At 61.8% G+C, this 57,671-nt stretch carries 43 protein-coding genes and 1 riboswitch (2 of these 44 running past the window's edge); of the genes, 30 read left to right on the top strand and 13 right to left on the bottom strand.

The window, feature by feature from the left end:
* Window positions 1-2,173, bottom strand: partial view of a trifunctional transcriptional regulator/proline dehydrogenase/L-glutamate gamma-semialdehyde dehydrogenase gene (gene putA / locus QU606_RS04350; RefSeq protein ID WP_024073018.1) — the 5' portion only. Its footprint begins 1,781 nt before the window's first position; the window shows 2,173 of its 3,954 coding nt (coding positions 1-2,173); it begins with the start codon at window positions 2,171-2,173; the stop codon falls past the left edge of the window.
* A 461-nt stretch (window positions 2,174-2,634) separates the two neighbouring features.
* On the opposite strand from putA, the gene putP reads away from it, so the two are divergent.
* The 3 genes from putP to QU606_RS04335 all read left to right on the top strand — a co-directional run bounded on the left by putP (window position 2,635) and on the right by QU606_RS04335 (window position 6,864).
* Window positions 2,635-4,119 carry a sodium/proline symporter PutP gene (putP, locus tag QU606_RS04345; RefSeq protein WP_024073019.1) on the top strand — a complete coding sequence of 495 codons (1,485 nt, stop codon included), beginning with the start codon at window positions 2,635-2,637 and terminating at the stop codon, window positions 4,117-4,119.
* Window positions 4,120-4,321: 202 nt separating this feature from the next.
* Window positions 4,322-6,154: a type VI secretion system tip protein VgrG gene (locus tag QU606_RS04340; RefSeq protein ID WP_304998142.1), complete on the top strand. Its 1,833-nt coding sequence runs from the start codon at window positions 4,322-4,324 to the stop codon at window positions 6,152-6,154.
* On the top strand, window positions 6,151-6,864 hold the full coding sequence (locus tag QU606_RS04335; protein ID WP_304998141.1) for a DUF4123 domain-containing protein: 714 nt from the start codon (window positions 6,151-6,153) through the stop codon (window positions 6,862-6,864). The genes QU606_RS04340 and QU606_RS04335 overlap by 4 nt, the downstream gene beginning before the upstream one ends.
* Here the strand turns inward: QU606_RS04335 and QU606_RS04330 are convergent.
* A complete protein-coding gene (locus QU606_RS04330) occupies window positions 6,850-8,127 on the bottom strand; it encodes an O-acetylhomoserine aminocarboxypropyltransferase/cysteine synthase family protein (protein WP_024073022.1) in 1,278 nt (425 codons plus the stop codon). The two genes, QU606_RS04335 and QU606_RS04330, sit on opposite strands and share 15 nt — an antisense overlap.
* A 230-nt stretch (window positions 8,128-8,357) precedes the next feature.
* Between QU606_RS04330 and QU606_RS04325 the strand changes: the two genes are divergently transcribed.
* Window positions 8,358-9,194 carry a 23S rRNA (adenine(2030)-N(6))-methyltransferase RlmJ gene (locus tag QU606_RS04325; RefSeq protein WP_024073023.1) on the top strand — a complete coding sequence of 279 codons (837 nt, stop codon included), beginning with the start codon at window positions 8,358-8,360 and terminating at the stop codon, window positions 9,192-9,194.
* A 128-nt stretch (window positions 9,195-9,322) separates the two neighbouring features.
* Here the strand turns inward: QU606_RS04325 and msrA are convergent, their stop codons facing one another.
* From msrA to aceE, 4 genes are all read right to left on the bottom strand, one after another.
* Complete coding sequence (gene msrA, locus QU606_RS04320) at window positions 9,323-9,970, bottom strand: peptide-methionine (S)-S-oxide reductase MsrA (protein ID WP_024073024.1); 648 nt, start codon at window positions 9,968-9,970, stop codon at window positions 9,323-9,325.
* Between the two features lie 72 nt (window positions 9,971-10,042).
* Complete coding sequence (locus tag QU606_RS04315; protein ID WP_304998140.1) at window positions 10,043-12,736, bottom strand: bifunctional diguanylate cyclase/phosphodiesterase; 2,694 nt, start codon at window positions 12,734-12,736, stop codon at window positions 10,043-10,045.
* A gap of 307 nt (window positions 12,737-13,043) precedes the next feature.
* A complete protein-coding gene (aceF, locus tag QU606_RS04310; protein ID WP_304998139.1) occupies window positions 13,044-14,702 on the bottom strand; it encodes a dihydrolipoyllysine-residue acetyltransferase in 1,659 nt (552 codons plus the stop codon).
* An 11-nt stretch (window positions 14,703-14,713) separates the two neighbouring features.
* The gene (aceE, locus tag QU606_RS04305) at window positions 14,714-17,359 is read right to left on the bottom strand and encodes a pyruvate dehydrogenase (acetyl-transferring), homodimeric type (RefSeq protein ID WP_024073027.1); all 2,646 of its coding nucleotides are present in this window, start codon (window positions 17,357-17,359) and stop codon (window positions 14,714-14,716) included.
* 383 nt (window positions 17,360-17,742) lie between these two features.
* Between aceE and glnE the strand changes: the two genes are divergently transcribed.
* The 14 genes from glnE to QU606_RS04235 all read left to right on the top strand — a co-directional run bounded on the left by glnE (window position 17,743) and on the right by QU606_RS04235 (window position 35,453).
* Window positions 17,743-20,682 carry a bifunctional [glutamate--ammonia ligase]-adenylyl-L-tyrosine phosphorylase/[glutamate--ammonia-ligase] adenylyltransferase gene (gene glnE / locus QU606_RS04300; RefSeq protein ID WP_102623817.1) on the top strand — a complete coding sequence of 980 codons (2,940 nt, stop codon included), beginning with the start codon at window positions 17,743-17,745 and terminating at the stop codon, window positions 20,680-20,682.
* Window positions 20,683-20,736: 54 nt separating this feature from the next.
* Window positions 20,737-21,771 carry a lipopolysaccharide heptosyltransferase II gene (gene waaF, locus QU606_RS04295; protein ID WP_304998138.1) on the top strand — a complete coding sequence of 345 codons (1,035 nt, stop codon included), beginning with the start codon at window positions 20,737-20,739 and terminating at the stop codon, window positions 21,769-21,771.
* Window position 21,772: 1 nt separating this feature from the next.
* Window positions 21,773-22,834: a lipopolysaccharide heptosyltransferase I gene (gene waaC, locus QU606_RS04290; RefSeq protein ID WP_024073030.1), complete on the top strand. Its 1,062-nt coding sequence runs from the start codon at window positions 21,773-21,775 to the stop codon at window positions 22,832-22,834.
* On the top strand, window positions 22,834-23,958 hold the full coding sequence (locus QU606_RS04285; protein ID WP_069075123.1) for a glycosyltransferase family 4 protein: 1,125 nt from the start codon (window positions 22,834-22,836) through the stop codon (window positions 23,956-23,958). The genes waaC and QU606_RS04285 overlap by 1 nt, the downstream gene beginning before the upstream one ends.
* Complete coding sequence (rfaP, locus tag QU606_RS04280) at window positions 23,955-24,761, top strand: lipopolysaccharide core heptose(I) kinase RfaP (protein WP_069075124.1); 807 nt, start codon at window positions 23,955-23,957, stop codon at window positions 24,759-24,761. The genes QU606_RS04285 and rfaP overlap by 4 nt, the downstream gene beginning before the upstream one ends.
* On the top strand, window positions 24,761-25,495 hold the full coding sequence (locus QU606_RS04275; protein WP_069075125.1) for a lipopolysaccharide kinase InaA family protein: 735 nt from the start codon (window positions 24,761-24,763) through the stop codon (window positions 25,493-25,495). Before rfaP ends, QU606_RS04275 begins: the two co-directional genes overlap by 1 nt.
* On the top strand, window positions 25,492-26,244 hold the full coding sequence (locus QU606_RS04270; RefSeq protein WP_069075126.1) for a lipopolysaccharide kinase InaA family protein: 753 nt from the start codon (window positions 25,492-25,494) through the stop codon (window positions 26,242-26,244). Before QU606_RS04275 ends, QU606_RS04270 begins: the two co-directional genes overlap by 4 nt.
* Entirely contained in the window at window positions 26,244-27,701 is a 1,458-nt protein-coding gene (locus QU606_RS04265; protein WP_304998137.1) for a lipopolysaccharide kinase InaA family protein, read from the top strand. Before QU606_RS04270 ends, QU606_RS04265 begins: the two co-directional genes overlap by 1 nt.
* A 1,103-nt stretch (window positions 27,702-28,804) precedes the next feature.
* Window positions 28,805-29,161 carry a YceK/YidQ family lipoprotein gene (locus QU606_RS04260; RefSeq protein WP_173903811.1) on the top strand — a complete coding sequence of 119 codons (357 nt, stop codon included), beginning with the start codon at window positions 28,805-28,807 and terminating at the stop codon, window positions 29,159-29,161.
* 153 nt (window positions 29,162-29,314) lie between these two features.
* Window positions 29,315-31,072 (top strand): carbamoyltransferase, encoded by a 1,758-nt coding sequence (locus QU606_RS04255; protein WP_024073039.1) that lies wholly within the window; start codon window positions 29,315-29,317, stop codon window positions 31,070-31,072.
* Complete coding sequence (locus QU606_RS04250; RefSeq protein ID WP_024073040.1) at window positions 31,073-31,969, top strand: antimicrobial resistance protein Mig-14; 897 nt, start codon at window positions 31,073-31,075, stop codon at window positions 31,967-31,969.
* The gene (locus QU606_RS04245; protein WP_024073041.1) at window positions 31,966-33,372 is read left to right on the top strand and encodes a PIG-L deacetylase family protein; all 1,407 of its coding nucleotides are present in this window, start codon (window positions 31,966-31,968) and stop codon (window positions 33,370-33,372) included. The genes QU606_RS04250 and QU606_RS04245 overlap by 4 nt, the downstream gene beginning before the upstream one ends.
* 54 nt (window positions 33,373-33,426) lie before the next feature.
* Window positions 33,427-34,575: a glycosyltransferase family 4 protein gene (locus QU606_RS04240; protein WP_304998136.1), complete on the top strand. Its 1,149-nt coding sequence runs from the start codon at window positions 33,427-33,429 to the stop codon at window positions 34,573-34,575.
* The gene (locus tag QU606_RS04235) at window positions 34,572-35,453 is read left to right on the top strand and encodes a glycosyltransferase (protein WP_168232236.1); all 882 of its coding nucleotides are present in this window, start codon (window positions 34,572-34,574) and stop codon (window positions 35,451-35,453) included. Before QU606_RS04240 ends, QU606_RS04235 begins: the two co-directional genes overlap by 4 nt.
* A gap of 55 nt (window positions 35,454-35,508) precedes the next feature.
* Here the strand turns inward: QU606_RS04235 and QU606_RS04230 are convergent, their stop codons facing one another.
* The gene (locus QU606_RS04230) at window positions 35,509-37,365 is read right to left on the bottom strand and encodes a bifunctional O-antigen ligase/aminoglycoside phosphotransferase family protein (protein ID WP_168232237.1); all 1,857 of its coding nucleotides are present in this window, start codon (window positions 37,363-37,365) and stop codon (window positions 35,509-35,511) included.
* A 157-nt stretch (window positions 37,366-37,522) separates the two neighbouring features.
* On the opposite strand from QU606_RS04230, the gene msbA reads away from it, so the two are divergent.
* The 3 genes from msbA (at window position 37,523) to QU606_RS04215 (ending at window position 41,798) form a co-directional block, all read left to right on the top strand.
* On the top strand, window positions 37,523-39,328 hold the full coding sequence (gene msbA, locus QU606_RS04225) for a lipid A export permease/ATP-binding protein MsbA (RefSeq protein ID WP_150292205.1): 1,806 nt from the start codon (window positions 37,523-37,525) through the stop codon (window positions 39,326-39,328).
* A 117-nt stretch (window positions 39,329-39,445) separates the two neighbouring features.
* Window positions 39,446-40,870, top strand: coding sequence for a bifunctional D-glycero-beta-D-manno-heptose-7-phosphate kinase/D-glycero-beta-D-manno-heptose 1-phosphate adenylyltransferase HldE (hldE, locus tag QU606_RS04220; protein WP_024073046.1), 1,425 nt, complete (start codon window positions 39,446-39,448; stop codon window positions 40,868-40,870).
* Complete coding sequence (locus QU606_RS04215) at window positions 40,863-41,798, top strand: NAD-dependent epimerase/dehydratase family protein (protein WP_193690119.1); 936 nt, start codon at window positions 40,863-40,865, stop codon at window positions 41,796-41,798. The genes hldE and QU606_RS04215 overlap by 8 nt, the downstream gene beginning before the upstream one ends.
* 73 nt (window positions 41,799-41,871) lie before the next feature.
* On the opposite strand, the gene QU606_RS04210 is transcribed toward QU606_RS04215, so the two are convergent.
* The 4 genes from QU606_RS04210 to QU606_RS04195 all read right to left on the bottom strand — a co-directional run bounded on the left by QU606_RS04210 (window position 41,872) and on the right by QU606_RS04195 (window position 45,288).
* Window positions 41,872-42,840 (bottom strand): hypothetical protein, encoded by a 969-nt coding sequence (locus QU606_RS04210; RefSeq protein ID WP_024073048.1) that lies wholly within the window; start codon window positions 42,838-42,840, stop codon window positions 41,872-41,874.
* Between the two features lie 41 nt (window positions 42,841-42,881).
* Window positions 42,882-43,694, bottom strand: a complete 813-nt coding sequence (locus QU606_RS04205) for an aldo/keto reductase (protein ID WP_024073049.1) — start codon at window positions 43,692-43,694, stop codon at window positions 42,882-42,884.
* Entirely contained in the window at window positions 43,691-44,866 is a 1,176-nt protein-coding gene (locus QU606_RS04200; protein WP_024073050.1) for an FAD-binding oxidoreductase, read from the bottom strand. Before QU606_RS04200 ends, QU606_RS04205 begins: the two co-directional genes overlap by 4 nt.
* Before the next feature lie 86 nt (window positions 44,867-44,952).
* Complete coding sequence (locus QU606_RS04195; RefSeq protein WP_024073051.1) at window positions 44,953-45,288, bottom strand: multidrug efflux SMR transporter; 336 nt, start codon at window positions 45,286-45,288, stop codon at window positions 44,953-44,955.
* Between the two features lie 103 nt (window positions 45,289-45,391).
* Here QU606_RS04195 and QU606_RS04190 point away from each other — a divergent pair, with 103 nt between their 5' ends.
* Window positions 45,392-46,282: a LysR family transcriptional regulator gene (locus QU606_RS04190; RefSeq protein ID WP_024073052.1), complete on the top strand. Its 891-nt coding sequence runs from the start codon at window positions 45,392-45,394 to the stop codon at window positions 46,280-46,282.
* A gap of 23 nt (window positions 46,283-46,305) precedes the next feature.
* The gene (waaA, locus tag QU606_RS04185) at window positions 46,306-47,583 is read left to right on the top strand and encodes a lipid IV(A) 3-deoxy-D-manno-octulosonic acid transferase (protein ID WP_024073053.1); all 1,278 of its coding nucleotides are present in this window, start codon (window positions 46,306-46,308) and stop codon (window positions 47,581-47,583) included.
* Between the two features lie 123 nt (window positions 47,584-47,706).
* Here the strand turns inward: waaA and QU606_RS04180 are convergent, their stop codons facing one another.
* Window positions 47,707-49,146 (bottom strand): TolC family outer membrane protein, encoded by a 1,440-nt coding sequence (locus QU606_RS04180; protein ID WP_024073054.1) that lies wholly within the window; start codon window positions 49,144-49,146, stop codon window positions 47,707-47,709.
* A gap of 196 nt (window positions 49,147-49,342) precedes the next feature.
* Window positions 49,343-49,448, top strand: a riboswitch (TPP riboswitch).
* Between the two features lie 148 nt (window positions 49,449-49,596).
* Between QU606_RS04180 and thiC the strand changes: the two genes are divergently transcribed.
* Entirely contained in the window at window positions 49,597-51,501 is a 1,905-nt protein-coding gene (gene thiC / locus QU606_RS04175; RefSeq protein ID WP_024073055.1) for a phosphomethylpyrimidine synthase ThiC, read from the top strand.
* A gap of 180 nt (window positions 51,502-51,681) precedes the next feature.
* Complete coding sequence (gene cytX, locus QU606_RS04170; protein WP_304998135.1) at window positions 51,682-52,971, top strand: putative hydroxymethylpyrimidine transporter CytX; 1,290 nt, start codon at window positions 51,682-51,684, stop codon at window positions 52,969-52,971.
* Here cytX and QU606_RS04165 read toward each other — a convergent pair.
* Window positions 52,940-53,686: an RsiV family protein gene (locus tag QU606_RS04165; RefSeq protein WP_304998134.1), complete on the bottom strand. Its 747-nt coding sequence runs from the start codon at window positions 53,684-53,686 to the stop codon at window positions 52,940-52,942. The genes cytX and QU606_RS04165 overlap by 32 nt on opposite strands.
* A 193-nt stretch (window positions 53,687-53,879) precedes the next feature.
* Here QU606_RS04165 and QU606_RS04160 point away from each other — a divergent pair, with 193 nt between their 5' ends.
* The 5 genes from QU606_RS04160 to parE form a co-directional block, all read left to right on the top strand.
* Window positions 53,880-54,497 (top strand): NUDIX domain-containing protein, encoded by a 618-nt coding sequence (locus QU606_RS04160; RefSeq protein ID WP_024073058.1) that lies wholly within the window; start codon window positions 53,880-53,882, stop codon window positions 54,495-54,497.
* Entirely contained in the window at window positions 54,488-54,937 is a 450-nt protein-coding gene (locus QU606_RS04155) for a DUF1249 domain-containing protein (RefSeq protein ID WP_024073059.1), read from the top strand. The genes QU606_RS04160 and QU606_RS04155 overlap by 10 nt, the downstream gene beginning before the upstream one ends.
* A 98-nt stretch (window positions 54,938-55,035) precedes the next feature.
* A complete protein-coding gene (gene cpdA / locus QU606_RS04150; protein ID WP_304998133.1) occupies window positions 55,036-55,851 on the top strand; it encodes a 3',5'-cyclic-AMP phosphodiesterase in 816 nt (271 codons plus the stop codon).
* Window positions 55,852-55,962: 111 nt separating this feature from the next.
* Window positions 55,963-56,571, top strand: coding sequence for a YqiA/YcfP family alpha/beta fold hydrolase (locus tag QU606_RS04145; RefSeq protein WP_024073061.1), 609 nt, complete (start codon window positions 55,963-55,965; stop codon window positions 56,569-56,571).
* 54 nt (window positions 56,572-56,625) lie between these two features.
* Window positions 56,626-57,671, top strand: partial view of a DNA topoisomerase IV subunit B gene (parE, locus tag QU606_RS04140; protein WP_024073062.1) — the 5' portion only. Its footprint extends 859 nt past the window's final position; 1,046 of the gene's 1,905 nt are visible here — the first part of the coding sequence; it begins with the start codon at window positions 56,626-56,628; its stop codon lies off the right edge, out of view.

Below are 57,671 nucleotides of genomic sequence, written 5' to 3'. Positions count from 1 at the left end.
GGCCCATCAGTGGCTGGATCTCGCCTTCCATCAGGTCGGCGGCCCGTTCCAGGATCGCGGCGCGCTCGGCGGGCGGGGTGGCCTGCCAGATCGGGCCGGCGTTGATGGCGCACTGGATCGCGTTATCGACGTCTTCGACGGTGGCTTCCTGTACGTGGCCGACCACATCGCGCAGGTCGGACGGGTTCAATACCGCTGCCGCTGCTTGATTGCTGGCGGCGCATCCGAGCATCGGCGCGGCTTTCCAATCGTTGTGCGCAGTGGCCAGCAGGGCGCAGGAGAGCGACGCCAAGCGGTGTTCGTTGGCCAGGTCGATACCGGCCGAGTTGGCGCGGTCGCTGCCGTACAGGTCACGCGGCAGCGGGATACGCGGGTGCGGCAGGCCGAAGCCGCCTTCCAGCGTCGCCATCTGCTCGATGCTGGCCACTGGATCGGCCACCAGCTCCTGAATCGAGATCGATTGGTCGGCGATACGGTTGACGAACGAGGTGTTGGCGCCGTTTTCCAGCAGGCGGCGTACCAGGTAGGCCAGCAGTGTTTCGTGGGTGCCGACCGGTGCATAGACGCGGCACGGACGGTTCAGCTTGCCTTCCGACACCTTGCCCACGACCTGTTCGTACAGGGGTTCACCCATGCCATGCAGGCATTGGAACTCGTACTGGCCGGGGTAATAGTTCTGACCGGCGATATGGTAGATGGCCGACAGCGTATGGGCGTTGTGCGTGGCGAACTGAGGGTAGATGGCTTCCGGCACCGACAGCAGTTTGCGTGCACAGGCAATGTAGGAAACGTCGGTGTACACCTTGCGTGTGTATACCGGGTAGCCTTCCAGGCCTTCGACCTGGGCGCGCTTGATTTCGCTGTCCCAGTAAGCGCCTTTCACCAGGCGGATCATCAGGCGATGGCGGCTGCGGCGCGCCAGGTCGATGACGTAGTCGATCACATACGGGCAGCGCTTCTGGTACGCCTGGATCACGAAACCGATGCCGTTCCAGCCGGTCAGTTGCGGCTCGAAGCACAGGCGTTCGAGCAGGTCCAGGGACAGCTCCAGGCGGTCGGCTTCCTCGGCGTCGATGTTCAGGCCGATATCGTATTGCTTGGCCAGCAGGGTCAGGGACAGCAGGCGCGGGTACAGCTCGTCCATCACGCGTTCGTACTGCGCGCGGCTGTAGCGCGGGTGCAGTGCCGACAACTTGATGGAGATGCCCGGGCCTTCATAAATCCCGCGACCATGGGAAGCTTTGCCGATGGAATGAATGGCTTGTTCGTACGACGCGAGGTATTTCTGCGCATCGTGTTCGGTCAGTGCGGCTTCACCGAGCATGTCATAGGAATAGCGGAAACCCTTGGCTTCGAACTTGCTCGCATTGGCCAGGGCTTCGGCGATGGTTTCGCCGGTGACGAATTGTTCGCCCATCAGGCGCATGGCCATGTCGACGCCCTTGCGGATCATCGGCTCGCCGCTCTTGCCGATGATGCGGCTCAGGGACGAGGTGAGGCCGGCTTCGTTGTGGGTGGCGACCAGTTTCCCGGTCAGCAGCAAGCCCCAGGTGGCGGCATTGACGAACAGCGACGGGCTGTTGCCCAGGTGCGGCTGCCAGTTGCCGGTGCTGATCTTGTCGCGGATCAGCGCGTCACGCGTGCCTTTGTCCGGGATGCGCAGCAGCGCTTCGGCCAGGCACATCAGTGCCACGCCTTCCTGGGATGACAGGGAAAATTCTTGCAACAGGCCCTGGACAATACCGGCACGGCCGCCGGCGCTCTTCTGGTTGCGCAGTTTTTCGGCAATCGAAGCGGCCAGCTTGTTGGTGGCTTCGGCCATCTGCACTGGCAGGCGAGCCTGCTCGATGAGCATTGGCACCACTTCTGGTTCGGGGCGACGGTAAGCGGCGGTGATCGAGGCGCGCAGTACCGATTGCGGCAGGATGCTCTCGGCGAACTCCAGGAAGCATTGGTGGGCGTGGTCGGCCTGAACCTCACCGGCATCATCGGCATCCTTGCTGCTCAAGCCATTGAGCTCGGTCAGGGTTGCACCACCCTCGAGTTTCTCCAGGTAATTGAAAATCGCCTGCTTGATCAGCCAGTGCGGCGTGCGATCAATGGAGGTCGCGGCGGCCTTCAGGCGCTCGCGGGTCGGGTCGTCGAGTTTGACCCCAAGGGTGGTCGTAGCCATTTTCTTATCCTCATGGGTGCCACTACCGAGTGGCATCAGCTGGCGGCAAGATTAGCTTTGCGCATGAAGAGGTGCAACCGGGTGCAACCCTTTTTGTTCAGGAAATTTTCGATGCTTCATCGGAAAAAAACCGGCCTTCGACGGAATCGGCTTGGTATTGGTGCATTTGCTTCTGAGATCGGCTGTTCTTGCTCCGAAAAGGAGCAAAAACACGCTGTTTTCTCGAATTTACACCTGGGTGCAACTTATTCCCCAGAAACTGGTTGCACCTTATTTGCTTTGTTGAATAGCATTCGCGCCCAAGGTGCAACCGCCTTCAGGGTTCGGTTCATCGGCTGGCGGCTTTCCTGGGGAAACGCCAGTCATAAATGCACGGCACGCCGGTTCGTCTACCCCACTATCCACGGGTGGCCGTCCGACAGACCGTCGCTACATAAAAACAAAGCCAGGGCGTCACTCTAATGAGCGTTAGCAATCCCACCCTGATCACGTTTGTGATCTACATCGCAGCAATGGTACTGATCGGCCTCATGGCCTATCGCTCCACCAACAACCTTTCCGATTACATCCTGGGCGGCCGCAGCCTCGGTAGCGTGGTGACGGCCTTGTCGGCCGGAGCTTCCGACATGAGTGGCTGGTTGTTGATGGGCTTGCCGGGCGCAATCTACATGTCCGGCCTGTCGGAAAGCTGGATCGCCATCGGCCTGATCGTCGGTGCCTACCTCAACTGGCTGTTCGTGGCCGGTCGCCTGCGGGTACAGACCGAACATAACGGCGACGCCTTGACCCTGCCGGACTACTTCTCCAGCCGTTTCGAAGACAAGAGTGGCCTGCTGCGGATCATCTCCGCGGTGGTGATCCTGGTGTTCTTCACCATCTATTGCGCCTCCGGCATCGTGGCCGGTGCCCGTCTGTTCGAAAGCACCTTTGGGATGTCCTACGAGACGGCCTTGTGGGCGGGTGCTGCGGCGACGATTGCCTACACCTTCGTCGGTGGTTTCCTGGCGGTGAGCTGGACCGACACCGTACAAGCCACCCTGATGATCTTCGCGCTGATCCTGACGCCGATCATCGTGCTGTTGGCCACCGGTGGCGTCGATACCACCTTCCTGGCGATCGAAGCGAAGAACCCCGACAACTTCAACATGCTGAAAAACACCACCTTCATCGGCGTCATTTCGCTGATGGGCTGGGGCCTGGGTTATTTCGGCCAGCCGCATATCCTCGCGCGTTTCATGGCGGCGGACTCGGTGAAGTCGATCGCCAACGCACGACGCATCTCCATGACCTGGATGATCCTGTGCCTGGGCGGCACCGTCGCCGTAGGCTTCTTCGGTATTGCTTACTTCTCGGCGCACCCGGAAGTGGCCGGCCCGGTCAATGAGAACCACGAGCGTGTGTTCATCGAGCTGGCCAAGCTGCTGTTCAACCCCTGGATCGCGGGTGTGCTGCTGTCAGCCATCCTGGCGGCGGTGATGAGTACCCTGAGCTGCCAGTTGCTGGTGTGCTCCAGCGCCCTGACCGAAGACTTCTACAAGACTTTCCTGCGCAAGAACGCCTCCCAGGTTGAACTGGTGTGGGTCGGTCGCGCCATGGTGCTGCTGGTGGCCTTGATCGCCATCGCCATGGCCGCCAACCCGAACAACCGTGTCCTCGGCCTGGTCAGTTATGCCTGGGCCGGTTTCGGTGCGGCATTCGGCCCTGTGGTGCTGATCTCGGTGATCTGGAAACACATGACCCGTAACGGCGCACTGGCCGGTATCCTGGTCGGCGCGATTACGGTGATCGTGTGGAAGCATTTCGCGTTACTGGGCCTGTACGAAATCATTCCAGGCTTCATCTTTGCCAGCCTGGCGATCTACATCGTCAGCAAGCTGGGCGCACCGACTGCCGGTATGGTCGAGCGTTTTGATGCAGCGGAAAAAGACTACAACCTCAACAAGTAATTCGCCGAGTGCTGAGCACTCGTTGAGTTGAGAAAGGCCCGCCTCCTTCGGATGGCGGGCCTTTTTTTGGCCTGCGATTCGTTCGGCTCTAAGAAAACCCAGACGCTCAGTTGTAGGGATTTACTGATTTGCCTGAAGCATGCCCAGTGGGGTGTGGGGCTGGTGCAAAATCGCTCGCCCACCCTTTGCAGAGAAACACCGGATGTTCGCTCCTGCCAATCAAAGTGCCTTCACCCTGACCCTGGATGGGGTTGCCAGTGATCTCAAGGTCTACAGCTTCAAAGGTCAGGAAACCCTGAGCCAGCCCTATTGCTTTGATCTTGAAGTGGTGGGCGAGCAGCCGGACCTTGACTTGGAAAGCCTGATGCATCGCGAGGCGTTTTTGGGGTTCGCCCCCCAGGGCCACGGTATCCATGGCCTGGTTTATCTCGCCGCCCAAGGCGACGCCGGCCGGCGCCTGACCCGCTATCAGTTGCGCCTGGTGCCGCAGCTGGCTTACCTGCAACACAGCAGTCATCAACGTATTTTTCAGGGTAAGACGGTGCCGCAGATCATTTCGCTGGTGCTGGAAGGGCAGGGGTGCCAGGGCGATACCTTCGAGTTTCGCCTGAGTGGCAAATACCCTGAGCGGGAGTATTGCGTGCAGTTTGATGAGACCGATCTGGCGTTCGTACAGCGCTTGTGCGCCGAGGTGGGTATTCACTATCACTTCCAGCATTCGCCGGACAGGCACTTGCTGGTGTTTGGTGACGACCAGACGGTATTTGCCCAGGCCGAGCAGGCCACGCCCTATCACCCCGGTTCGGGAATGGTGGCGGATACGCCGGCGATCAAGCGCTTTACCGTAAGAGTCCAGGCGCGCACCACGGCGGTCAGCCTGCGCGACTACGACTTTTCCAAGCCGAATGTGACATTGGAAAGTGCGGTGGCCGGGGAGCAGTTCCCACGCCTTGAAGAGCAGCGCTATCCGGGCCGCTTCAGCGACCGTTCCCATGGCAAGTACCTCGCGCAGCGCGCCTTGGAACGTCACCGCTGTGATCATCGCCTGGCTCATGGCAGCAGCGATCAGTCGGCCATGCTCTGTGGCCAGTTTCTACGGCTCGCCGGTCACCCCCGTGAGGAGTGGAATGATTTGTGGCTGGTGACGGCCGTTACCCACGAGGGGTTGCAGCCCCAGGTGCTGGAGGACTCGGTGACGCAAGTGCCGGGCGCTGAGTTTCGCCAGGGCTATCGCAACGACTTTGTCGCCGCCCCCTGGGATGTCACGTTTCGTCCACCTTTGCCGCAGGCTCGTACGTTGGTCGCCGGTTACCAGAATGCCGTGGTGACCGGCCCCGGTGGCAGCGAGGTTCATTGTGACGCCTTGGGGCGGGTCAAGGTGCAAATGGCGTGGGACCGCGCCGGGCAGCACGACGAACACTCCAGTTGCTGGCTGCGGGTGGCCAGTGGTTGGGCCCATCAGCGCTATGGTTCGATGTTGATCCCGCGGGTCGGCATGGAGGTGTTGGTCGGGTTCGTCAATGGTGACGTCGACATGCCGATGGTGATGGGCTGCGTGCCCAATGCGGTGACGCCCGTTCCGCTGACGTTGCCGGCTGACAAGACCCGCAGCATCTTCCGCAGCCAGAGCAGCCCCGGTGGGGGTGGGTACAACGAGTTGTGCATCGAGGACCGCAAAGGTGCCGAGGAAATCTACCTGCGCGCCGAGCGTGACTGGCGCCAGCAGGTGCTGCACGACTTCCGTCTGCAGGCCGGCCAGGACATGGCGTTCAACGCGGGGCAGCGGGTTACGGTGGACGCAGCGGGAAGTATCACGCTGCAGGCGGGAGGGCATTCGATCACGGTATCGGCGGCGGGGATTTTCAGCAGTGCGCCGATTCAACTCAGTGCCGCGCCGGCGAGTGTGCCCGCGGTTCTCCCGGTGTTGCTGGGCATGGCGCAGGTACTCAATTTCAAGCGCAGCGCACCATTTTGCGCGGAATGTGAGCGATGCAAGAACGGCGTCTGCACCACGACCCATGGCGGTGCCCTGTGATCGCCCCCCGCGAATGGCTGAAGCGTGACCCCCTGCAACCAGGGGAGCAATTGTTTGCCGTGTTGGGCAGCGCCAGCGATTATTGCCCCGTTGCAGCCTGGCGCGAGTCGGGAGAGCACCCCCCCGAGGCGATCTGGGCTGGAACCGAATACGCTCAATGGGAACCGGTGATGCCCCATGCCGCAGTGGTTGCCGTGGACAGCGCATTTCTGGATTGGGCGGCTGAGTGCGAGGGCCGCGATTGGGGCTGGTTGGCGGTGTCCACCTGTCCGTTACCCACCGTCGTGGCGCATTTGCGCAGCCTGACCAAAGTGCTGATGCCGGATGGGCAAGCAGTGTTCTTCCGCTTTTGGGACGGGACTTACCTGCTGCCGATGCTGCAAGCGATGGGTTCGGAGGCGAAGGCGATGTTGCCGGTGTTTCATCGTTACTGGATCAACGGTGAGTTGCATGCGCTGGCAAGCAGCGGAGCAGGGCCGGCCAAAAGCAGCCCGTGGTGGGCGATGTCGGAGGCAGTACTCCAGGCCCTGGCCGATCACTCCAGCGTCACCCAGGTGGAAAACCTGCTGCAATGGCTGGAGGAGGAGCGGCCCGATTTGCATGGGGCCTTTGCGGCTGCGACCTTGAGGCACAAGGTCGCCTATTTCGTACGTATGCCGCACGCAACCCCGGCGGCACTGGTCGATTACCTGGCCTTAGAGTCGGGCTGACGCCAGCGCCTGTTGCAAATCATCGATCAGGTCTTCGATCGCCTCAATGCCCACTGACAACCGAATCATTTCTGGCTTCACGCCGGCCTTGGCCTGTTCCTGTTCGTTCATCTGTCGATGGGTGGTGGAGGCCGGATGGCAGGCCAAGGACTTGGCATCGCCGATATTGACCAGACGCTTGAAGATTTGCAGCGCATCGTAGAAGCGCACGCCGGCGTCGTAGCCGCCCTTCAAGCCGAAGGACAGGATCGCCGACGGCTTGCCCTGCATGTATTTCTGCGCCAGCGCGTAGTGCGGGTGGTCCGGCAGCCCGGCATAGCTGACCCATTCGACCTCGACGTGGTGTTGCAGGAACTGTGCGATCTTCAGGGCGTTCTCGGTGTGGCGTTCCATACGCAGGGCGAGGGTCTCCAGGCCTTGCAGCAACAGAAAGGCATTCATGGGGGCGAGCGCCGCGCCGGTATTGCGCAGGGGCACGGTGCGTGCGCGGGCGATAAAGGCGGCAGGGCCGAATTTCTCGGTGTAGACCACACCGTGGTAAGCCGGCTCGGGCTGGTTGAGGCCGGGGAATTTTTCCGGGTATTTCGTCCACGGGAACGTGCCACTGTCGACGATCACGCCGCCGAGGGAATTGCCATGCCCGCCGACATATTTGGTCACCGAGTGCACGACGATATCGGCGCCGAACTGGATCGGCTTGCACAGGATCGGCGTGGCCACGGTGTTGTCCACCATCAGCGGCACGCCGCGGGCGTGGGCGACGTTGGCCAGGGCTTCGAGGTCGATGATATTACCCGCCGGGTTGCCGATGCTTTCGCAGTACACCAGCTTGGTATTGTCATCGATCAGCTCGGCGATGGCTTCGGCAGAGTCGTTGCGTGCGAAGCGCACGTCGACGCCAAAGCTCGGTAGCAGGTGGGCGAACAGGGTGTAGGTGCCGCCATAGAGTTGCGGGGTGGTGACGATATTGTCGCCGGCACGGGTCAGGGTCTGGATCGCATAGTGGATTGCCGCGCTGCCGGCGGAGACCGCCAGGGCGGCGATGCCGCCTTCCAGTGCGGCCATGCGCTGCTCAAGTACATCGTTGGTCGGGTTCATGATCCGCGTGTAGATGTTGCCGGGCACATCCAGGTTGAACAGGTCGGCGCCATGCTGGGCGTTATCGAATTCAAAGGCGACGTTCTGGTAGATCGGTACGGCAACGGCCTTGGTGGTCGGGTCCGATTTGAAACCGTGGTGCAGTGCGAGGGTGGCGTCTTTCATAATTGTTATTGACCTCCTTGGAGAGTGGGCGCTGGCTTGCCGGTGATGGCCCCATCGCGCAGTGCAGGTAATACCGCGTCGCTTACATCATGGGCAAGCCCGCACAGCCTGTAGGGATTAGATTGTTTTCAGCGGTTGTCCTGTATTTGCGGCATAAGCACCGCCTGGCATGCGGCCCTGCACCTTTGCCCCGGTAGAAGGTAAACTTCGCCCCCTGCGCAGGAGCAACCATGAATTATCGTCACGCCTTTCACGCCGGCAACCATGCCGATGTCTTCAAACACCTGACCTTGACCCGCCTCATCGCCCTGATGTCGCGCAAGGAGCAGCCGTTCGCCTATCTCGACACCCATGCCGGCATTGGCCTGTACGACTTGCAGGGCGACCAGGCCAACCGCACGGGTGAGTACCTGGAAGGCATCGCCCGGCTGTGGGGCGAGAGCGACCTGCCGCCGCTGACCGCCGATTACATGCGCGTACTGCACGAGATGAACCCGGACGGCCAGTTGCGCTACTACCCCGGCTCGCCCGAGCTGGCCCGCCGCCTGACACGGCCTCAGGACCGTGTGCTGCTCAATGAAAAGCACCCGGAAGACGGCGTGTTACTCAAGGACAACATGAAGGGTGATCGTCGGGTCAAGGTGCACTTGGGCGAGGGCTGGCACGTGCCGCGAGCCCTGTTGCCGGTGCCGGAGAAACGCGCGTTGATGCTGATCGACCCGCCGTTCGAACAACTCGATGAGATGCAGCGCTGCGCGGCGTCCCTCAAGGAAGCGGTGGGCCGCATGCGCCAGACGGTCGCGGCGATCTGGTATCCGGTAAAGGACCAGCGCATGTTGCGCCGCTTCTACCAGGACCTGGCCGGCACCGGTGCACCGAAGTTATTGCGTGTGGAGTTGCTCGTGCATCCGCTGGACACCCCCAACACCCTGACCGGCTCGGGCCTGGCGATCGCCAACCCGCCGTGGGGCCTGGAGGAGGAGTTGCGTGAGCTGCTGCCGTGGCTGTCCAAGAAGCTGGGCCAGACCCAGGGTGGGTGGCAGATGGATTGGCTTATTGCCGAGTAACCACGTCTGGCGCTAAACCAATGTGGGAGGGGACTTGCCCCCGATTGTGGTATGTCAGTTACAGATGTACCGACTGACGCTCCGCTATCGGGGGCAAGCCCCCTCCCACATTTTGATTCATGTTGATCTTAGATCGGGCAGGTCACGCCGGTACCGCCAATCCCGCAGTAGCCCTGCGGGTTCTTCGCCAGATACTGTTGGTGATAGGCCTCGGCGAAGTACACCGTCGGTGCTTCGTCGATTTCCGTGGTGATAGTGCCCAGGCCCGCTTTGGTCAGTTCGGCCTGATAGGCCTCGGCACTGGCCTTCGCTGCCGCCAGCTGTTCAGGCGTAGTGGCATAGATCACCGAGCGGTATTGGCTGCCGATGTCATTGCCCTGGCGCATGCCCTGGGTCGGGTTATGCAGTTCCCAGAACATCTTCAGCAGGTCTTCGTATTTGACCTTGGCCTGGTCGTATACCACCAGCACCACTTCGCTGTGGCCGGTCAGGCCCGAGCAGACTTCTTCGTAGGTCGGGTTCGGTGTGAAGCCGCCGGCGTAGCCGACCACGGTACTGACCACGCCGTCGCGCTGCCAGAACTTGCGTTCCGCGCCCCAGAAACAACCCAGGCCGAAGATTGCGAAACCGACGTCGTCGAGGAATGGGCCCAGCAGTGGGTTGCCGTTGACGAAGTGCGTCTCTGGCAGCGCCATCGGGGTTTCACGGCCAGGCAAAGCTTGTTCTTGAGTAGGAAGCACGTTTTTGTTCACCAGAATTTCCGAGCGCAAGACCATGATCAGTCCTCTCAGTCAGATTGAGTTAGGTAAAAATTCAGACCGCCAGTGTGCCCGAGTGTTACCGCGCTGTCAGGCGATTGGCCCGCGCGGGTAGCGTTTAAGCTTCTCGAGCAGTTCTGAGCCGGGGATGGGCCGGTCGAACAGGTAGCCTTGGCCGACGTCGCAACGATGCCGACGCAGGAATGCCAATTGTTCGGAGGTCTCAATGCCCTCGGCCACGACCTTGAGCTTGAGGTTGTGGGCCATGGCGATCACGGCCGAGGTGATTTCCATGTCGTCCTGGTTGTCCGGGATCTCGTGGATAAAGCTGCGATCGATCTTAATGATGTCGATGGGGAATTTTTTCAAGTAGCTGAGCGACGAGTAGCCGGTGCCGAAATCGTCCATCGCCAGGGTCAGGCCGAAGCTTTTCAGTTGGTCCAGTTGCAGGCGCGTGTCCTCGGTGGCTTCCAGCAGCAAGCCTTCGGTCAGTTCCAGTTCCAGCAGGTTGGCTGGCAGCTCTTCTTCCTTGAGGATCGCGGCAATCGAGGCTACCAGGTCCGGGTCGGAAAACTGTTTGGGCGACAGGTTGATCGCCACCTGCAAGTTGCCCATGCCGGCGGCGCTGAGTCCTTTGCTCATGCGGCATGCCTGGCGCGCGATCCATTTGCCGATGGGGATGATCAGCCCGGTCTCTTCTGCCACGCTGATGAACTGGTCGGGGCGGATCATGCCCTTTTCCGGGTGGTTCCAGCGCAACAACGCTTCCATGCCCAGCAAGCGACCGCTGCGCAGGCACAGCTTGGGCTGGTAGAACACATCCAGCTCGTTCTGGGTCAGGGCGCGGCGCAGGTTGTTTTCCACGAACAGCTTGTAGCTGGCCTCGGCATTCAGCGCCTCGGTAAACACCTGCACCTGGTGTTTGCCGTTGGCCTTGGCCTTGTGCAGCGCCAGGCCGGCGTTACGCATCAGGGTTTGCGGGTCGCGCCCATGTAGCGGCGCACAGGCCAGGCCTACGGAGCCGGTGACGCTGATTAATTGGTTGTCGACGAACATCGGTTTGTCGAGGGTCGCCAACAACTGGCTGGCGACCTGCTGGCCACTCTCCAGGTCAGTGTCGTCGAGCAGTACCGCAAACTCGTTGCTGGCGAAGCGTGCCAGGCTGCCGCCGGCGCTGAGGCTGTTACGCAGGCGACGGGCCAGGCTGATCAACAGTTTGTCGCCAGTCTGGTGGCCGAGGCTGTCGTTGATCCGCTTGAAGTTGTCGATGTCCACCAGCAGCAGGCTGATCGGGCTGTCGCTGTCGCGGGCAAAGCGCTCGTCGAGGTTGCGGATAAACGCCGGACGGTTACCCAGGTTAGTCAGGTTGTCGGTATAGGCCAGGCGCTCGATACGCTGCTGGGCCAGCTTGGTCTGGGTGATGTCTTCGTAGATGCCGATGTAGTGGGTCAGTTCACGGTTGTCGCCGTAGACCTTGGAGATCGACAACTGGCCCCAGTAGGGTTCCAGGTTCTTGCGTCGGCTCTTGAACTCGCCCTGCCAGCTGTTGCTCTGGGCCAGGCTGGAAGGGGCGTCGAACAGCAGCTCGCTGAGGTTCTCCAGCGCCGGCAATTGTGCCAGGCGGTGGCCGTGGACTTCTTCGGTGCTGTACTGGGTGATCGCGGTAAAGCTGGGGTTGACGTACTCCACCACGCCATCGCAATTGACCAGCAGGAAGGCGTTGGCGCTTTGTTCCACCGCGCGCTGGAACAGATGCAAGGCGCTGGTGGCGGTGCGGCGGTTGTGGTTGTTGATGACCTGGGCGAACTGGTCGGCCAGCTCGCCGGCAAAGGCGATCTCGTCGGACTGCCAGGCCCGCGGGCTGCCGGTCTGCTCCAGGCACAACACGCCAACCACCTGGCCATCCACCCGGATGCTCGCGTCGAGCATGGCGTACACATCCTTGGCCCGCAGGGATTCGGCCATCTCCCGGGTCCGCGGGTCGCGCATGGCATTGGTGGCATCGATGGCCCGGCTGGTTTGCAGGGCTTCCAGGTAGTCCGGAAAGCCACTGGCATCGATCGGCTCGGGTAAATGGTACTGCTGATCAGCGTGGCGGTACGCCGAGATCGGTACCAGGCGCTGGCCTTCGAGGTTCCAGATACTGGCGCAACCGATCTGGTAGATATCGCAGGCGCTACGGGTGATCAGCTCGGCGGCTTCCTGCAGCGAATTATTCGTGGTGTAGCGCTGGCGCGCCAGCAGCAGGATCAGCTCCTGCTGGGCGCGCACCCGCTCCAGGTGTTGCAATTGCTCCTGTTGCGCACGCTGGTTGAGTTCCAGCGCAATCTGCAGGCGGCTGTTCTGGCTTTCCAGGTCCGTTGTCGGGGCATCGGAAGGCGGGGCGTTGAAGAGGCCGTCGACCACCATCAGGTAGCCACGCAGCAGGTGACGATTGTGCTGTTTGTAGGCTTCGCCCATTTCCAGCACGCTCAGCGGGCCATTGCTGGTGTGCAAGGTGTAGCGCACCAGATAGTGGGGGCTCTGGGCCAGTTGCTGCTGGATGGCGTCATGCAGCTGATAGCGCGCCTGTGGCTCCATCAGGCTGGCGTACGGCGAACCGATCAGGGCGCACAGCTCCACCGCCGGCAGGCCGAATTGGCGCTCGCAATTGGGGTCCAGGTACAGCAGGGCCCAGCTTGCCTCATTAAGCCGCTCGAAACGCAGCATACCGAGGCGCGAAGGCACCGGTAATTGCGTCACTACCTCGGCCGCCGTACGGGCGACATCGGGTTGGCTTTTCATGGGGGAAGCTCACTTGAAAAAACGCACTCGGCGCCGGGCTCGCGCCCTCTTTACTGTTGCCTGCGGCAAGGTTGCATCATGCAGCACAGGCTGACAAGAGAGGATGAAGGCTAAGTGCTATATGTGTGTTATCGGCTGCGTGGAGGATTTCTGCAATCGGGGGGATGGGTGGTGTACAACCCTGTTTCCCCCGTCCAACAATTGCCCAAAAAAAAGCCCCGCCAAGTGGCGGGGTTGAGGTACGAGCGTGGCGCTCGGAAAACGGTGCAACCAGGCCTCCCGGGGTGAACGGGAGGCCTGTGGAGGCTTACAGCAAGATGGTACGGATGTCGTTCAACAGCTGGCTCAGGCGCTGGGTGAAGCGCGCAGCGGCCGCGCCGTTGATCACACGGTGATCGTAGGACAACGACAGTGGCAGCATCAGCTTCGGCTGGAACGCTTTACCATCCCAGACAGGCTGGATAGTGGCCTTGGACACGCCCAGGATCGCCACTTCCGGCGCGTTGACGATTGGCGTGAAGCCAGTGCCGCCAATGTGACCGAGGCTGGAGATGGTGAAGCAAGCGCCTTGCATGTCGTCGGCGGTGAGCTTTTTGTCGCGGGCCTTGGCCGCCAGCGCAGCAGCCTCGGCCGCAAGTTGCAGCAGGCTCTTCTGGTCGACGTTCTTGATGACCGGTACCAGCAGGCCATCCGGGGTGTCGACCGCAAAGCCGATATGCACGTACTTCTTGCGAATGATCGCCTTGCCGCTTGGGGCCAGCGAACTGTTGAAGTCCGGCAGCTCCTTGAGCAGGTGCGCGCAGGCCTTGAGCAGCAGTGGCAGCACGGTCAGTTTTACACCAGCCTTCTCGGCCACGGCTTTCTGCGCAACGCGGAAAGCTTCGAGGTCGGTGATGTCAGCCTGGTCGAACTGGGTCACGTGCGGGATGTTCAGCCAGCTGCGGTGCAGGCTCGACGCGCCGATTTGCATCAGGCGGGTCATCGGCACTTCTTCGGTCTCGCCGAAGCGGCTGAAGTCCACGACCGGGATCGGTGGAATGCCCGCGCCGCCAGTAGCAGTGCCGGCAGCCGGAGCTTCCTTGGCTTTCTGCATCATGGCCTTGACGTAGACCTGCACGTCTTCCTTCAGCACCCGACCGTGTGGGCCGGTGGCCGATACGGCGCTCAGCTCGACGCCGAACTCACGCGCCAGTTGGCGAACCGCCGGGCCTGCGTGGACCTTGGCACCGCTTGGCGCAGGTGCGGCAGCCGCCGGGGCCGGAGCGGCCTCGGCTTTTGCAGCAGGTGCAGGTGCAGGGGCGGCGGCGGCCGGAGCGGCTTCAGCCTTGGCGGCCGGGGCGGCAGCGGGTGCTGGAGCCGCAGCCGGTGCAGCGCCTTGGACTTTCAGCTTGAGGATGAAGTCGCCAGTGCCGACTTCGTCTTCCAGCTTGACCGCGATGCTTTCCACCACGCCGGCAGCCGGCGATGGGATTTCCATCGAGGCCTTGTCGGACTCCAGGGTGATCAGCGACTGGTCGGCTTCGACGGTGTCGCCGACCTTGACCAGCAGCTCGATGATCTTGGCCTTGCCCGACGAGCCGATGTCTGGAACATGAATGTCCTGGACAGTGGCGGCGGCAGGTGCAGCCGCAGCCGCCGGGGCTGCAGGAGCCTCGGCAGCCGCCGGTTTTTCAGCGGGGGCAGGTGCAGCAGCGGCAGCAGGAGCCGCTGCCGCAGGGGCCGCATCGGCGGCGCCTTCGATTTCCAGCTCCAGCAGTTCGTCGCCTTCTTTAAGGCGGTCGCCCAGCTTCACTTTCAGGCTCTTGACCACGCCGGCCTTGGGAGCAGGGATTTCCATGCTCGCCTTGTCCGATTCCAGGGTCAGGATGCTCTGGTCGGCTTCGACGGTGTCGCCGACCTTCACAAACAGCTCGATTACTTCACCTTCACCGCTGCCGATGTCAGGTACGCGAATGAGTTCGCTCACAAAAAGTCTCCTCAGCAGTCCAGTGGGTTGCGTTTTTCCGGGTTGATCCCGAACTTGACGATAGCGTCAGCCACCACCTTAGGTTCGATCTCACCACGGTCAGCCAAGGCTTCCAGGGCTGCCAACACCACGAAATGACGGTCGACTTCGAAGAAGTGACGCAGCTTCTTGCGGCTGTCACTGCGGCCGAAACCGTCGGTGCCCAGGACTTTGAATTCCTTGGACGGGACCCACTGGCGAATTTGTTCAGCAAACAGCTTCATGTAGTCGGTGGAGGCAATGACAGGGCCCTTACGGCCGGTCAGGCACTCTTCGACATAGCTCTGCGCAGGCTTCTGGCCTGGGTGCAGGCGGTTGTTGCGCTCGACGGCCAGGCCATCGCGACGCAGTTCGTTGAAGCTGGTCACGCTCCATACGTCGGCGCCGACGTTGAACTCGTCACGCAGGATCTTCGCCGCTTCACGCACTTCGCGCAGGATGGTGCCGGAGCCCATCAGTTGCACGTGGTGTGCCGCTTCCTTGGTGTCTTCTTCGAGCAGGTACATGCCCTTGATGATGCCTTCCTCCACGCCGGCCGGCATGGCTGGCTGCTGGTAGGATTCGTTCATCACGGTGATGTAGTAGAAAACGTCCTGCTGCTCTTCGGTCATCTTCTTCATGCCGTCCTGGATGATCACCGCCAGCTCATAGCCGTAGGTTGGATCAAAGGTGCGGCAGTTCGGGATGGTGGCAGCCAGGATGTGGCTGTGACCGTCTTCGTGTTGCAGGCCTTCGCCGTTCAGCGTGGTACGGCCGGCGGTACCGCCGATCAGGAAACCACGGGTACGGCTGTCGCCGGCAGCCCAGGCCAGGTCGCCGATACGCTGGAAGCCGAACATCGAGTAGAAGATGTAGAACGGCAGCATTGGCTGGTTGTGGCTGGAGTACGAAGTACCGGCAGCGATGAAGGAGCTCATGGCGCCCGCTTCGTTGATGCCTTCTTCGAGGATCTGGCCCTTCTTGTCTTCCTTGTAGAACATCACCTGGTCTTTATCGACTGGCTCGTAGAGCTGGCCGACGGAGGAGTAGATGCCCAACTGACGGAACATGCCTTCCATACCGAAGGTACGGGCTTCGTCCGGGATGATCGGCACGATACGCGAGCCGATTTCCTTGTCCTTGACCAGCTGCGCGAGGATCCGCACGAAGGCCATGGTGGTGGAGATTTCACGGTCGCCCGAGCCGTCCAGGATTGCCTTGAGGGTATCCAGTGGCGGTGTCGGGATGGTGAAGCTCTTGGCGCGGCGCTGTGGCACGAAGCCACCGAGTGCGGCACGACGCTCGCTCAGGTAGCGGGCTTCGGCGCTGTTCGGCTCCGGCTTGAAGAACGGCAGGTTTTCCAGCTCTTCGTCTTTGACGGGAATGTCGAAGCGGTCGCGGAACAACTTCAGGCTGTCGACATCGACTTTCTTGGTGTTGTGCGCAGTGTTTTTCGCTTCGCCGGCACCGGTGCCATAACCCTTGATGGTCTTGGCCAGGATGACGGTGGGTTGTTCCTTGTGGTTGACCGCTTCGTGGTACGCCGCGTAGACCTTGTACGGGTCGTGGCCGCCACGGTTGAGTTTCCAGATCTCGTCGTCGGACAGGTCTTCAACCATCGCCTTGAGTTCAGGCGTGTTGAAGAAGTGCTCACGCACGAATGCGCCGTCTTTGGCCTTGTAGTTCTGGTACTCGCCGTCGATGACTTCGTCCATGCGACGTTGCAGGATGCCGTCGACGTCCTTGGCCAGCAGTGGGTCCCAGAAACGGCCCCAGATGACTTTGGTCACGTTCCATTGGGCACCACGGAACACGCCTTCGAGTTCCTGGATGATCTTGCCGTTGCCGCGAACCGGGCCGTCGAGGCGCTGCAGGTTGCAGTTGATGACGAAGATCAGGTTGTCCAGCTTCTCGCGGCCGGCCAGGGAGATGGCACCCAGGGATTCCGGCTCGTCACACTCGCCGTCGCCCAGGAAGCACCAGACTTTCTGCTTGCCTGCCGGGATGAAGCCACGGGCTTCCAGGTACTTCATGAAACGTGCCTGGTAGATCGCCTGGATCGGGCCCAGGCCCATGGATACAGTCGGGAACTGCCAGAAATCTGGCATCAGCCACGGGTGCGGGTACGACGACAGGCCGTTACCGTCCACTTCCTGGCGGAAGTTGTTCATGTGTTCTTCGGTGATGCGGCCTTCCATGAACGCACGGGCGTAGACGCCTGGCGAGGTGTGGCCCTGGAAGTAGATCAGGTCGCCGCCGTGTTCTTCGGTCGGGGCCTGGAAGAAGTAGTTGAAGCCGATGTCATACAGGGTGGCGCTGGAAGCGAAGCTGGAGATGTGACCGCCCAGGTCAGAATCTTTCAAGTTCGTGCGCATTACCATCGCCATGGCGTTCCAACGTACCAGCGAGCGAATGCGGCGTTCCATGAACAGGTCGCCAGGCATGCGTGCTTCGTGGGTAACGGGGATGGTGTTGCGGTACGGCGTGGTGATGGCGTAGGGCAGTTGCGAGCCGCTGCGGGTCGCGAGTTCGCCCATACGGGTCATCAGGTAGTGAGCACGGTCTTCGCCTTCTTTGTCGAGAACCGATTCCAGGGCGTCCAGCCATTCCTGGGTTTCGACGGGATCGAGGTCTTGCATGGCTTGCTCCAGGGCGGAAAGGCTACCAGAATCGGTTGCCTGAAGTTTGCGACTGGCCTTGTGGGCAGACGACATAAATTCTTGGATGGCCGAAGGTTGCTTCGGCGTCCTGTAGTTTTACTACAAATCGTCGGCCATTTCAGCCTTTCGAATGTATATACGAGTAGTAAAACTACACAAGACTGAGCGGATTGCTCGGTCTGATCGGTGAGCATAATCGTTATTGTTGATCTTTTGCGAACAAGAAAAGGTAGAAGTTTAATGTTGCCTGCCAAAATTAATGTTTTTTCAGCTATTTCTAACTTTTGTTCGACAGTCCTCCATCGAGCGCGCTGCCTGCGTTCACAGCAACAAGCCGTTTACGCGCCGATCAAGGATAGACCATGAGCCTTCCAATGCTGGCCGAACTGCCGGCCATTCTCTTGCCATTTGCCAGCCGGGCCGAGCAGTCATTTCGTGACGCAGTGGCCGCGCTGGATGACGATCATGGCCTTTCTGCGTGGACGCCGCAACGGTGGGCCGATTTCGCCCGGGTGTGCGCCGCCAGTGACTTTGTGATTGAACAGAGTGTTCGTGACCCTTTGATGTTGCTGGAACTGGTGGCATGGGGCGAACTGGACCGCGGCTTTGCGCCGGGCGAGCTGTGCGGGCAGATTGCCGGTGCGGTGCAACAAGCTGAAACAGAAGATGAACTGGGCCGCGTCTTGCGTCGCCAGCGTACCCGCCAGCAAGTGCGCATCATCTGGCGCGACCTGACTCGCCAGGCCGACCTGGTGCAAACCTGCCGCGACCTTTCCGACATGGCCGACGCCAGCATCGACCAGGCCTACCAATGGCTGTACCAGCGTCACTGCGTGCAGTTCGGCACGCCGACCGGCCGGCGCAGTGGTGAGGCCCAGCAAATGGTGATCCTCGGCATGGGCAAGCTCGGTGCGGTGGAGCTGAACCTGTCATCGGATATCGACCTGATCTTCGCCTACCCCGAAGGCGGTGAGACGGTGGGCGTCAAGCGCGCCCTGGATAACCAGGAATTTTTTATCCGGCTTGGTCAAAAATTGATCAAGGCTCTCGACCCGATGACCGTCGACGGTTTTGTCTTTCGCGTCGATATGCGCCTGCGCCCCTACGGTTCGGCCGGCGCCTTGGTGCTCAGCTTCAATGCGCTGGAGCAGTACTACCAGGACCAGGGCCGCGACTGGGAACGCTACGCCATGATCAAGGCGCGGGTGGTGGCTGGCGACCAGGTGGCCGGCGCGCAACTGCTGGATATGCTGCGTCCGTTCGTCTATCGCCGTTACCTGGACTTTTCCGCCATCGAAGCGCTGCGCACCATGAAGCAGTTGATCCAGCAGGAGGTACGGCGCAAGGGCATGGCCGAAAACATCAAGCTGGGCTCGGGCGGCATCCGTGAAGTGGAGTTTATTGCCCAGGCGTTCCAGTTGATTCACGGTGGTCGCGACCTCAGCCTGCAGCAGCGGCCGTTGCTCAAGGTCCTCGGCACCCTGGAAGGCCAGGGCTACCTGCCACCGGCGGTGATCGCCGAGTTACGCAATGGCTATGAATTCCTGCGTTACACCGAACACGCGATCCAGGCGATTGCCGACCGTCAGACGCAAATGCTTCCGGACAGCCCCGAAGACCAGGCGCGCATTGCCTTTATGCTCGGGTTTTCCGATTGGGCCACCTTCCATGCGCGCTTGATGTATTGGCGTGGTCGCGTGGATTGGCATTTCCGCCAGGTGATTGCCGACCCGGATGAAGAAGAAGGCGAAGAGAGCGAATTGGTCGTCGGCGGAGAATGGCTGCCGCTGTGGGAAGAGTCCCAGGATGAAGATGCCGCCTGCCGCCAGCTCGCCGAAGGCGGTTTCAGCGACGCTCCCAAGGCCCTCAAAGCCTTGGCCGGCCTGCGCGGCAGTCCGCAACTGCGTGCCATGCAGCGCCTGGGTCGCGAGCGCCTGGATGCGTTTATCCCGCGCCTGCTGGCCCAGGCTGTCGAGCACGCCAACCCCGACCTGGTGCTGGAACGTGTACTGCCGCTGGTGGAGGCCGTCGCGCGGCGTTCGGCTTACCTGGTCTTGCTCACGGAAAACCCCGACGCCTTGCGCCGCCTGCTGACCCTGTGCGCCGCCAGCCCGTGGATCGCCGAGCAGATCACGCGCTTTCCGCTGCTATTGGATGAGTTGCTCAATGAAGGTCGCCTGTTCAAGCCGCCCTTGGCGCCCGAACTCGCCGCCGAGCTGCGCGAGCGCCTCACTCGCATTCCCGAGGATGACTTGGAGCAGCAGATGGAAGCCTTGCGCCACTTCAAGCTGGCCCACCGCCTGCGCGTCGCCGCCTCGGAAATCGCCGGCAGCCTGCCCTTGATGAAAGTCAGCGACTACCTGACCTGGCTCGCCGAAGCCATCCTCGAACAGGTGCTGGCCCTGGCCTGGCGCCAGACCGTCGCGCGCCACGGCTCGCCGCAACGGCTGGACGGCACCCTGTGCGATCCTGGGTTCATCATTGTCGGTTATGGGAAAGTCGGCGGTATCGAACTGGGGCATGGTTCGGACCTGGACCTGGTGTTTATCCACGACGGCGACCCGCAGGCCGAAACCGACGGTGCCAAGCCGATCGACGGGGCGCAGTTCTTTACGCGCCTGGGCCAGCGGATCATCCACCTGCTGACCACCCAGACCAACTCCGGCCAACTATATGAAGTAGACATGCGCCTGCGACCGTCCGGCGCATCCGGCCTGCTGGTGAGTTCGCTTGGGGCGTTCGCGCGCTATCAGGAAAACGAAGCCTGGACCTGGGAACATCAGGCGCTGATACGTGCGCGGGTGCTGGTGGGCAGCCCGGATGTCGGCCAGGCCTTCGAGCAAGTGCGGGCCAAGGTGCTGGGGCGTGAACGGGACCTGGTGAAGCTGCGCCAGGAGGTCAGCGAGATGCGCGCCAAGATGCGTGACAACCTGGGGACCAAGTCGACGGTGGCCGGTACCGGCGCCAATGCCTTCGAACCCACGGTGGTGTTCGACCTCAAGCAGGACGCTGGAGGTATCGTGGATATTGAATTTATGGTGCAATACGCCGCTTTGGCGTGGTCTGCGCAACATCCATCGTTGCTGCGCTACACCGACAATATCCGCATTCTGGAGGGCTTGGAGCAGGTAGGGTTGATGCCTGCCGCCGATGCCCATTTGCTGCGCGAGGTGTATAAAGCCTACCGTTCCGCCGCGCATCGCCAGGCCTTGCAGAACGAGGCCGGCACGGTGACCGGGGATCAGTTCGCCGACGAACGGCGCCAGGTGATGCGAGTCTGGCAGGAGCTGGGGTTGAGCTGAAACACTATTAGGGCGGGGAGGCATAAGCCTCCCCGCATCGTTTGTGGAAACTACATGAATATTCTGATCGTTGGGCCCAGTTGGGTCGGTGACATGGTGATGGCACAGACACTGTTCCAGTGCCTGAAACAACGTCATCCCGACTGCCAAATCGATGTGCTCGCCCCTGAGTGGAGCCGGCCGATCCTCGAGCGCATGCCCGAGGTGCGCAAGGCCCTGAGCTTCCCGCTCGGCCACGGTGCCCTCGAGTTGGCGACTCGCCGTCGTATCGGCAAATCCCTGGCCGGCCAGTATGACCAGGCGATCCTGTTGCCCAACTCGATGAAGTCGGCCCTGGTGCCGTTTTTTGCCGGCATCCCGAAACGTACCGGCTGGCGCGGCGAGTTTCGCTACGGCCTGCTTAACGACGTGCGCAAGCTCGACAAGGCGCGCTACCCCCTGATGATCGAGCGTTTCATGGCCCTGGCCTACGCGCCCGGCGCCGAGTTGCCGACGCCGTACCCGCGCCCGCGCCTGCGGATCGACCCGGTGACCCGCGACGCAGCCCTGGCCAAGTTCGGCCTGGCCCTTGACCGTCCGGTGCTGGCGCTGTGCCCTGGCGCCGAGTTTGGCGAGTCCAAGCGCTGGCCGTCGGAGCACTACGCCAAGGTCGCCGAGATGAAAATTCGCGAAGGCTGGCAAGTGTGGCTGTTCGGTTCGAAAAACGACCATGGGGTGGGCGAAGATATTCGCCAGCGCCTGATCCCCGGCCTGCGCGAGGAAGCGGTGAACCTCAGTGGCGACACGTCGTTGGCCGAGGCCATCGATCTGCTCTCCTGCTCGGATGCCGTGGTGTCCAACGACTCCGGGTTGATGCACGTGGCGGCGGCGCTGAATCGCCCGCTGGTGGCGGTGTATGGTTCTACGTCCCCAGGCTTTACCCCACCGTTGGCCGACCAGGTCGAAGTGGTACGCCTGGGTCTGGATTGCAGCCCGTGCTTTGAGCGCACCTGCCGTTTCGGTCACTACAACTGCCTGCGCCAGTTGCTGCCGCAGCCGGTGAGCGATGCCTTGCAGCGGTTGCAGGGCTCTGTGGTCGAGGTTCACTGAGTTGCGGGTACTGGTAATCAAGACCTCATCCTTGGGCGACGTGATCCACGCCTTGCCGGCATTGACCGACGCTGCGCGGGCGATCCCCGGTATTCAATTCGACTGGGTGGTGGAAGAAGGCTTCGCCGAAATCCCCACCTGGCATCCGGCCGTCGACAAAGTGATCCCGGTGGCGATCCGCCGCTGGCGCAAAAATATCTGGCAGACCCTCAAGAGTGGTGAATGGCGACGCTTCAAACAGCGCATCCAGTCGACCAAATACGACCTGGTGATCGATGCCCAGGGCCTGCTCAAAAGCGCCTGGCTGACCCGTTACGTGCGCGCGCCAGTGGCCGGTTTCGACAAAAACTCCGCCCGTGAACCGATTGCGGCGCGCTTCTATTCCCGGCGCCTGGCCGTGGCCCGCGGGCAGCACGCGGTGGAACGCCTGCGCCAGCTGTTTGCCGTGGCACTCGGTTACGACCTGCCCAAGGGCTTGGGCGACTACGGCCTGAGCGTCGACAAACTGCTCGGCCTGCCGCCGAAAAAACCCTTCGTATTGCTGCTGCACGGCACCACCTGGGACACCAAGCACTGGCCCGAAGCCTACTGGCGTGAGCTGGCCGAGCGCATGGGGCGCCTGGGGGTGGACGTGAAGTTACCCTGGGGCAACGCCATCGAAAAGGCGCGGGCCGAACGCCTGGCCCAGGGCCTGCAACACGCCGAAGTGCTGCCCAGGTTGAACCTGGCCGGCGTCGCCCGTGTGTTGGCCAGTGCCCGTGCCTGTGTGGCGGTCGACACCGGCCTCGGTCACCTGGCGGCCGCGCTGGATGTGCCGACCATTTCCCTGTTCGGGCCGACTAATCCCGGCCTGACCGGCGCCTATGGCAAAGGCCAGATTCACCTGGCCAGTGACTTCCCGTGCGCGCCGTGCCTGCAAAAACAATGCACCTATCAACCCACGGCCGACGACCTGCGTCGGTTCGACATCAAGCGCGAGTCGCCCCTGTGCTTCACGCGCCTGAACCCTGAGCGTGTGGCAACCCGGCTAAGCACGTTGTTATTGGCTGAGGAGCTGCACTGATGCAACTGGCTTTTGTTCTGTACAAATATTTCCCCTTCGGCGGCCTGCAACGGGATTTCATGCGCATCGCCCTGGAATGCCAGCAGCGCGGCCACCAGATCCGTGTCTACACGCTGATCTGGGAAGGCGACATCCCACCGGGCTTCGAGGTGCTGGTGGCGCCGGTCAAGGCGTTCTTCAATCATCGGCGCAACGAAAAGCTCAGCGCCTGGATGGAAGCCGACCTGGCCAAGCGCCCGGTAGACCGCCTGATCGGTTTCAACAAGATGCCCGGCCTGGATGTGTATTACGCCGCCGATGGCTGCTTTGAAGACAAGGCACAAAACCTGCGCCATTCGCTGTACCGCAGCTTCGGTCGCTACCGCCACTTTGCCGAGTACGAACGCGCGGTGTTTGCCAAGGATGCCAAGACCGAGATCCTGATGATCTCCGAAGTGCAGCAACCCTTGTTCATCAAGCATTACGACACGCCGCTGCAGCGCTTCCACCTGTTGCCACCGGGCATTGCCCAGGACCGCCGCGCACCGCCGAATGCCGCCGAGATCCGCGCAGGGTTCCGCAAGGAATTCAACCTGACCGATGACGAACTGCTGCTGGTGCAAATTGGCTCCGGCTTCAAGACCAAGGGGGTCGACCGCAGCCTCAAGGCCCTGGCCGCACTGCCGGCAGAGCTGAAAAAACGCACGCGCCTGTTTGTAATCGGCCAGGACGACCCCAAAGTATTCCAATTGCAGAGCGCCACCCTGGGCTTGGGCGACAACGTGCAATTCCTCAAGGGGCGCAGTGATATTCCGCGCTTCCTGCTGGGCGCCGACCTGTTGATCCACCCGGCGTACAACGAAAATACCGGGACCGTGCTGCTCGAAGCCCTGGTGGCCGGGCTGCCGGTGCTGGTCTCGGCGGTGTGTGGTTATGCCCATTACATCGCCGAAGCCGACAGTGGCCTGGTGCTGGATGAGCCGTTTGAACAAGCCCAACTCAACCAGTACCTGGCGCAGATGCTCAGCGATTCTGCACAGCGCATGGCCTGGGGTCGCAACGGGTTGGCGTTCGCCGAGACTGCCGACCTCTACAGCATGCCGCAGCACGCGGCGGATGTGATTCTGGCGGAGCCAAAACGATGAAGTTGATACTTGCCGAACCGTTCAAGACCCTCTGGGCTGGGCGTGACGCCTTCGCCGAAGTCGAGAAACTGCAAGGCCAGGTATTTCGCGAGCTGGCGGCCCGTCGCACGTTGCGCACCGAGGTCGACGGCCGTCCGTATTTCGTGAAAATCCACCGTGGCATTGGCTGGGGGGAGATCTTCAAGAACCTGATCACCGCCAAGTTGCCGGTACTGGGGGCGGGCCTTGAATGGGCCGCCATCCATCGCCTGCAGGCCCTCGGCGTACCGACCATGACCGGCGTAGCCTTCGGCGAAAAAGGCAGCAACCCGGCGGACCAGCATTCGTTCATCATCACCGAAGAACTGGCACCGACCCTCAGCCTGGAAGACCTGACCGTCAACTGGGTCGCCGAACCCCCGGCACCTGCACTGCGTCATGCCCTCACCGCCGAACTGGCGCGGATGGTCGGCGACATGCACCGTGGCGGCGTGAACCATCGCGACTGCTACCTCTGCCATTTCCTGCTGGACACCGCGCAGCCGATTGACGCGCACAACATCAAGCTTTCCGTCATCGACCTGCACCGTGCCCAACTGCGTGCCCATCTGCCGATGCGCTGGCGCGACAAGGACCTGTCGGCGTTGTATTACTCGGCGCTGGAGATTGGCCTGACGCGGCGCGACAAGCTGCGTTTCCTCAAGGGTTACTTCCGCCAGCCGCTGCGCCAGATCCTGGCTGAGCAATCGGCGTCCCTGAGCCTGATACAGCGCAAGGCCGACAAGCTGTATGCACGCAAACAACGCTACGGGGATGCGCTCTGATGGCGGGTTGGAACCTGGAACCTGCTTACGCCGCCCTGGCGGATGATTTCGGAAGCCTTGCAGCAGTGTTCGCCTTGCAAGGCGAGCGCCTGACCCGCGACCCCCTCTCGGAGGTGATCCGCGTGGAGCGCGGTGGGGTCAATTATTACGTGAAGCGCTATGTCGGGGCCGGCAAGGGGCTGCGGCGCTACCTGGGCAAGCCACGGGTGAAGTCCGAGTGGCAGAACCTCAAGCGCTTCGCCAAGTGGGGCATTCCCACCGCCGACGTGGTGGCCTGGGGCCTGGAACGCAAGGGCCTGGCCTACGCCCGGGGGGCGATGATCACCCGCGAGTTGCCCAAGACCGAAGATTTGTCGGTGCTGGCCGAGCGCAACGATGCGCGCCTCAAGGACCCCAAGTGGGTCGATGCCGTGAGTCGCCAGCTCGCCGAATACACGCGCACCATGCATGATCATCGCTTCACCCATAACGACTTGAAGTGGCGCAACCTGCTGATCGACGACCAGCAGACGCTGTATTTGATCGACTGTCCCAACGGTGATTTCTGGCGCGGTTTCTGGCTCAAGTACCGCATCACCAAGGACCTGGCCTGCCTGGATAAGGTGGCCAAATATCACCTGTCGGCCACCCAGCGCCTGCGCTTCTACATGCAATACCGCCAACGCTCGCATCTGACGGCGTCGGATAAACAGCGAATTCGCCATGTGGTGAAGTTTTTCGAGGGACGCGAATGAGTGATTTCCTGGCGGCCGACGACCGCGCTTTACTTGAGCGCAACGGCCTCGCGACTTTCGACGCCCTGTGGGCCAAGCAATTGGACGCGGTGGATGAGCCGAACACCAGCCGGGGCGGCTGGAGCAGCGTGTTTCGCCTGGAGCTCGATGGCCAGGGGTATTACCTCAAGCGCCAGAGCGACTACCTGACGCGCACCCTGCATCGCCCGTTTGGCGAGCCAAGTTTTGCCCGCGAATTTCGCAATATCAGCCGCTATCGCCAGTTGGGGATCCCGGCCCTGCAGGCGGCGTTTTTCGGCCAGCGCAAGGTCAATGGCGAGCATCGCGCGATGTTGCTGACGCGCGCCCTGGACGGCTGGAATGACCTGGAGTCATTGCTGGAGCAGTGGCCTTCACTGAGCGATGCCCAGCACCGCGCCATCCTGCAAGCCAGCGGCCAGTTGGCTCGGCGGCTGCACAGCGTTGGCCAGGTGCACGGCTGTTTTTATCCCAAGCATATTTTCCTGCAGGCGACGGGCGACGGTTACGCCGCGCAGCTGATCGACCTGGAGAAAACCCGTCCGCTGTTGTTCGGCTGGCGGGATCGGGTCAAGGACCTGGAGCCGCTGTTGCGCCGTGCACCGCAGTGGTCGGATGAGCAGGTGCGCCAACTCCTGGCGGCGTACCTCGAACAGCCTGAGGACAGCGCGCTGCTCGCCACCTGGCACCAGCGCTTGACCGCGCGGCGTAGCCACAAGGAGAACCGCTGATGCGTTTGTCCGAGTTGAAAAAAGCCGGGCGTACCCCCGGCCTGCCAATGACCCTTGACCTGGCGGACGCTGCTGGCCCTGGGCAGTTGCAACTGCTGAGCCTGTTGCGTGTATTGCCGGGCGAGCGCTACGTCGGCGCAGCGGTCTGGCGCGGGCGTCCGGTACTGGCCAAGTTGCTGGTAGGCAGTAAGGCCGCGCGACATTTTCAGCGTGAACTCGGCGGCGTGCGCCTGCTCGCCGAACACCGCTTGACCACACCGCTGCTGCTGGCCGATGGGTTGCAGGAAGGCGAGGGCGGCTGGCTGTTGTTCGAGTTTATCGAAGGCGCTGAGAGCCTGGCGGATGCCTGGCACGCGGTCGAAGGCTTGCCGCCGCTGGCGGATGAGCAAACCGCCGTGCTGGCCGAAGCGTTGGGTGCGATTGCCCGGATGCACGCCAAAGGGCTGTGGCAGGAAGACCTGCACCTGGACAACCTGCTGCGCCAGGGCGATAAGCTGTATCTGATTGACGGTGCCGGGATTCGTGCCGAAGAGGCGGGCAAGCCGCTGTCGCGCAACCGGGTGCTCGAGAACCTCGGAGTGTTTTTCGCCCAGTTGCCGAAAAACCTCGAGCCGTTTACCGAGGAACTGCTGGTGTATTACCTGCTGGGCAATGGTGAGCACGCGTTGCCGCTCGAAGCCCTGGAGAAGCAGGTGCGCAAGGTCCGCGCCTGGCGCCTGAAGGACTATTTGAACAAGGTCGGCCGTGAATGCACGCTGTTCAGCGTGGTGCGCGGTGCCTTTGGCCTGCGTGCGATTCGGCGCGAGGAAGAGCCGGCCATGCTGCCGGTGCTGGCACAGGCTGACGCATTGCTGGATCAAGGCCACCTGTACAAGACCGGGGGGGCGGCCAGTGTGGCCAAGGTCGAAGTGGCCGGCCGACCGCTGGTGATCAAACGCTACAACATCAAAGGCTTCACCCATTGGCTCAAGCGCTTCTGGCGCCCGAGCCGCGCCTGGCATTCCTGGCGCGAAGGCAATCGCCTGGCGTTCCTCGGCATTGCCACGCCCACGCCGCTGGCTGTATTGGAAAAGCGTTTTTTCTGGCTGCGCAGCCGGGCTTATCTGGTCACCGAGTACCTGCCGGGGCCGGACATCATCGAGCGTTTCGCACCCTATGTTGAGCACGGCGACGCGCCTGAAAACGAACTGCTGGCGCTGGACCATCTGTTCGCCGAGCTGATTCGCGAGCGCATCAGCCATGGCGATTTCAAAGGCCACAACCTGTTCTGGGATAACGATCGCTGGTCGCTGATCGACCTGGACGCGATGTGTCAGCACAGCTCTGCCGCCAGCTTCGCCCCGGCGTATGCCAAGGACCGTGCGCGGTTTATGCGCAATTGGCCCGAGAGCAGTGCGTTGTATCAGTTGATCGATCAGCGTTTGCCCAAAGGGATCGAGATTGGTGGCTCCCTGTAGCAGGGCTTGAGGGCAGTATGAACGTAGATGGGCAACCCGGAAGAGCCTGAAACCTAGGATTGAATATCCCATGGCAGATGAAAAACTAACCCCTCCGCAGTTTCTGCTCTTTGAAAGCGAGAGTGAGGTGGAGCGTGTTGCAGAAGGTGTGGCAGCGAAACCGCCAAACCTACCATCTGGCTTTGGGCTTCTGTGTTGAAACCCTTCATGAGTGTCTCCATGAGAAACATCAGCAGCGCGCCCCATCGGCATGAGCGTTTTACGACCGGGCCAGGAAAATCGTGCCTTTGACGTGCTCAAACGCAAGTTTTATTGCAGTGGAGGGCGGAGCAAGGTAGGTGAGGGTTTTGAAAATTGGGGGCTGAAAATTTTCCCTACTGCAGAAAGCGAAAAGCCCCGGTGAAACTCACCGAGGCTATAACGCCGACCGGGATCCCCCAGTCCATTTGCGGCAAATTCTATGCCCGCGATTTTAGAGTGTCAACGCGCACCACCTGAGTAGCCGATAGGCCGTTGTCGTGCCGAGTCTACTGACGCGCTCAATAGTAAGCGCTGTTGCGCTGCCAGTGCCCAGGCCGCCGAAGGCGATGATGCCGTGCCGTCCGTGGCCGGCAAGCACATCAGCAAGGCCGGTATCCTGCTGTTCACCATTGACGCACCGTCGCATACAGCCTCAACACCACCTCCGACAACGTCGCATCTGGCTTTGGGCTTCTGTCTTGAAACCCTTCACGAGTTTTTCCCTGAGAAACATCAGTAGCGCGCCCCATCGGCATGAGCGTTTTACGACCAGGTCAGGAAAATCGTGCCTTTGACGCGCTCAAGCGCAAGTTTTATTGCCGTGGAGGGCGGAGCGAGGCGTGTCATGGTTTTGAAAATTGGGGGCTCGCGGGTGAGGTGGTTCATGAGTCGGCCGGACTCCGTGGCGCTTGGTGTGTAAACGCGCAAAAGGTCGCGAGTTCAGTGAGTCGGGCGATTTTTATCATTTAGGAATCAGCCTACGTTGCAAATCGGTGTTACTACGCTGGGGCTCCAGGTTCGTCGATGTTAGCGTGACCCGCTTCGCCAAATGACAACGGCCGATGGCTTAAAAGGAGTGGTTCGTGAGGATTGCATCGAAAGTCTTGTGGCTGGCCGCCGGGGTGGCGCTGGCCGGTTGCGGAACCATCAATACCGTTTTCCGCCCGGATGTCGTGACCAGCCAGAACCTCAAGGACTCGCGCAGCCACTGCGAAAACGTGCCGCGTATCTACAGTGGGGTGATGTACGGGTTTTGTACCCTCAATGGCGAACCCAAGCCTGAAAAAAGCCTGAACGACATAAGCCTGATCGACCACGGGCCCGGCGCCGTCCCTGTCATCGCCATCGAATTCGTGGCCTCCGGGGTGCTGGACACGCTGCTGCTGCCCTACACGATCTACCGTCAGTCCAAGGACGGCAGCATCGAGATCTTCCGTTAGCGCGCAGTGACAACCGGTCGCCACATTCCCTAGATCATCCCGCCGCATGTTTACGCTATAATCCCGCCCTTTAGCTGTTTCCTGCCCAGGCGGGAAGCACACTTTTTTCAGGCGCAACCCGCCTGCATGCAGACTAAAAGAGGCTAGACCCCTGTGGCATTGACGATTCTTGGCCTGTCCGGCGCCCTTAGCCATGATCCTTCCGCAGCCCTGTATATCGACGGCAAGCTGATCGCGGCCGCCGAAGAAGAGCGCTTCGTACGCGACAAACATGCAAAGAACCGCATGCCCTACGAGTCGGCGAAGTTCTGCCTGGAACAGGCCGGCATCAAGCCTTCCGACGTTGACGTGGTGGCGATCCCGTTCGCCCCGATCAGCCTGTTCGGCGAGGCGCGCTGGCACTACGCCAAGCGTTACTGGTACGCCCCGGATCGCGCCCTCGACGCGATCCTGATGGGCAACCGTCGCTACAAGCGCTACCGCAACAAGATCGTCTGGTGCCTGGAGCAACTGGGCTTCGATCCGAAGAAAATCAAGATCGAGCCGGTTGAACACCACCTGGCCCACGCTTCCAGCGCCTACCACTGCTCCGGCTTCCAGGAGAAGACCGCGATCCTCGGGATCGACGGCAAGGGTGAGTACGCCACGACGTTCTTCGGCTACGGCGAGAACGGCAAGATCCACAAGATCAAGGAATTCTACGATCCGGACTCCCTCGGTGGCCTGTACGGCGCGATCACCGAGTTCCTCGGTTTCGAGATGCTCGACGGTGAGTTCAAGGTCATGGGCATGGCGCCGTACGGCGACGCCAGCAAATACGATTTCTCGCGGCTGGCCTCGTTTGAAAACGGCGAGCTGGTGATCAACACCGACTACGCCAACGTTATCGGCCTGCGCCGTTACAAAGAGAAGGGCAAGGGCTTCTACTTCTCGCCAAAACTGATCGAGTGGCTGGGCCCCAAGCGCGAAGGCGACATCGCCGACGAGCCGTACATCCACTACGCCGCCAGCATGCAGGCGCTGTTTGAAAAGCTGGCCTTGCAGATGATCGACCATTACCTGGGCGACATCCTCAAGGACACCGGCAAGCTGGCCTTCGCCGGCGGCTGTGCGCTGAACGTCAAGCTGAACCAGAAGATCATTGCCCGTGACGACGTCAAGGAGCTGTTCGTGCAGCCGGCGTCCGGCGATGCCGGCACCGCTGTCGGCGCCGCCGCTTACGTGTCCCACGCCCGTGGTGTACCGGTGGAGAAGATGGAACACGTCTATCTCGGCCCGTCCTACAGCAACGAAGACGTGATCGCAGCCTGTGCCAAGCACGAGAGCAAGCCGAACTGGCGCAGGATCGAAAACATGCCCAAGCGCATCGCCAGGATCATGGTCGACGGCAACCCGGTGGCCTGGTTCCAGGGCCGCATGGAATTTGGCCCGCGCGCCCTGGGCGGTCGTTCGATCATCGGTTGCCCAAGCGCCACGGGCGTGGCTGACCGCATCAACCACCAGATCAAGTTCCGCGAGCGCTGGAGGCCTTTCTGCCCGTCGATGCTCGACACCGTGGCCCCGCAGATGATCAAGGTCGATCACCCGGCGCCGTTCATGACCTTCACCTTTGAAGTGTCGGAAGAGTGGAAGACCCGCGTACCGGAAGTGGTGCATGAAGATGGCACGTCCCGCGCCCAGGTGCTCAAGCGCGAATACAACCCTCGCTACTACGACATGATGAAAGAGCTGGAAGTGCTGACCGGTAACGGCGTGTCCCTGAACACTTCGCTCAACCGTCGTGGCGAAGCGATGATCTGCTCGCCGACCGACGCACTGAACATGTTCTTCGGCTCGGACCTGCAGTACCTGATCATGGAAGATATTCTGGTCGTCAAGGATGGCGTGGACCCTTATGACGCTGTGGTTTAAATGCTGAACCGCTTCCAGGCTTGGCGTGAACGTGGCTGGGCGCCTGTCGAGGCCGAGGTTTACGCCCAGGCCTGGCTGCGGTTTGGTGGCAGCGTGGCGACCCATCCGCAGGTCGTCGAGCGCTTGGCGACGCTGGCGCAGATTCCGGTGCGCTACCTGGGCTGGGAGCAGGACGGCGAGCTCAAGGGGGCGATTGCCACCTGGGGACGCGACCTGGCCCTGTCCAAGGACGTGCTCAAGCGCAGTGGCAAGAAAGGCCTGTTTGACTTGGGCAATGCCGAGATCATCCTGCCCATTGCTGCCGATGCGCGGGTGCCGGTGCGCCATCGTGGGCGCTACCTGTCGGCGCTGAATGAAGGCCGCGTCAGCACCCTCAAGCCCCAGGCCGAGCAACTGGCCATGGCCCGTACCCCCGAAGACCTGTCGAAGAAATTTCGCTACAACCAGCGCCGCGAGCTGCGTCTGCTGGAAGAGGCGGGCGGTGTGGTGCGCGCGGTCAGTGAGTTCTCCAGCAGTGAGCTGGCGGCGATCTACTGCGATCTGTTCCAGCGTCGTTGGGGGTTCCCGGCGACCGGGGCCGAGCGCCTCGCCGAGGTGCTGGCATTGCTCAAGGAGTTCCTGATCGGTTCGGTGTTGTTTCTCAACGATGCCCCTATTGCCGTGCAATTGGTGTATCGCGTCGAATCACCTGAATGGATCAGCATTGAATACGTCAACGGCGGGGTCGACCCTGAAACCCGCGCGTTCAGCCCTGGCAGTGTGTTGAGTTTCCTCAATACGCAAAGTGCCTGGGAGCAGGCCCGGGCCGTGGATAAACCGCTGCGTTTTTCTTTTGGGCGTGCCGACCGTGAATACAAGGAGCGCTGGTGCACGCCAGTGCCGGTGTTCAGCCTATGAGCCGCAAACAGCAACTGCTCAAGCGCCACCGACGCAACAAGCGCATTGCGCTGCTGATGGGCTTGCTGGTGTTGGTCGTGGCCGGTGTGCTGGTGGCCTGGTGGCTGCCGTTGATCCTGGCGGTGCTGCTGTGGGTGGCCCACGAAGCCTGGTTCGCCGACCATTTGTTCTATTCGCCCAAGGATGACTACCAGTACCGCTTTGCTCCCGGTGGCCAGTCGGTCGGTGTGCGCCTGGACGCCGGGCGACTGGTGCCACAAGCGCCTTTGGAACTGGCGGGCGATGAAACACTGATCGTCGAAGTGCAGCTCAAGAGCAGTTGGTTGGGGCGCTTCTTGGATCCAGCGGTTGAATTGTCCGGGGATCGCCAGGCGTTCGAGCGTGGTGTGGCCGGCAAGCGTTACCTCAACCTCACCGGTTCCGCGACGGCACTGGCCGGCGGTGAGCTGCACCTGCGCGGTCGCTATTGCCGCGTGATCGGTCAGCCGGTGCTGTGGGTCTTCCGGCAACCGGACCTGGCCCGCCAGCGAGTGATGGTGATCGCGCCCCATGCCGACGACGCTGAACTGGCTGCATTCGGCCTGTATGGCCAGGCGGACGAAAGCTGGATCGTGACCCTGACCGCCGGCGAAATCGAGGCCGAGCACTATCAGCAGATGGGCCTGCCCAAGGCCGACGCCGCGCGGATCAAAGGACGCCTGCGTGCCTGGGACAGCATTGCCGTACCGCGCTGGGCCGGCGTACCTGAGGCGCGGTGCGTGCAACTGGGTTACTTCTGCCTGCAACTGCCGGCCATGCGTGACGCTCCCGATCAGCCCCAGGCGTCCCGCGAAGCGCAACTGGACGATACGCGGCTGTTCCGCCAGTTCAATGCCCTGGCGTTGCCCAGTGATGCGGACGGCGCGCCGACCTGGAACAACCTGATTGCCGACCTGCGCGCGGTGTTGCTCAAGGCGCGCCCCGAGGTCATCGTGGTACCGACCCCGGTGCTTGATCCTCACCCGGACCATATCTGTGCCCACGCCGCGGTGGTGCAGGCATTGGAAGGGCTTGAATGGCAGCCGACCACGCTGCTCGGTTATGCCAACCACCTGCATGATAATGACCGCTGGCCCATGGGCGATTCCGGTGCCGGCGTGGCGTTGCCGCCGCAGTTCGATGCGACCCAGGTGCTTGAGCCTTATTGCCGGGTGCTGACCCTCGGCCAACAGCGGGACAAGGCGATGGCGCTGGGCATGATGCATGACCTGCAACCCCGCGCGCCGTTCAAGCGTCGGGTGCGCCGCTTGTTGCAGCAATGGCTGGCCGGTCGTGGTCCATCGCCTTATGGTGAGAATGAATTCTTCCGCAAGGCCGTGCGCCGTCACGAGCTGCTTTGGGTATTGAAGCCGGACCGGGATTGACTATTTTTCGTTGGGCCGCTCGCGCGTAGCGGCCTGATTGCCCCATGGAGTGATATGAAGCCTCGTTTCAAGGTTTTGCAGTTGCAGCCGGACTACAACGTCAAGCTCAATGATTTCGCCGACCTCGGCGAGCAGATCGTCAAGTCGTTGCCGGTCGAGCGTTTCGAGGTCACGTCGGCCTTCCTCAGCGGGCGCCCGCGGCCGGGCCAACCGTTGAGCGTGGCCGCGCACTCCAAGTATTTCGAGTTTCCCGAAAAGGCCCTCAAGGGCATTCGCCTGGGTGCCATGTGGCAAATCTACAAGTACTGCCGCGAGCAGAAGTTCGATGTGGTCATCTGTAACCGTTTCAAGTCGGTGAACATGATGCTGTCGCTCAACCGCTGGTTGAAGATCCCGCTGTGCATCGGCATCTCCCATGGGTTTGGCGAGTACGAGCGGGCTTACCGTCGGCGCCAGACGCGCCGTCTGGTGAGCCCGGCCTGGCGCTTCGTCGGCGTGTCGGCAGCGGTCCGTGACTACCTGGTCGGCCTCAATTGCGGCTTTACCCGCGAGAACACCACCTTCGTCACCAATGCCATCGACATTCCCCAGGCCGAAGCCTTGCAACTGCCCCGCGACCAGGCGCGCCAGGAACTTGGCCTGCCCCTCGATGCACGAATCATCGGCGCCCTGGGGCGCCTGGTGCCGATCAAGGGCCACACGCACCTGTTGCAGGCGTTTGCCCGGCTCAAGGACAAATACCCCAACGCCCAGGTCGGCATCATCGGCTCTGGCCGTGCCGAAGCGGACTTGCGCGCGGACATCGAGCGCCTCGGCCTCACCGGCCGCGCGCACTTGCTGGGCTTTCGTGAAGATGGCCTCAAATACGTGCGTGCCTTCGATATCTGGACCATGCCTTCGTTGCTGGAAGGGCTGGGGCTGGCGCTGCTGGAAGGCATGAGCGGGCGCCTGCCAGTGATTGCCTCCAATGGCCCGGCCATGTTGCCATTGGTGGAGGGGACGGGTGGTTTGTCCCACGAACCCGGCAATGTCGAGCAACTGACAGCCGCCTTGGATACCTACCTGGCGATGAGTGACGAACAATTGCGTGCCAAAGGTGAACAGGTGTTCCGCTACCTGGAAGAAAACCACGCCCTGGCCGAATTCCAACAGAAATACCTGGACTTGATCGAAAGCGGTTTAAAGGAAGTAGGAAGAGCATGACTCAGCAGCAACCCCTGGTCTCGGTGATTATCGCGTCCTACAACCATGGCCGGTACATCGAAGAGAGCATCCTCAGCGTGCTCGCCCAGACGTACCCGAATATCGAACTGCTGGTGGTGGACGACGGCTCCAAGGATGACAGTGTCGAACGTATCCAGCGCCTGCAGGCCGAGCACGGCTTTGATTTCCAGGTACAACAGAACCAGGGGCTGACCGCCACGCTCAACGGCGCCATCGCCCGCGCCAAGGGCAGCCTGATCGCACCGTTCGGCTCCGATGACATCATGCTGCCTGATCGTATTGCCATTCAGGTGGCGTACATGCAGGACAAGCCGAAAGTGGGCATCTGCGCCGGCAACATCGAGCTGATCAATGGCGACGGTCACCTGCACCCGGAGAAGAAACAGCGCCGCGACGTCCCGTTTCGCAGCCTGGATTTCGATGATCTGTTCATGGATCGCAAACCCTTCCCGCCGGCGCCGACCATGCTGATTCGTCGCGAAGCGCTGGAGCAAGTGGGCGGCTTCGATCCGCTGATTCCCCTGGAAGATTTGCTGATCCAGTTGAAGATCACTGCCGCGGGCTACACCATCGACGCCCTCGACGTGGTGATGGCGCGCTATCGCCAGCACGCGAGCAACACCTACAAGAACCACCGCTACATGATCCAGAACATCCTCAAGACCTACGCCAAGTTCAGCGAGCACCCGGCTTATGACGCGGTGCGCTACAACTTCCTGAACTCGATGTTCCTCAAGACCGCCGACCGGGACCGGCCGCTGGCGCGGGAGATCCTCAAGCAGATCCCATTGAAGTTCTGGGGGCGCAAGACCTTGCGTGGCCTGGTGCGTCTGTACCTGATGCCCCTCAGGAACTGAGGCGGCGAGGGGGGTAAAAAAAGGCGACTATCAGCGGTGATAGTCGCCTTTTTTATCAGGCGCTGGGAATCGCCAAAGCCTGCACCTGTGCCCGAATCTTCGCAGTGGCGCCTTGGCTGGCAACGGCCGCATAACCTTTGGCCAACTGTTCGAAGTGAGTCTCGAACAACCAGGCGCGGTCCTGCGGGTAGCGTTGCATATGGCGCAGGTTGCGCTGGCGCAGGGCGTTGCGCAGCGGCGAAGGGAAGATGCGCAGGTCGGCGATATCGATCAGGCCGAACTCACCGTCATCCATCAGCAGCACGTTCCCCAGGTGCAACGAACGGAAGTACACGCCGCGCTCATGCAACTGGGCCATGAACTGGCCGAAGCGCTCGATCAGCGACTCGCGCAGGCTGCTGTCCAGGCTTTGCAGGGCCTGGCGCAGGGTCAGGCCGGGCAGCGGCGAGTAGATCACGGCGCTGCTGCCGTCGTGCAGCCCATACAGGCCAAGAATCTGCGGCGTGGGGATACCCAGGGTACGCAATTGCTCGGCGTTACTGGCAAACCGCTCGGAGTAGGGGTTGAAGCTGCCCGAGGTGTACCAGCGCCGCGGGCGGAAGACCTTGAGGAAACGGCCGTCAGCCAGGCGCAGGACTTTCGGGCCCAGGCCGTCGGCTTCGATGACGTGTGCATGGCTGCACAGTTGCTCGAAGGCGGCTGGCTTGAGGGCTTGTACCGGCATGCGCAGCACGCTGCGACGACGCTGGGCGATGCTCAGGCCGGCGATGAGAGCCAGTGGGATCCACAAGACAAACCAGTGCTCCTTGGGTCGCGACAGGATGCCGCCGCCTTCGGTCAGGCCGGCGCCGATGCCGTACATCAGCAGGGAAGATGCCAGGATAAACAGCGGCTGCGCACGTTCCTTGAAGCCTTTGTACAGGCCCCAGCCGAGCATGAAGATCCACGGGATAAATCCGATGATACCGACGTAATACAACACGCCCAGGGCGAAGCTGTGGGGCTCGCGCAGTTGGAAGCCATCGGCCAGGGTCAGGTACAGCTCCGAATCGTAGCTGTGGCCAATCCACGGGTGTGCGGCGATGCGTTGCAGCGACATGCCCCACAGTTCAAAGCGGAACGAACTGCCCCGGTTGGTGATCAGTTCCGGGTAGAACAGCAGGAGCCCGGCGGCGCCCACGACCATGCCCGCGATCAGCAGTGCCGAGCGGCGATTACGGCTGATAAAGGTCATCCAGAGGATGGCCAGCGTCAGTGCCACCAGTGGCGTGCGCGAACCGGTGGCCAGGACCGTCGCGGTCATGATAGCCAGGGCGGGTACGCTGAACCACAGCACGCTCAGGCGCTGGGTGGTCATGCAGACATACAGCCAGTAAACGCAGAAGAAGCCGAATACGTGGGAACTGAGCAGGGGGTTATCGAGGGCGCCGCGGCCGCCGATCATGCGCATGCCCGGCTCGAAACCCTTGACGAATGCCACGAGGTTGCACAGGCAGACCACCAGTGCGATCACCGCCGCACTGAAGAAAATCGGCTTGAACAGTTCATTGCGGTAATGCAGCAACAGCCCGCAGCCGGCAAACAGCATGAACGTGTGCAGGGGACGCTTGAACAGGTCCGTGTCCGGGTGTTGCTCCGGGCTCCAGAACAGGCTGATCAGGGCCCAGGCGGAAAACACCAGGAATGCGATCGCCAGCGGCTCGCGCAACAGTTCCTTGAATTCCCGCGGGCGCAGGCACAGCAGCAGCAAGGTCGGCGCACTGAACAGGGCGTAGTAGAACTTGTGCAGCACATTGCGATTGGTGACGAAGAACAACGAGCTCAGCAACAACAACAAGCCAATGGGCAAAATCCAGAGAACCAGAAAGTCGAAAACGCGATTTGAGCCATACATCAGGCGCTTGGAGTGCATACGCAAAGCCATTCCAGATTGAGAAAGCCGACCATCTTAAAGTAGTGGCTATATAATGTCGCCGGTTGGATCCAACCGGGTTGTGGGTCATGCCGGGTGCAAGTACAACAGAGAAGCTGTGCTAAAGTCAGCCTCCTTTTTCAAAACGCCGCGTGATATGACCGACTCCAGTCCGAGCGCAAGCCCTTCGAGCTTGAAAATATACTTCCGCCTGCTCAGTTACGTCAGGCCCTACGCGGGCTTGTTCGCGCTGAGTATCGTCGGATTTCTGATTTTCGCGTCGACCCAGCCCATGCTGGGTTACATCCTCAAGTACTTTGTCGACGGCCTTTCCAATCCGGAAGCTGTGCTGTTCCCCAGCGTGCCGTTCCTGCGTGACCTGCAGTTGCTGCAAGCCGTGCCGCTGCTGATCATCCTGATCGCGGCCTGGCAGGGCCTGGGTTCGTTCCTGGGCAACTACCTGCTGGCCAAGGTGTCACTGGGCCTGGTCCATGACCTGCGCGTGCAGTTGTTCAATAACCTGCTGACCCTGCCCAACCGCTATTTCGACAATCACAATTCCGGGCACCTGATTTCGCGCATCACCTTCAACGTGACCATGGTCACGGGGGCGGCGACCGATGCGATCAAGGTGGTGATACGCGAAGGCATGACGGTGATCTTCCTGTTTGCCTCGCTGCTGTTCATGAATTGGCGCCTGACGCTGGTGATGATCGCCATCCTGCCGCTGATCGCGGTGATGGTCAGCACGGCCAGCAAGAAATTCCGCAAGCAGAGCAAGAAGATCCAGGTCGCCATGGGCGACGTCACCCACGTGGCCTCGGAAACCATCCAGGGCTACCGCGTGGTGCGCAGCTTCGGCGGTGAAGTCTACGAGGAAAAGCGCTTCCTCAAGGCCAGCCAGAGCAACACCAACAAACAGTTGAGCATGACCCGCACCGGGGCGATCTACACCCCGGCCCTGCAACTGGTGATCTACACCGCCATGGCGGTGCTGATGTTCCTGGTTCTTTATCTTCGCGGTGACGCGTCGGCCGGTGACATGGTGGCCTACATCACCTTGGCCGGTTTGCTGCCCAAGCCGATCCGCCAGCTTTCGGAAGTCAGCTCGACCATCCAGAAGGGCGTGGCCGGCGCCGAAAGCATTTTCGAGCAGTTGGACGAAGAAGTTGAAGTCGACCGCGGCACCATCGAGCGTGACCATGTCAATGGGCGCCTGGAAGTGCGCAACCTGAACTTCACCTACCCCGGTACCGAGCGCCATGTCCTCAAGGACATCAGCTTTACCGCCGAACCTGGGCAGATGATCGCCCTGGTCGGGCGCTCGGGCAGCGGCAAGTCGACCCTGGCCAGCCTGATCCCGCGTTTCTACCACCATGAAAGCGGGGAAATCCTGCTGGATGGCGTCGAGATCGAAGACTACAAGCTGCTCAACCTGCGCAAGCATATTGCCCAGGTGACCCAGCATGTGACGCTGTTCAGCGACACCGTGAACAACAACATCGCCTACGGCGACCTGGCCGGTGCGCCCCGGGCCGACGTTGAAGCGGCGGCGGCGGATGCCAATGCCAAGGACTTCATCGACCAGTTGCCCAAGGGCTTCGATACCCAGGTCGGCGAAAATGGCGTGCTGCTGTCCGGTGGCCAACGCCAGCGCCTGGCCATTGCCCGTGCCTTGCTGAAGAACGCGCCGCTGCTGATTCTCGACGAGGCCACCTCGGCCCTCGACACCGAGTCCGAGCGGCATATCCAGGCCGCCTTGGACAAGGTCATGCAAGGCCGCACCACTCTGGTGATCGCGCACCGCTTGTCCACCATCGAGAAGGCCGACCTGATCCTGGTGATGGACGACGGTCGCATTGTCGAACGTGGCACCCACAGCGAACTGCTCGCGCAGAATGGCTACTACGCCCGCTTGCATGCCATGGGGCTGGATGCGCCGGTTACTGCTGATATCACCTGATCCTGTGGGAGCCGGCTTGCCTCGACAAGCCGGCGCCCACATTGCAACCCTCCCGCAAACCTCCCGCAACCCTGTGCTAATATCGCGCCCCTGTTCATTTTGTATGTGGGTTGCTCCATGAAGTTGTCCATGCCGCGATTCGATCAAGCCCCTGTCTTGGTGGTCGGCGATGTCATGCTCGACCGTTACTGGCATGGCGGTACCTCACGGATTTCCCCTGAGGCGCCGGTACCGGTAGTCAAGGTCGAGCAAATCGAAGACCGTCCAGGCGGCGCTGCCAACGTTGCCCTTAATATTGCCGCCCTCGGCGCCCCAGCTTCCCTGGTGGGCGTGACCGGCGACGACGAAGCCGCCGACAGCCTGGCCAACAGCCTGCGTGGCGCCGGTGTACGCGCGGTGTTCCAACGCATCGCCCATCAGCCGACGATCGTCAAGTTGCGGGTGATGAGTCGTCACCAGCAATTGCTGCGTATTGATTTTGAAGAACCCTTCGCCACCGACGCCCAGGCCCTCAGCAGCCAGGTCGACGCGTTGCTCGAAGGCATCAAGGTGCTGGTGTTGTCCGACTACGGCAAAGGCGCCTTGAGGAACCACCAGGTACTGATCCAGGCCGCCAAGGCCCGCAACATTCCGGTATTGGCCGATCCCAAGGGCAAGGACTTCTCGATCTATCGGGGCGCCAGCCTGATCACCCCGAACCTCAGCGAGTTCGAAGCCATCGTTGGCGGTTGCGCCGACGAACATGAGCTGGTGAGCAAGGGCGCAACGCTGATGGCCGAGCTTGATTTGGGCGCCTTGCTGGTGACCCGTGGCGAGCACGGCATGACCTTGCTGCGCCCCGACCACCCGGCGATGCACCTGCCGGCACGGGCCCGTGAAGTGTTCGACGTCACCGGCGCCGGTGACACCGTGATTTCCACCCTGGCCGCGTCCATTGCGGCCGGCGAGGAACTGCCCCACGCGGTAGCCCTGGCCAACCTGGCGGCGGGCATCGTGGTCGGCAAGCTGGGGACTGCGGCCATCAGCGCGCCTGAATTGCGCCGGGCGATCCAGCGTTCCGAAGGTTCGGAGCGTGGCGTGCTGACGATCGAGCAATTGCTGCTGGCGATCGACGATGCGCGAGCCCACAACGAAAGCATTGTGTTCACCAACGGTTGCTTCGACATCCTGCACGCCGGCCACGTGACCTACCTGGAGCAGGCGCGCGCCCAAGGCGATCGCCTGATCGTCGCGGTCAACGACGACGCTTCGGTCAGCCGTCTCAAAGGCCCTGGTCGTCCGATCAACAGTGTTGACCGGCGCATGGCGGTGCTCGCTGGCCTGGGCGCGGTAGATTGGGTCATCAGCTTCCCGGAAGCCACGCCTGAGAACCTGCTGGCCCAGGTCAAGCCGGACGTGTTGGTCAAGGGCGGTGATTATTCCGTCGACCAGGTCGTGGGAGCCGATATCGTCAGTGCCTACGGCGGCAAGGTCAAAGTGCTGGGTTTGGTCGAGAACAGCTCGACCACCGCCATCGTCGAGAAGATCCGCAACAATGAGTAACGCTGATAAGCGGGTCCTGATTACCGGGGGGGCGGGCTTTATTGGCTCGCACCTGGTCGATGCCTTGCTCGCCAAGGGTTATGCCGTGCGGGTGCTGGATGACCTGTCCACCGGCAAGCGCAGCAACCTGGCGCTGGACAATCCTCGCGTCGAACTGGTTGAGGGCGATGTCGCTGACGCAGCGCTGGTGGCGCGTGCGGCGGTCGGCGTTTTTGCAGTGGTCCACCTGGCTGCCGTGGCCTCGGTCCAGGCATCGGTGGATGATCCGGTCAGTACGCACCAGAGTAATTTCGTCGGCACCTTGAATGTGTGCGAAGCCATGCGCAAGGCCGGTGTGAAGCGTGTGGTGTTTGCCTCCAGTGCCGCGGTGTATGGCAACAACGGCGAGGGCGCTTCGATTGACGAAGAGACCACCAAGGCACCGCTGACACCCTATGCCTCGGACAAGCTGGCCGGTGAGCACTATTTCGACTTCTACCGCCGCCAGCATGGCCTGGAGCCGGTGATCTTCCGTTTCTTCAATATCTTCGGGCCACGCCAGGATCCGTCCTCGCCGTATTCCGGGGTGATCAGTATCTTCAGTGAGCGTGTGCAACAGGGCGTGCCGATTGCCGTGTTCGGCGACGGTGAGCAAACCCGCGATTTCATGTACGTGGAAGACCTGGTGGACGTGCTGGTGCAGGCTATCGAGGTCGAGGATGCACCGCTGGGGGCGATCAATGTGGGCTGGAACCGAACCACCACGCTCAAGCAGGTGTTGCAGGCGCTGGAAGAGGTGGTTGGCGCGCTGCCGGTTATCACTTACGGGCCGGCGCGCTCGGGGGATATCCGGCATTCGCGGGCGAATAACCAGAGGTTGTTGGCCAACTTCAAACTGCCAGAGCCCACCCCATTGAAGGTAGGGCTCGAGCGGCTGCTTAACGGCTGATCTGATCGAATGTGGGGGCTCGAGGGCTCCCATATTCGTCCTGCTCCATGAAGCGTTCTGCGTTCCTTGGGCGCTAGCGACTGGCCTTTTTCTTCGGCACGATCTTGCGCAGCATCTGCCGCGCCTTGCCGGTCAGGGCTTTCAATTTCGATTCTTTTTCAGGTTGTGACAGGCCTTGCTGCCTGAGCCAATCCTTCCAGCGAATGCGCTCGTCACGCACCACCCAGCCCTCCTGCTGAGCGAAGCTTTCGGCCAGGTACAAACCCCGAGTGCTCGCCGGGTACAGTTGGTCTTTCTTGACCGTGTACAGCTCGGGCAGCGGCTGGCCGTCCTTAAGCGGCATGAGGTACAGGTCCGGACGCTGGCGATCCAGGCGTGCGACCAGTTGGTCGCCTTCCAGTCGTTCATCCACATGGAACAGGCTCAGGGACTTGGCTTCCTTCGGCACTTCCAGGCGCAAGTCATAGATCAGTTGCAGCGACGCCGTGGGCAGGTGCACGTAGGCTCGTGGGCGTTCGATCAATTGGGTTGTCGCACAGCGCACCGGGCGTGCCGCGCCGGACAGTGGGCTGAGGCGAAACGGCAGGGCTTCGCGGTAGTGCAGGGCTGAGGAGTAGGGGGCCGGTAGCCAGGTATCGTTGAAACGTCCGCTCAGCCAGCCTTCGGGGGTTTCCAGCAGGCATTCTTCGGCAATTTCCTGGATGGCGGTGTGCAGCGGCAGGTTCAGTTCATGGGCGGGGACGTAGCCGGAGATCAGCTTGAGCACCACATCGCCCCGATCCTGGCGGCGCTGGCGCACCAGTACCCAGTAATCCTTGTTTTGCCAATGCAGGGTCAGACGCACCGATACCCCGAGGTTCGCCAGTTCCAGGACAAAACGCTCGGGGTCTGCCACCTCGACCGGCTTGCGTCGTTGCAGGGTCTGGGCGAAGTTGAGCGGCATGCCGACGCTCTGGTAACTCAAACCTTCGGGGGTCGCTTCGACGTGCAGCGGCAGTGTCTTGAAGTTGCTGGGGTTTTTTCTTATGAGGGTTCGCGGCATGTCGGCTCCTTCCTGCGACGGGGTCGGCCGCGTCGGCGGCATCAGAGTTGACGAATGACCTGGGCAGCGGTCGCCACGTTATGAGCCAGGTGCAGCGGATTAATGGTCCCGACAATAGCACTGGCGACGCCCGTTTGCGCAAACAACAACATGAAACTGGCGCGAACTGGATCCATTCCAGGCTCCAGGCACACGTGGCCGCTGGCCAAGGCTTTTTTCACCAGGATGCCCTTGCCGTGGACCGCTGCATAATCAATGACGGCTTTCTCGGCCTGTTCGTTCAGATTGTAGGTGACCATCGCACAATCACCCTGTTCCAGGGCCTTCACACCGCCCTCGACAGTTTTGCCGGAGAAGCCGAAACCACGAATCTTGCCTTCGCGTTTCAGCTCGGCCAGGGTCTGGTAGACCTCGCAGTCGTTGAGGATATGCAGGTCATTGCCGTCGGAATGCACCAGCACCAGGTCGATGAAGTCCGTTTCCAGTCGTTTCAGGCTGCGCTCGACCGACATTCGGGTATGGGCCGCGCTGAAATCGTGCCGGGACACGCCTTCCTCGAACTCTTCGCCGACCTTGCTGACAATCACCCAGTCCTGGCGCTGGCCGCGTAACAGCGGGCCCAGGCGTTCTTCACTGCGGCCGTAGGCGGGGGCGGTGTCGATCAGGTTGATGCCCAGTTGGCGGGCTTGGCGTAGCAGCATCCGCGCTTCGTCATCATCTGGAATCTGGAAGCCGCTGGGGTATTTCACCCCTTGGTCGCGGCCCAGCTTGACGGTGCCCAGGCCCAGCGGCGACACCAGCAGGCCGGTGCTGCCCAGGGGGCGATGCAGGTCGTGCAGGGTGGGCAAGGTCATGGCAGCAGTTGCTCCCAGGCGGGTTGGCCGATGGCGGGCTTGGGCAGGTCGGGCAGCGGGGTGGCCGGGCCTGGGTGGATACCGTCGCGCTCCAGAGCGTGGATCACTCGATCGGCGAAGTCCGGCGCCAGGGCCAGTTTGGTCGGCCAGCCCACCAGCAGGTGGCCTTCTTCGGCGAGGAAGGCGTTGTCGGGGCGGCTCAGGCCCGATTGCAGCGGCTCGGCGCGGTCGACGCGCAGGGTGGCCCACTGGGTCTGGCTCATGTCGATCCACGGCAGCAAATGCGCCAGCTCTTTCTGGGCGGTGGCGATTTGCTCTTCAGGCGTGCGCGCCACGCCATCGGCCTCGGCAATTTCGCCGCCCAGGTACCAGACCCAATTGCCATCGGCGGCCGGGTGGGTGGTGACGGTAACGCGCGGCTTGGTACCGCCGCCCAGGCAGTGGGCGTACAGCGGCTTCAACCCTGGGCCTTTGGCGATGATCATGTGCAACGGGCGTGTCTGCATGGCCGGCTGGCTCAGGCCCAGGGCCGCCAGCAACTCTGCAGTGCCGCCGCCGGCACTCAATACGATGCGCTGGGCGCGGATCTCGCGGCCATCGACTTTCAAGCCGATCAATGTGTCGCCTTCGCGCAGCGGTTCGATGTGTTGCCCGGCGAGCAAGCCATCACCGGCCAGTTGCGCCAGGCGTTCGATCAGGCTGGGAACATCGATGACCAATTCCGCCAGGCGATAGACCTTGCCCTTGAAACGGCGGTCTTGCAGGGCCAGCGGCAGATCGTCGCCCTTGACCTGGTCGACACGGCCGCGCACGGCCTTGCTGGCGAAAAAGCTGGTGAGGTTGCCGGCGAGTGTGCCAGGGGACCAGAGGTAATGGGCTTCAGACAGCAGGCGCACGCCGGACAAGTCCAGCTCGCCGTTGCCCGCGAGCGCTTCGCGCCAGCGGCGCGGCATATCGGAAATCGCCTCGGAGGCGCCGGTGAGGGCGCCGTGCAGGGCGTACTTGGCGCCGCCGTGAATGATCCCCTGAGACTTCACGCTCTGCCCGCCACCGAGGGTGGCGCTTTCCACCACCACCGTGGAAAAACCCTGGCGGCGCAGGCGCGCATTGAGCCAGAGGCCGGCAACCCCGGCGCCGACAATCAGAACGTCGGTGGAAATAACGGATGGCATGGGCAACCTCAGTGTTCAAATCAAGTTGCCAAGTATACAGACTCAACGGATCGATCTTTGCCCGGGATCAATATTGGCAGGGGATCTCAGTGGCCGGCGGTTTTCGAGAACAGCTGAATCACCACTACGCCCAACACGATCAAGCCCATCCCGAGCATTGCCGGCAGATCGAGCTTCTGGCCATAGATGAACAGCGCGGCAATGCTGACCATCACAATGCCCATCCCGGCCCAAACCGCGTAGGCCACACCCACGGGGACGGTACGCACCACCAGGGTCAGCATCCAGAAGGCCACGCCGTAGCCCACGATCACCAGCAACAGCGGGATAGGGGTGCTCCAGCCCTTGATGGCTTTCATCGACACGGTGGCGATCACTTCCGAGCAGATGGCAATGGCCAGGTAGTAGTAGGCAGGGTTCATGGGTAGATCCTCGGTGTAGAGCGCACTTGATGATGTCGGTATTTTAGGGCTTCGCTAGATGGGGTAAAGTCATTACCTATCTGGAATGAAGATAGGTTGAGCCATGGGCGTGCAGTGGAATCTGGAGCAGATGCGCTTGTTTGTCAGGGTGGCCGAGCAGCGCTCGTTTTCGGCGGTGGCGCGGGAGCAGCGCAAGGCGCAGTCGGCGGTCAGCAATGGGATCGCCCTGCTGGAGGCGGACTTGGGCGTGAGCCTGTTCGAGCGCAGCAGTGGCCGCCAGCCGCGCCTGACCGAAGCCGGCACGGTGTTGCTCGAAGAAGCGAAGGAGGTCTTGCGCCAGTGCGAACGCCTCAATGGCCGCGCGATGTCGTTGATGCGTGGCGAGGAAGCTTGTCTGCGCCTGGCCCAGGATGAGGCGATGCTCTATCAGCCGGTTCTGGATAGTCTCGATGCCTTGGCTGGACGCTTTCCCAACCTGGAGGTGCAATTGTCCAGCGCGGCCCAGGGGGATGTCGCCCGCAAGCTGGTGGAGCGCAAGGCCGACCTGGGCATGCTGTTTTATCACGACCAGATCCCGGAAGCGTTGGAGCGGCGGGTGGTGGGCAGTGTGGAGATGGTCACGGTGTGCGGTCGCAACCATCCCCTGGCGGCGCAGGCAACCGTGGACTGCCAGCGCCTGGCGCAATTTCGCCAGTTGCTGATGTCGACCCAGACCAGCGTCTATCCCGGCAGCGAGGCCGCCAGCCCGCAGGTGTGGCGTGCCGACAGCTTCTACGTGCTGGCCGAGTGGCTGACCCGTGGCCTGGGCTGGGCGTGGTTGCCCCGGCATGTGGTGCAGTACCCGTCGTACCAGAACCTGATGGTCGAACTGGACAGCGAATGGACGCCACCGGCGTTGGTGGTCGAGCTGGTGTGGCGCCGCGATGAGCCCCTCGGTCCCGCCGCGCGCTTTCTCGCCGAACGTTTTGCCGAGTGCTTGCAGGCGATCGACTGAAAAAGCCGATAAACTCCGCCGCCATGAATAGAACTCTCTACAGCTGTCTGTTTTACCTGGCGCTGCCGTTGGTGGCCTTACGTCTGTGGTTGCGTGCGCGCAAGGCGCCGGCCTATGCCCAGCGCGTGGCCGAGCGGTTTTCCTACGGCTTGCCGGTGATGCAACCCGGCGGGATCTGGGTGCATGCCGTGTCGGTGGGGGAAAGCATCGCCGCCGCGCCGATGATTCGCGGGCTGTTGGCGCGTTATCCACAACTGCCCATCACCGTCACCTGCATGACGCCCACCGGGTCCGAGCGCATCCAGGCGTTGTTCGCCAACGAGCCGCGCATCCAGCATTGCTACCTGCCTTACGATTTGCCCTGTGCGGCCAAGCGTTTTCTTGATCGCGTGCAGCCGAAGCTGGCCGTGATCATGGAAACCGAGCTGTGGCCCAACCATATCCATGCCTGCGCCCAACGCGGTATTCCGGTGGCGCTGGCCAATGCGCGGTTATCGGCGCGTTCGGCCAAGGGGTATGCGCGTTTCGCCAAGCTGACGGCACCGATGCTGGCGCAGATGAGCCTGTTCGCCGTGCAGACGCACACCGAGGCCCAGCGGTTTCTCAGCCTGGGTGCGCGCCCCGAAACCGTAACGGTGACTGGCTCGATCAAGTTCGACCTGACCGTCGACCCCCAATTGCCGGTGCGTGCCGCTGCCCTGCGCGAGCAGTGGGGTGCCACTGAGCGCCCGGTGTGGATCGCCGCCAGTACCCACGAAGGCGAAGATGAAGTGGTGCTCGCCGCCCATCGCCAACTGCTCGAAAGCTACCCCAACGCGTTGCTGATTCTGGTGCCGCGTCATCAGGAACGCTTCGGCCCGATGTTCGAGCTGTGTGGGCAACAGGGGTTTGCCACGGTGCGGCGTTCCAGCGGTGAGCCGGTCACCGCGCAGACCTCGGTGCTGCTCGGTGACACCATGGGCGAATTGCTGTTTCTGTATGCCTTGGCCGACAGCGCTTTCGTCGGTGGCAGCCTGGTGGCGACCGGTGGGCATAATCCGCTGGAACCGGCGGCGCTGGCCAAGCCGGTGATCATGGGCCCCCACGTGTTCAACTTCCTCGAAATTACCGCGATGATGCGCGAAGCGGGTGCGTTGCGGGAGGTGGATGACGCCGAAGGGTTGGCCGAGGCCGTGCGGCAACTGTTCGAGCTGCCGCAGGACGCCCAGCGGATGGCGCAGGCGGGGCTTAAGGTGATGCAGGCCAACCAGGGCGCTTTGAAGCGATTGTTGGATGGCCTTGATCGCCTGATAACTCACTGACGCACTGGCGAGCCAAATGTGGGAGGGGGCTTGCCCCCGATGACGGAGTGTCAGTCAACATGAGTTCACCTGGTACACCGCTATCGGGGGCAAGCCCCCTCCCACAGGGTTTTTACGGTGTGTTCAATTGCCTGGGCGGGCTTTCAACTGCTCGGCAGCCGCCTTGGCCAGGTCCGGCGGCAGGAAGTCCTTGTCCGGGTTGTAGTCGGCCTTGAGGTAGCGCGCCAGGTCCTGCAGGTCCCCTGGGTTCAACGTGCCCGCCGCCTGTTTCAGGCGCAGGTTGTCGAGGATGTAGTCATAGCGGCTGTTGTTGTAGTTGCGCACCGACGCGTAGAGCTGGCGCTGGGCGTCGAGCACGTCGACGATATTGCGCGTACCCACCTGGTAACCGATTTCCGTGGCTTCCACCGCGCTCTGGTTGGAGATGATCGACTGCCGGCGTGCCTGGACCTGTTCCACATCGGTGTTCACTGCGCGGTGCAGGTTGCGCGTATTTTCCACCACCTGGCGGCGCAGGCCTTCGCGTTGCTGCTCGGTCTGGCCGAGGCGCGAATAGGATTCACGCACTTGCGAGCTGGTCAAGCCGCCGCTGTAGAGCGGGATGTTCAGGCGCAGGCCAATGGTACGTTGCGAGACATCGCCACCATAAGGCGTGCCGAAGGCATTCGGGTTACTGAAGCCCAGCGCGTCGTTATCGCCCTTTTCATACTGCGCCACGGCGTCCAGGGTGGGGGCGTGCCCGGCCTTGCGCTGCTTGAGCGTTTCCTCGGCGGCGGTCACCGCATAGTTGCTGGCAAGCAGGTTGAGGTTCTGGCGGCCGGCGGTCTCGACCCAGGCCTTGGCGTCGTTCGGCAGCGGTGGCAACACCGGCAGCGTATGCACAATGCCCTGGATCGAATTGTATTGACGGTTGGTCAGGGTGATCAGCGCTTCGAAGGCGTCATCTACCTGGCGTTGCGCGACGATCCGGTTGGCTCGCGCGGTGTCGTAGCTGGCCTGGGATTGCAGCACATCGGTTTTGTCCGACAGGCCCACGTCGAAGCGTTCGTTGGACTGGTCCAGTTGGCGCTTGAACGCATTTTCTTCGGCCTTTGTCGAGGCCAGGTTGTCCTGGGCACGCAGCACGGCGAAGTAGTTCTCGGCGCTTTGCAGAATCAGGTTCTGTTCGGTGGCCGAGAGTTGCAGCGCCGCCTGTTCGTTGACGGCTTCGGCGGCTTGCAACTGGAACCAGCGGTCGGCACGGAACAAGGGCTGGCTCAAGGTCGCGCGCCAGGAGTGGGCATCGCGGTTGGCGGTGGCGGCCGGGGTGTCGATCTGGGTGCGCACATTATTGATATCGGCACCGGCCGACAAATTCGGTAGCAGGCCGGCGCGGGCCTGGGGCACCACTTCTTTCTGTGCGCCATATTGGGCGCGGGCAGCGGCGAGGTCGGCGTTGTTGTCTACCGCCTCCTGATAGACGCTGACCAGGTCGGTTCTGGCGGACAAGGGCGCTTCAGCTGCCCAGACCATTCCATTGGTCGCACAAGACACGGCAAGAGCCAGTGAGAGTTTGCGCAGCATGAGGCGATCCCTAGTGTGAATATTACGGCTATAATTTAGCGCCCAAGGCTAAAGCTGGCCATTCCTGGCGTCAAGCGTTGAGGCAGCATCCGAGTGTAGTGGCGCAACCACGGCACAACAATCCCGCAAATGCGCCATTCATCACGCTGAATGCACGGCTATTGGCAATTTGCCCCCACCCTGGTCTAGACTGGCCACGTTCTTGTCGGGGTGCCTTGTTAGAAGGCTGAGATCGGTAAATACCGGATCCCGTTGAACCTGATCAGGTTAGCGCCTGCGTAGGGAACAAGATTTCTCGTCACCCGGCGAGTCCTCTTGTGCTTCGTCCGGGATGTTGTTCGACAATCGAACAGCCTTCGTGCACCAAGCACAGCACTGTTTTCAGTGCGTCCATCCGTCACAGGTTCGCTCCGACAAAAATCCACCGCCTGGATAGTTGGAGAGCCCGTGATGAGCACCGAATTAAAAAGCCAAAAATCAAAAAATACCGTGCACTTGAGTGAGTCGGCCAAAGTCGATTCCGGGTCCGTGCAGCCGTTTACCCGCTCGCAAAAAATCTACGTGCCAGGCACTCGCCCGGACATTCGCGTACCGATGCGCGAAATCAGCCTGGACGTCACACCCACCGATTTCGGCGGTGAAATCAATGCGCCCGTGGTGGTCTACGACACCTCCGGCCCCTACACCGACCCCAACGTCATCATCGACGTGCGCAAAGGCCTGGGCGATGTGCGCTCGCCGTGGATCGAGTCCCGGGGCGATACCGAGCGCCTGTCCGGCCTGAGCTCGCACTTCGGTCAGCAGCGCCTGAACGATGCCGAGCTGACCGCCCTGCGCTTTGCCCACGTGAAGAACCCGCGTCGCGCCAAGGCCGGCGCCAACGTCACCCAGATGCATTACGCGCGCAAAGGCATCATCACCGCCGAGATGGAATACGTCGCCATCCGCGAAAACATGAAGCTTGAAGAAGCCCGCGCCAGTGGCCTGCTCGACCAGCAACACGCCGGCCACAGCTTCGGCGCCAGCGTGCCGAAAATCATCACTCCGGAATTCGTGCGCGAAGAAATCGCCCGTGGTCGCGCAATCATTCCAGCCAACATCAACCACACCGAACTGGAACCGATGATCATCGGCCGTAACTTCCTGGTGAAGATCAACGGCAACATCGGCAACAGCGCCTTGGGTTCGTCCATCGAAGAAGAAGTGGCGAAACTGACCTGGGGCATTCGTTGGGGCTCGGACACGGTGATGGACTTGTCCACCGGCAAGCACATCCACGAAACCCGCGAATGGATCATTCGCAACTCGCCGGTGCCGATCGGTACCGTGCCGATCTACCAGGCCCTGGAAAAAGTCGGTGGCGCCGCTGAAGACCTGACCTGGGAGCTGTTCCGCGACACCCTGATCGAACAGGCCGAGCAAGGCGTCGACTACTTCACCATCCACGCCGGGGTGTTGCTGCGCTACGTACCACTGACCGCCAAGCGTGTCACCGGCATCGTCTCCCGTGGCGGTTCGATCATGGCCAAGTGGTGCCTGGCGCACCATAAAGAGAACTTCACCTACACGCATTTCGACGAAATCTGCGAAATCATGAAGGCCTATGACGTCAGCTTCTCCCTGGGCGATGGCTTGCGTCCGGGTTCGATTGCCGACGCCAACGACGCCGCGCAATTCGGCGAGCTGGAGACCCTTGGCGAACTGACCAAGATCGCCTGGAAGCACGATGTGCAAACCATGATCGAAGGCCCCGGCCACGTGCCGATGCAATTGATCAAGGAAAACATGGACAAGCAACTCGAGTGCTGCGACGAGGCGCCGTTCTATACCCTCGGCCCGCTGACCACCGACATCGCACCCGGCTACGACCACATTACATCGGGCATCGGTGCGGCAATGATCGGCTGGTTCGGTTGCGCCATGCTCTGCTACGTCACGCCCAAGGAACACCTGGGCCTGCCGAACAAGGATGATGTGAAGACCGGGATCATCACCTACAAGATCGCCGCCCATGCAGCCGATCTCGCGAAAGGTCATCCGGGTGCGCAAATCCGCGATAACGCCTTGAGCAAGGCGCGCTTCGAGTTCCGTTGGGAAGACCAGTTCAACCTCGGCCTCGATCCGGACACCGCACGGTCCTATCACGATGAAACCCTGCCGAAGGACTCGGCCAAGGTCGCGCATTTCTGCTCGATGTGCGGGCCGAAGTTCTGCTCGATGAAAATCACCCAGGAAGTGCGTGAGTACGCGGCCAACCAGCGCATTGACGCGGTGGATGTGGACGTGGCCAAGGGCCTGGCCGAGCAGGCGGAGCGGTTCAAGCAGGAAGGCAGCCAGCTTTATAAGAAGGTCTGATCCAGAGACGGCGGTGCCTGTACCGCCGTCATCGGGGCGGTGTGACGACTCGACAAGCCCCCTCCCACATATTGACTGAGCCATACACAGTTTTTGTGTTCACAGCCGATCCAATGTGGGAGGGGGCTTGCCCCCGATTGCAATCTCCCTGACAACAAGTGCCCCTCAGAGATAACACCCTTGAGCATTCAACCGAGTACCTATTCCCCGGACATCGCGGTCCCCGCTGACAAGCGCGTGTTCGGCGCCCGCGACCTGTTCTCCTTGTGGTTCTCCCTCGGCATCGGCCTGATGGTCCTGCAAACCGGCGCGTTGCTCGCGCCGGGCCTGGGGTTGTCCGGCGCATTGCTGGCGATTTTTCTCGGCACGCTGGCCGGCGTGCTGTTGCTGGCCGCCGTCGGCGTGATCGGCAGCGACACCGGGCTGTCCGCCATGGCCGCCCTCAAGCTCAGCCTCGGTGCCAAGGGCGCCAGCCTGCCGGCGCTGTTGAACCTGCTGCAACTGATTGGCTGGGGTTCGTTTGAAATCATCGTCATGCGCGATGCCGCGAGCTTGTTGGGTGTGCGGGCTTTCAGCGACGCCAGCCTGCTGGCGAGCCCGTTGCTGTGGACGCTGTTTTTCGGTGGCCTGGCGACCCTGCTGGCCGTCAGCGGCCCGTTGACCTTCGTGCGGCAGATCTTGCGCAAGTGGGGGATCTGGCTGTTGCTCGGCGCGTGCCTGTGGCTGACCTGGAACCTCTTCGCCAAAGCCGACCTTGCCGCCCTCTGGGCCCAGGCCGGTGACGGATCGATGCCGTTTGCCGTGGGCTTTGATATTGCGATCGCCATGCCGTTGTCGTGGCTGCCGCTGATTGCCGATTATTCGCGCTTCGGCAAACGCGCCAAGAGCGTGTTCGGCGGTACGGCGCTGGGCTTCTTCATTGGCAACTTCTGGCTGATGAGCCTCGGTGTGGCCTACACCCTGGCCTTTGCGCCAAGCGGGGAGGTCAACGCACTGCTGCTGGCCTTGGCCGGAGCGGGCCTGGGCATTCCGCTGCTACTGATCCTATTGGATGAGTCGGAAAACGCCTTTGCCGATATTCATTCGGCGGCAGTGTCCAGCGGGATTCTGTTGCGCTTGAAAGTCGAACACCTGGCGCTGGCGATCGGCGTGCTCTGCACCTTGATCGCCTGCTTTGCGCCGTTGGCGCAGTACCAGAACTTCCTGCTGTTGATCGGCTCGGTATTCGCGCCGCTCTTTGGCGTGGTACTGGTCGATCATTTCATCCTGCGCCGCCGCGGCCAGGGCGCTGTGGCTTCGCTGCGTTGGCCGGCGTTGTTGGCGTGGCTGGGGGGCATTGCGACTTACCATCTGCTCGCCAACCTGTATCCGGATGTCGGCGCGACCCTGCCGGCGCTGGTGCTGGCAGGGCTGTTGCAGTTCATCCTGGGCCGGGCCTTCAGCGGCGTACGGGAACCAGCTCAGGCTTGAGGATGCCGTCCAGGCGCGAGTAGGGAATCTGCAACTCGACGTGGCCCAGGGCGTACGGCGCGATGGTGGTGGTAGGGTACTTGAGGGTCACGCCGCCGTAGGTCAGCGCCACGTTCGGGGTTTTCTGGAAGGGATAGCTTTTGACGAACTCCGGCTCCAGGCTCAGGCGCGTACTGATCAGCCAGCTGTTGTGGGCCACCTGGGCGGCTTTCCAGAATGCGTCTTCCTTGCCTGGCAGCAGCATGTCGGTCAACTTCAGGGCCTTTTGCTGCGGACGCGAATAGTTGATGAACGCGCGGCCCGGTTCGCCGTGGGTGACGCCCTGGTCCAGGTAGCTGGACAACTCGATGATCACCAAGCCGTCATGCTGCTCGCGTACCTTGGCCTGCAAATACATGTTGTTGCCGGGGGCAGCCGTCTGCAGGAATTGCTCGCTGTACGTCGCCAGGCTCGTCGGCAGCGGGTCGCTGGGCTTGGTACGGGTCATCTCCAGCAGGCGCTGTTCGATCAGCGCATCCAGCTTGGGTTCTTTGGCGAAGTGCACGGTGTCGATGTTCACCAGTGGGCAATCGGCGCTGGCGCAGCCCGGCTTGCTTTGTTCGCTGGCGTCACGGGTGGCTTCCAGCGGGGTCCGATAGCTGGGTTGAAACAGGCTCTGGCAGGCGCCGAGGGTCAAGGCGATACAGGCCACGGAGGCGATTTTTAAAAGCGACATGTATGTTCTTCGTCCGTCGATTAAGAGCGAAATTCGTGGACCTTCGACTACCGGCAGGCCAGTCAGTTCGCCACTAAGATTATTAGAGTGAGTTTGACGCCCGCCGTCTATCCCGGCAACTGGAAAGGGGCTGCACCTACGGGCAGGACCGCGTTAGGATGGCGCGAATTGCACGGGCATAACGAGGAAGGATATGACGGACATCGCGAAATCGACGCCGAGCAAAATCGAAATTGTTCAGCGCGACAATGCTTACCAGGGCTTCTACAAACTCGATCGGGTGCAGTTGCGCCACGAAAAGTTCGACGGTGGCATGAGCCGGGTGATCAATCGCGAAGTTTTCGTGCGCCATGATGCCGTGTGCGTGCTGCCTTACGACCCGCAGCGCGATGAGGTGGTCTTGATCGAGCAGTTTCGCGTCGGCGCCATGGGCCGTACCGACAACCCGTGGCTGGTGGAAATGGTCGCTGGCCTGATCGACAAGGATGAACAGCCGGAGGAGGTTGCACACCGCGAAGCCGAGGAGGAAGCTGGGCTGACATTCTCCTCGTTGTGGCCGATCACCAAATATTTCCCGTCGCCGGGTGGCAGTACCGAATTTGTCCACTTGTACCTGGGCCGCTGCGACAGTGCGGGGGCGGGTGGCGTGCATGGATTGGAAGAAGAGGCAGAAGATATTCGTGTCACCACCTGGGCTTTCGAGGATGCCTTGCAAGCGGTGCGTGATGGCAGGATATCCAATGCGCCCAGCATTATTGCCCTGCAATGGTTAGCGCTCAATCGCGCGGAAGTGAGGGGGTTATGGCAGTAAAGGCACGGGAACGTTATCGAGTTGACCTGATCGGGCTGCAAGCAGCTTGCGAGGCCAACTATGCGCGGCTGATGCGCTTGCTCCCCGATATGCGTCATTCCCCCGAGGCGCGGCGAATCGGCGTGACCCATGGCGACCAGATGCTCGGCGTGCTCGCCCTGGAAGTCATCGTCAACTGCCCGTACACCACCACCCTGCGCGTGCGCCAGGAGCACAGCCTGCCCTGGCTGCCGGTGCCGCAGCTGGAAGTGCAGGTGTACCACGATGCCCGGATGGCCGAAGTGATCAGCGCCGAACATGCGCGGCGCTTTCGCAGCATCTACCCTTACCCCAATGTGTTCATGCACCAGCCCGATGAGAAAGCACAGCTCAATGTGTTCCTCGGTGAATGGTTGAGCCACTGCCTGGCCTTGGGCCATGAGTTCGAAGTCGTGCGATAGATGTGAACTGCGTCTGCTTCCTTAGGTTTCCTCTTTGCGTCCTGCCCCAGCATAATCGCCCCAACTATCCATTCCTGTGATTGCCTTGGGAGAGCGCCTTGCCGAGCGTATCCACCTTGAACCCCGATGCGCCGACGTTGCTGGTGCAGTTGTCCGACAGCCACCTGTTTGCCGAGGCCGACGCTGTGTTGCTGGGCATGAACACCCGCGACAGCTTGCAACGGGTGATCGACTTGGTGCGTGAGCAACAGCCCCGGATCGATTTGCTGTTGGCCACCGGGGACCTGTCCCAGGACGGTACGCTGGCGTCCTATCAGCAATTTCGCGAGATGACGGCGCCTTTTGGGGTTCCGGCACGCTGGATTCCCGGCAACCACGATGAGCCGCAGGTCATGGCCCACGCGGCGGTGCACAGTGATTTACTGGAACCGGTGGTGGATATCGGCCATTGGCGCATCACCCTGCTGGACTCCGCCGTGCCGGGCTCGGTGCCTGGGTACTTGCAGGACCAGCAACTGCAACTATTGGCCCAAGCCTTGAGTGAAGCGCCGAACCGCCATCACCTGGTGTGTTTCCACCATCACCCGGTACCCATCGGTTGTGCGTGGATGGAGCCCATCGGCTTGCGCAACCCCGAGGCTCTGTTTGCCGTGCTCGACCGCTTCCCGCAGGTCAGGGCGGTGCTCTGGGGCCATGTGCACCAGGAAGTCGACCGTGAGCGCAATGGCGTGCGCCTGTTGGCGTCACCGTCCACCTGCATCCAGTTCGCGCCGGGCAGCGAGGATTTCAATGTCAGCGAAGAGGCCCCAGGCTATCGCTGGCTGCGCCTGCACGCCGATGGGCGGTTGGAAACCGGGGTGGAGCGGGTGAAAAATTTTGCCTTTACCGTGGATTACGGCAGCAACGGCTATTAAAGGCTGCGAACACTGATCAGACATGTGGGGAGAGGGCTGGATGATCGGCTGCTCACACCACCCCGATCCCTGTAAACTGCGCCTTTTTCGCGCAAGCACGGAGAGCCCGGCATGTCCGCTTCGATCCTGTATATCCACGGCTTCAACAGCGCGCCCGCGTCCAACAAGGCCTGCCAGTTGATCCGCGTGATGGACAACCTCGGCCTGGCCGGCCAACTGCGCGTGCCGGCCCTGCATCACCACCCCCGCCAGGCGATCCCGCAGTTGGAGGCGGCCATCCGCGAACTGGGGCGGCCACTGCTGGTCGGCAGCTCGCTCGGCGGCTACTATGCAACCCATCTTGCCGAACGCCATGGTCTCAAGGCGCTGCTGGTCAACCCGGCGGTCAGCCCGCATCGGATGTTCGACGGTTACCTGGGCACCCAGAAGAACCTCTATACCGATGAAACCTGGGAGCTGACCCACGACCACGTCACGGCGCTGGCCGAGCTTGAGGTCCCGGCGCCCCAGGATGCCGCGCGTTATCAAGTGTGGTTGCAGACCGGGGATGAAACCCTGGATTATCGCCTCGCCCAGCAGTATTACCGGGCGTGTGCCCTGCGCATCCAGGCCGGCGGCGACCATGGTTACCAGGGCTTTGCCCAGCAATTGCCGGCCTTGTTGAGCTTTGCCGGCATTGGCGCAGATCAGTATCAATCCTTCGATTTCGCGGCACTGTAATTGCTTTGGAAATCCCAGGTTACTTTTTAATCGAACGACTCACGACGAGACCCCATGGCCACTCCCAGCGCTAGCTCTTATAACGCCGACGCCATCGAAGTCCTCTCGGGCCTCGACCCGGTGCGCAAACGCCCCGGCATGTACACCGACACCAGTCGGCCGAACCACCTTGCCCAGGAAGTCATCGACAACAGCGTCGACGAAGCCTTGGCCGGGCACGCCAAGTCGGTGCATGTCATTCTCCACGCTGACCACTCCCTGGAAGTGTCCGACGACGGTCGTGGCATGCCGGTGGACATTCACCCGGAAGAGGGTGTGTCGGGCGTAGAACTGATCCTCACCAAGCTGCACGCCGGGGGTAAGTTCTCCAACAAGAACTACCAGTTCTCCGGTGGCTTGCACGGCGTGGGTATTTCCGTGGTCAACGCCTTGTCCACGTTGGTACGGGTCAAGGTCAAGCGCGACGGCAACGAGTACGAGATGACCTTCGCCGATGGCTACAAAGCCAGCGAATTGCAGGTGATCGGCACCGTTGGCAAGCGCAATACCGGCACCAGCGTGTACTTCGCGCCGGACCCGAAATACTTCGATTCGCCAAAATTCTCCATCAGCCGCCTCAAGCACGTGCTCAAGGCCAAGGCCGTGTTGTGCCCGGGCCTGCTGGTCACCTTTGAAGACAAGGGTACCGGCGAGAAAGTCGAGTGGCACTACGAAGACGGCCTGCGTTCCTACCTGGAAGATTCCGTCAGCGATTTCGAACGCCTGCCCAACGAGCCGTTCTGCGGCAGCCTGGCCGGTAATAAAGAAGCCGTCGACTGGGCGCTGCTGTGGTTGCCCGAGGGCGGTGACAGCGTGCAGGAAAGCTACGTCAACCTGATCCCAACCGCCCAGGGCGGCACCCACGTCAACGGTTTGCGCCAAGGCTTGCTGGATGCCATGCGCGAATTCTGCGAATACCGCAGCCTGTTGCCGCGCGGCGTGAAGCTGGCGCCGGAAGACGTGTGGGAGCGCATCGCGTTCGTGCTGTCGATGAAAATGCAGGAGCCGCAATTCTCCGGCCAGACCAAAGAGCGCCTGTCGTCCCGTGAAGCGGCAGCGTT

The organism is Pseudomonas sp. OVF7 (genome assembly GCF_030644265.1).
Classification (GTDB): domain Bacteria; phylum Pseudomonadota; class Gammaproteobacteria; order Pseudomonadales; family Pseudomonadaceae; genus Aquipseudomonas; species Aquipseudomonas gorinensis.
Note: the sequence above shows the minus strand (reverse complement) of the source record. Positions and strands in the feature narration are given on the sequence as shown.

Bases quoted from the DNA above. Each gene is read 5' to 3' on its own strand.
- putP (WP_024073019.1), top strand. From the start codon at position 2,635: ATGAGCGTTAGCAATCCCACCCTGATCACGTTTGTGATCTACATCGCA.
- QU606_RS04340 (WP_304998142.1), top strand. From the start codon at position 4,322: ATGTTCGCTCCTGCCAATCAAAGTGCCTTCACCCTGACCCTGGATGGG.
- QU606_RS04330 (WP_024073022.1), bottom strand. From the start codon at position 8,127: ATGAAAGACGCCACCCTCGCACTGCACCACGGTTTCAAATCGGACCCG.
- QU606_RS04325 (WP_024073023.1), top strand. From the start codon at position 8,358: ATGAATTATCGTCACGCCTTTCACGCCGGCAACCATGCCGATGTCTTC.
- msrA (WP_024073024.1), bottom strand. From the start codon at position 9,970: ATGGTCTTGCGCTCGGAAATTCTGGTGAACAAAAACGTGCTTCCTACT.
- QU606_RS04315 (WP_304998140.1), bottom strand. From the start codon at position 12,736: ATGAAAAGCCAACCCGATGTCGCCCGTACGGCGGCCGAGGTAGTGACG.
- aceE (WP_024073027.1), bottom strand. From the start codon at position 17,359: ATGCAAGACCTCGATCCCGTCGAAACCCAGGAATGGCTGGACGCCCTG.
- glnE (WP_102623817.1), top strand. From the start codon at position 17,743: ATGAGCCTTCCAATGCTGGCCGAACTGCCGGCCATTCTCTTGCCATTT.
- waaF (WP_304998138.1), top strand. From the start codon at position 20,737: ATGAATATTCTGATCGTTGGGCCCAGTTGGGTCGGTGACATGGTGATG.
- QU606_RS04285 (WP_069075123.1), top strand. From the start codon at position 22,834: ATGCAACTGGCTTTTGTTCTGTACAAATATTTCCCCTTCGGCGGCCTG.
- rfaP (WP_069075124.1), top strand. From the start codon at position 23,955: ATGAAGTTGATACTTGCCGAACCGTTCAAGACCCTCTGGGCTGGGCGT.
- QU606_RS04275 (WP_069075125.1), top strand. From the start codon at position 24,761: ATGGCGGGTTGGAACCTGGAACCTGCTTACGCCGCCCTGGCGGATGAT.
- QU606_RS04270 (WP_069075126.1), top strand. From the start codon at position 25,492: ATGAGTGATTTCCTGGCGGCCGACGACCGCGCTTTACTTGAGCGCAAC.
- QU606_RS04265 (WP_304998137.1), top strand. From the start codon at position 26,244: ATGCGTTTGTCCGAGTTGAAAAAAGCCGGGCGTACCCCCGGCCTGCCA.
- QU606_RS04250 (WP_024073040.1), top strand. From the start codon at position 31,073: ATGCTGAACCGCTTCCAGGCTTGGCGTGAACGTGGCTGGGCGCCTGTC.
- QU606_RS04245 (WP_024073041.1), top strand. From the start codon at position 31,966: ATGAGCCGCAAACAGCAACTGCTCAAGCGCCACCGACGCAACAAGCGC.
- QU606_RS04240 (WP_304998136.1), top strand. From the start codon at position 33,427: ATGAAGCCTCGTTTCAAGGTTTTGCAGTTGCAGCCGGACTACAACGTC.
- QU606_RS04235 (WP_168232236.1), top strand. From the start codon at position 34,572: ATGACTCAGCAGCAACCCCTGGTCTCGGTGATTATCGCGTCCTACAAC.
- QU606_RS04230 (WP_168232237.1), bottom strand. From the start codon at position 37,365: ATGCACTCCAAGCGCCTGATGTATGGCTCAAATCGCGTTTTCGACTTT.
- msbA (WP_150292205.1), top strand. From the start codon at position 37,523: ATGACCGACTCCAGTCCGAGCGCAAGCCCTTCGAGCTTGAAAATATAC.
- hldE (WP_024073046.1), top strand. From the start codon at position 39,446: ATGAAGTTGTCCATGCCGCGATTCGATCAAGCCCCTGTCTTGGTGGTC.
- QU606_RS04215 (WP_193690119.1), top strand. From the start codon at position 40,863: ATGAGTAACGCTGATAAGCGGGTCCTGATTACCGGGGGGGCGGGCTTT.
- QU606_RS04210 (WP_024073048.1), bottom strand. From the start codon at position 42,840: ATGCCGCGAACCCTCATAAGAAAAAACCCCAGCAACTTCAAGACACTG.
- QU606_RS04205 (WP_024073049.1), bottom strand. From the start codon at position 43,694: ATGACCTTGCCCACCCTGCACGACCTGCATCGCCCCCTGGGCAGCACC.
- QU606_RS04200 (WP_024073050.1), bottom strand. From the start codon at position 44,866: ATGCCATCCGTTATTTCCACCGACGTTCTGATTGTCGGCGCCGGGGTT.
- QU606_RS04195 (WP_024073051.1), bottom strand. From the start codon at position 45,288: ATGAACCCTGCCTACTACTACCTGGCCATTGCCATCTGCTCGGAAGTG.
- QU606_RS04190 (WP_024073052.1), top strand. From the start codon at position 45,392: ATGGGCGTGCAGTGGAATCTGGAGCAGATGCGCTTGTTTGTCAGGGTG.
- waaA (WP_024073053.1), top strand. From the start codon at position 46,306: ATGAATAGAACTCTCTACAGCTGTCTGTTTTACCTGGCGCTGCCGTTG.
- QU606_RS04180 (WP_024073054.1), bottom strand. From the start codon at position 49,146: ATGCTGCGCAAACTCTCACTGGCTCTTGCCGTGTCTTGTGCGACCAAT.
- thiC (WP_024073055.1), top strand. From the start codon at position 49,597: ATGAGCACCGAATTAAAAAGCCAAAAATCAAAAAATACCGTGCACTTG.
- QU606_RS04165 (WP_304998134.1), bottom strand. From the start codon at position 53,686: ATGTCGCTTTTAAAAATCGCCTCCGTGGCCTGTATCGCCTTGACCCTC.
- QU606_RS04160 (WP_024073058.1), top strand. From the start codon at position 53,880: ATGACGGACATCGCGAAATCGACGCCGAGCAAAATCGAAATTGTTCAG.
- QU606_RS04155 (WP_024073059.1), top strand. From the start codon at position 54,488: ATGGCAGTAAAGGCACGGGAACGTTATCGAGTTGACCTGATCGGGCTG.
- QU606_RS04145 (WP_024073061.1), top strand. From the start codon at position 55,963: ATGTCCGCTTCGATCCTGTATATCCACGGCTTCAACAGCGCGCCCGCG.